The sequence below is a fragment of the Rubrobacter sp. M3-4 genome (assembly GCF_059772285.1).
In genome coordinates this window covers 1-53236 of sequence record NZ_JCBAJP010000016.1, presented here as the reverse complement: position 1 = coordinate 53236, position 53236 = coordinate 1, and the positions used below count along the sequence as shown (strand labels likewise).

General features: G+C 66.7%; 54 protein-coding genes and 2 riboswitches. Of the genes, 15 read left to right on the top strand and 39 right to left on the bottom strand.

The window, feature by feature from the left end; genetic code table 11:
- Positions 1-251: 251 nt before the first annotated feature.
- The 4 genes from AC6EKW_RS14260 to AC6EKW_RS14245 are packed head-to-tail and all read left to right on the top strand — an operon-like array spanning position 252 to position 4419.
- Positions 252-1100: a methylenetetrahydrofolate reductase gene (locus AC6EKW_RS14260; protein WP_498514750.1), complete on the top strand. Its 849-nt coding sequence runs from the start codon at positions 252-254 to the stop codon at positions 1098-1100.
- Between the two features lie 48 nt (positions 1101-1148).
- The gene (locus tag AC6EKW_RS14255) at positions 1149-2852 is read left to right on the top strand and encodes a formate--tetrahydrofolate ligase (RefSeq protein WP_498514749.1); all 1704 of its coding nucleotides are present in this window, start codon (positions 1149-1151) and stop codon (positions 2850-2852) included.
- Positions 2853-2899: 47 nt separating this feature from the next.
- Positions 2900-3511 carry a cyclodeaminase/cyclohydrolase family protein gene (locus tag AC6EKW_RS14250; RefSeq protein ID WP_498514753.1) on the top strand — a complete coding sequence of 204 codons (612 nt, stop codon included), beginning with the start codon at positions 2900-2902 and terminating at the stop codon, positions 3509-3511.
- Entirely contained in the window at positions 3508-4419 is a 912-nt protein-coding gene (locus AC6EKW_RS14245; RefSeq protein WP_498514748.1) for a bifunctional 5,10-methylenetetrahydrofolate dehydrogenase/5,10-methenyltetrahydrofolate cyclohydrolase, read from the top strand. Before AC6EKW_RS14250 ends, AC6EKW_RS14245 begins: the two co-directional genes overlap by 4 nt.
- A 3-nt stretch (positions 4420-4422) precedes the next feature.
- Here AC6EKW_RS14245 and AC6EKW_RS14240 read toward each other — a convergent pair whose 3' ends face one another.
- Genes AC6EKW_RS14240 through AC6EKW_RS14215 form a run of 6 tightly spaced genes read right to left on the bottom strand, consistent with a single transcriptional unit; the run spans position 4423 to position 11013 of the window.
- The gene (locus AC6EKW_RS14240; protein WP_498514747.1) at positions 4423-5277 is read right to left on the bottom strand and encodes an amidohydrolase family protein; all 855 of its coding nucleotides are present in this window, start codon (positions 5275-5277) and stop codon (positions 4423-4425) included.
- A gap of 13 nt (positions 5278-5290) precedes the next feature.
- A complete protein-coding gene (locus AC6EKW_RS14235; protein WP_498514746.1) occupies positions 5291-6448 on the bottom strand; it encodes an acyl-CoA dehydrogenase family protein in 1158 nt (385 codons plus the stop codon).
- A gap of 9 nt (positions 6449-6457) precedes the next feature.
- A complete protein-coding gene (locus tag AC6EKW_RS14230; protein WP_498514745.1) occupies positions 6458-7795 on the bottom strand; it encodes an MFS transporter in 1338 nt (445 codons plus the stop codon).
- A gap of 32 nt (positions 7796-7827) precedes the next feature.
- Entirely contained in the window at positions 7828-8598 is a 771-nt protein-coding gene (locus AC6EKW_RS14225; RefSeq protein ID WP_498514744.1) for a 3-hydroxyacyl-CoA dehydrogenase, read from the bottom strand.
- Positions 8599-8609: 11 nt separating this feature from the next.
- A complete protein-coding gene (locus AC6EKW_RS14220; protein ID WP_498514752.1) occupies positions 8610-9374 on the bottom strand; it encodes an enoyl-CoA hydratase/isomerase family protein in 765 nt (254 codons plus the stop codon).
- Positions 9375-9408: 34 nt separating this feature from the next.
- The gene (locus AC6EKW_RS14215; protein WP_498514751.1) at positions 9409-11013 is read right to left on the bottom strand and encodes a long-chain-fatty-acid--CoA ligase; all 1605 of its coding nucleotides are present in this window, start codon (positions 11011-11013) and stop codon (positions 9409-9411) included.
- Between the two features lie 139 nt (positions 11014-11152).
- Between AC6EKW_RS14215 and AC6EKW_RS14210 the strand changes: the two genes are divergently transcribed.
- The gene (locus AC6EKW_RS14210; protein ID WP_498514743.1) at positions 11153-11797 is read left to right on the top strand and encodes a TetR/AcrR family transcriptional regulator; all 645 of its coding nucleotides are present in this window, start codon (positions 11153-11155) and stop codon (positions 11795-11797) included.
- Positions 11798-11867: 70 nt separating this feature from the next.
- Here AC6EKW_RS14210 and AC6EKW_RS14205 read toward each other — a convergent pair whose 3' ends face one another.
- The 6 genes from AC6EKW_RS14205 to AC6EKW_RS14180 form a co-directional block, all read right to left on the bottom strand.
- Positions 11868-13229: an aminomethyl transferase family protein gene (locus AC6EKW_RS14205; RefSeq protein WP_498514742.1), complete on the bottom strand. Its 1362-nt coding sequence runs from the start codon at positions 13227-13229 to the stop codon at positions 11868-11870.
- 99 nt (positions 13230-13328) lie between these two features.
- On the bottom strand, positions 13329-13961 hold the full coding sequence (locus AC6EKW_RS14200) for a GntR family transcriptional regulator (RefSeq protein WP_498514741.1): 633 nt from the start codon (positions 13959-13961) through the stop codon (positions 13329-13331).
- 111 nt (positions 13962-14072) lie between these two features.
- A complete protein-coding gene (locus AC6EKW_RS14195) occupies positions 14073-15050 on the bottom strand; it encodes a quinone oxidoreductase family protein (protein WP_498514740.1) in 978 nt (325 codons plus the stop codon).
- Complete coding sequence (locus AC6EKW_RS14190) at positions 15050-16429, bottom strand: amidohydrolase family protein (protein WP_498514739.1); 1380 nt, start codon at positions 16427-16429, stop codon at positions 15050-15052. The genes AC6EKW_RS14195 and AC6EKW_RS14190 overlap by 1 nt, the downstream gene beginning before the upstream one ends.
- Before the next feature lie 9 nt (positions 16430-16438).
- On the bottom strand, positions 16439-17266 hold the full coding sequence (locus AC6EKW_RS14185) for a dioxygenase family protein (RefSeq protein ID WP_498514738.1): 828 nt from the start codon (positions 17264-17266) through the stop codon (positions 16439-16441).
- A gap of 109 nt (positions 17267-17375) precedes the next feature.
- On the bottom strand, positions 17376-18257 hold the full coding sequence (locus AC6EKW_RS14180; protein ID WP_498514737.1) for a fumarylacetoacetate hydrolase family protein: 882 nt from the start codon (positions 18255-18257) through the stop codon (positions 17376-17378).
- A 180-nt stretch (positions 18258-18437) separates the two neighbouring features.
- On the opposite strand from AC6EKW_RS14180, the gene AC6EKW_RS14175 reads away from it, so the two are divergent.
- The 6 genes from AC6EKW_RS14175 to AC6EKW_RS14150 all read left to right on the top strand — a co-directional run bounded on the left by AC6EKW_RS14175 (position 18438) and on the right by AC6EKW_RS14150 (position 23405).
- Positions 18438-19241: a polysaccharide deacetylase family protein gene (locus tag AC6EKW_RS14175; RefSeq protein WP_498514736.1), complete on the top strand. Its 804-nt coding sequence runs from the start codon at positions 18438-18440 to the stop codon at positions 19239-19241.
- Between the two features lie 130 nt (positions 19242-19371).
- Positions 19372-20310 carry a DUF6282 family protein gene (locus AC6EKW_RS14170; RefSeq protein WP_498514735.1) on the top strand — a complete coding sequence of 313 codons (939 nt, stop codon included), beginning with the start codon at positions 19372-19374 and terminating at the stop codon, positions 20308-20310.
- On the top strand, positions 20307-21029 hold the full coding sequence (locus AC6EKW_RS14165; protein WP_498514734.1) for a PIG-L deacetylase family protein: 723 nt from the start codon (positions 20307-20309) through the stop codon (positions 21027-21029). Before AC6EKW_RS14170 ends, AC6EKW_RS14165 begins: the two co-directional genes overlap by 4 nt.
- Positions 21026-21655: a 4-carboxy-4-hydroxy-2-oxoadipate aldolase/oxaloacetate decarboxylase gene (locus AC6EKW_RS14160; protein WP_498514733.1), complete on the top strand. Its 630-nt coding sequence runs from the start codon at positions 21026-21028 to the stop codon at positions 21653-21655. Before AC6EKW_RS14165 ends, AC6EKW_RS14160 begins: the two co-directional genes overlap by 4 nt.
- Positions 21652-22617 carry a catechol 2,3-dioxygenase gene (locus AC6EKW_RS14155; protein WP_498514732.1) on the top strand — a complete coding sequence of 322 codons (966 nt, stop codon included), beginning with the start codon at positions 21652-21654 and terminating at the stop codon, positions 22615-22617. Before AC6EKW_RS14160 ends, AC6EKW_RS14155 begins: the two co-directional genes overlap by 4 nt.
- Positions 22614-23405, top strand: a complete 792-nt coding sequence (locus tag AC6EKW_RS14150) for a DUF1932 domain-containing protein (protein ID WP_498514731.1) — start codon at positions 22614-22616, stop codon at positions 23403-23405. Before AC6EKW_RS14155 ends, AC6EKW_RS14150 begins: the two co-directional genes overlap by 4 nt.
- Before the next feature lie 10 nt (positions 23406-23415).
- On the opposite strand, the gene AC6EKW_RS14145 is transcribed toward AC6EKW_RS14150, so the two are convergent.
- From AC6EKW_RS14145 to AC6EKW_RS14070, 16 genes are all read right to left on the bottom strand, one after another.
- On the bottom strand, positions 23416-24000 hold the full coding sequence (locus tag AC6EKW_RS14145) for a hypothetical protein (protein WP_273889150.1): 585 nt from the start codon (positions 23998-24000) through the stop codon (positions 23416-23418).
- A gap of 13 nt (positions 24001-24013) precedes the next feature.
- Positions 24014-25399: a vanillate/3-O-methylgallate O-demethylase gene (ligM, locus tag AC6EKW_RS14140; protein WP_498514730.1), complete on the bottom strand. Its 1386-nt coding sequence runs from the start codon at positions 25397-25399 to the stop codon at positions 24014-24016.
- A gap of 165 nt (positions 25400-25564) precedes the next feature.
- Entirely contained in the window at positions 25565-26812 is a 1248-nt protein-coding gene (fabF, locus tag AC6EKW_RS14135) for a beta-ketoacyl-ACP synthase II (protein WP_498514729.1), read from the bottom strand.
- Complete coding sequence (acpP, locus tag AC6EKW_RS14130) at positions 26809-27054, bottom strand: acyl carrier protein (RefSeq protein ID WP_273846704.1); 246 nt, start codon at positions 27052-27054, stop codon at positions 26809-26811. The genes fabF and acpP overlap by 4 nt, the downstream gene beginning before the upstream one ends.
- A gap of 67 nt (positions 27055-27121) precedes the next feature.
- A complete protein-coding gene (gene fabG / locus AC6EKW_RS14125; RefSeq protein ID WP_498514728.1) occupies positions 27122-27868 on the bottom strand; it encodes a 3-oxoacyl-[acyl-carrier-protein] reductase in 747 nt (248 codons plus the stop codon).
- On the bottom strand, positions 27865-28314 hold the full coding sequence (gene fabZ / locus AC6EKW_RS14120) for a 3-hydroxyacyl-ACP dehydratase FabZ (RefSeq protein ID WP_273889146.1): 450 nt from the start codon (positions 28312-28314) through the stop codon (positions 27865-27867). The genes fabG and fabZ overlap by 4 nt, the downstream gene beginning before the upstream one ends.
- Positions 28311-29120, bottom strand: coding sequence for an ACP S-malonyltransferase (locus tag AC6EKW_RS14115; RefSeq protein WP_498514727.1), 810 nt, complete (start codon positions 29118-29120; stop codon positions 28311-28313). Before AC6EKW_RS14115 ends, fabZ begins: the two co-directional genes overlap by 4 nt.
- Positions 29121-29130: 10 nt before the next feature.
- Complete coding sequence (locus AC6EKW_RS14110) at positions 29131-30078, bottom strand: beta-ketoacyl-ACP synthase III (RefSeq protein ID WP_498514726.1); 948 nt, start codon at positions 30076-30078, stop codon at positions 29131-29133.
- The gene (gene plsX, locus AC6EKW_RS14105) at positions 30075-31076 is read right to left on the bottom strand and encodes a phosphate acyltransferase PlsX (RefSeq protein ID WP_498514725.1); all 1002 of its coding nucleotides are present in this window, start codon (positions 31074-31076) and stop codon (positions 30075-30077) included. Before plsX ends, AC6EKW_RS14110 begins: the two co-directional genes overlap by 4 nt.
- 18 nt (positions 31077-31094) lie before the next feature.
- Positions 31095-31280, bottom strand: a complete 186-nt coding sequence (rpmF, locus tag AC6EKW_RS14100) for a 50S ribosomal protein L32 (RefSeq protein ID WP_273889142.1) — start codon at positions 31278-31280, stop codon at positions 31095-31097.
- Positions 31281-31324: 44 nt separating this feature from the next.
- Positions 31325-31783, bottom strand: a complete 459-nt coding sequence (locus AC6EKW_RS14095; protein WP_498514724.1) for a YceD family protein — start codon at positions 31781-31783, stop codon at positions 31325-31327.
- A 10-nt stretch (positions 31784-31793) separates the two neighbouring features.
- Positions 31794-32249: an ATP synthase subunit B family protein gene (locus AC6EKW_RS14090; RefSeq protein ID WP_498514723.1), complete on the bottom strand. Its 456-nt coding sequence runs from the start codon at positions 32247-32249 to the stop codon at positions 31794-31796.
- A 2-nt stretch (positions 32250-32251) separates the two neighbouring features.
- Positions 32252-33307, bottom strand: coding sequence for a pantetheine-phosphate adenylyltransferase (coaD, locus tag AC6EKW_RS14085; RefSeq protein WP_498514722.1), 1056 nt, complete (start codon positions 33305-33307; stop codon positions 32252-32254).
- A 2-nt stretch (positions 33308-33309) separates the two neighbouring features.
- Positions 33310-35454, bottom strand: coding sequence for an ATP-dependent DNA helicase RecG (gene recG, locus AC6EKW_RS14080; protein ID WP_498514721.1), 2145 nt, complete (start codon positions 35452-35454; stop codon positions 33310-33312).
- Entirely contained in the window at positions 35435-36247 is an 813-nt protein-coding gene (locus AC6EKW_RS14075) for a DegV family protein (RefSeq protein ID WP_498514720.1), read from the bottom strand. Before AC6EKW_RS14075 ends, recG begins: the two co-directional genes overlap by 20 nt.
- Positions 36244-37818, bottom strand: a complete 1575-nt coding sequence (locus AC6EKW_RS14070) for a DAK2 domain-containing protein (protein WP_498514719.1) — start codon at positions 37816-37818, stop codon at positions 36244-36246. The genes AC6EKW_RS14075 and AC6EKW_RS14070 overlap by 4 nt, the downstream gene beginning before the upstream one ends.
- 158 nt (positions 37819-37976) lie before the next feature.
- On the opposite strand from AC6EKW_RS14070, the gene rpmB reads away from it, so the two are divergent.
- The gene (gene rpmB / locus AC6EKW_RS14065) at positions 37977-38195 is read left to right on the top strand and encodes a 50S ribosomal protein L28 (protein ID WP_273846679.1); all 219 of its coding nucleotides are present in this window, start codon (positions 37977-37979) and stop codon (positions 38193-38195) included.
- A 27-nt stretch (positions 38196-38222) separates the two neighbouring features.
- On the opposite strand, the gene ribH is transcribed toward rpmB, so the two are convergent.
- The 8 genes from ribH to cytX form a co-directional block, all read right to left on the bottom strand.
- Positions 38223-38726 carry a 6,7-dimethyl-8-ribityllumazine synthase gene (gene ribH, locus AC6EKW_RS14060; RefSeq protein ID WP_498514718.1) on the bottom strand — a complete coding sequence of 168 codons (504 nt, stop codon included), beginning with the start codon at positions 38724-38726 and terminating at the stop codon, positions 38223-38225.
- A 13-nt stretch (positions 38727-38739) separates the two neighbouring features.
- Positions 38740-39942: a bifunctional 3,4-dihydroxy-2-butanone-4-phosphate synthase/GTP cyclohydrolase II gene (locus tag AC6EKW_RS14055; RefSeq protein ID WP_273889133.1), complete on the bottom strand. Its 1203-nt coding sequence runs from the start codon at positions 39940-39942 to the stop codon at positions 38740-38742.
- A gap of 2 nt (positions 39943-39944) precedes the next feature.
- Positions 39945-40559 (bottom strand): riboflavin synthase, encoded by a 615-nt coding sequence (locus tag AC6EKW_RS14050; protein WP_498514717.1) that lies wholly within the window; start codon positions 40557-40559, stop codon positions 39945-39947.
- 13 nt (positions 40560-40572) lie between these two features.
- Entirely contained in the window at positions 40573-41658 is a 1086-nt protein-coding gene (gene ribD, locus AC6EKW_RS14045; RefSeq protein WP_498514716.1) for a bifunctional diaminohydroxyphosphoribosylaminopyrimidine deaminase/5-amino-6-(5-phosphoribosylamino)uracil reductase RibD, read from the bottom strand.
- A 19-nt stretch (positions 41659-41677) separates the two neighbouring features.
- Positions 41678-41826, bottom strand: a riboswitch (FMN riboswitch).
- 49 nt (positions 41827-41875) lie between these two features.
- The gene (gene rpe / locus AC6EKW_RS14040) at positions 41876-42556 is read right to left on the bottom strand and encodes a ribulose-phosphate 3-epimerase (RefSeq protein ID WP_498514715.1); all 681 of its coding nucleotides are present in this window, start codon (positions 42554-42556) and stop codon (positions 41876-41878) included.
- Between the two features lie 76 nt (positions 42557-42632).
- Complete coding sequence (locus AC6EKW_RS14035) at positions 42633-43514, bottom strand: serine protease (protein ID WP_498514714.1); 882 nt, start codon at positions 43512-43514, stop codon at positions 42633-42635.
- A 127-nt stretch (positions 43515-43641) separates the two neighbouring features.
- Complete coding sequence (locus AC6EKW_RS14030) at positions 43642-44037, bottom strand: type IV pilin protein (RefSeq protein WP_498514713.1); 396 nt, start codon at positions 44035-44037, stop codon at positions 43642-43644.
- A 141-nt stretch (positions 44038-44178) separates the two neighbouring features.
- Complete coding sequence (cytX, locus tag AC6EKW_RS14025) at positions 44179-45480, bottom strand: putative hydroxymethylpyrimidine transporter CytX (protein ID WP_498514712.1); 1302 nt, start codon at positions 45478-45480, stop codon at positions 44179-44181.
- Between the two features lie 49 nt (positions 45481-45529).
- Positions 45530-45650, bottom strand: a riboswitch (TPP riboswitch).
- A 107-nt stretch (positions 45651-45757) separates the two neighbouring features.
- Between cytX and AC6EKW_RS14020 the strand changes: the two genes are divergently transcribed.
- Both AC6EKW_RS14020 and AC6EKW_RS14015 read left to right on the top strand, forming a co-directional pair.
- The gene (locus tag AC6EKW_RS14020; protein ID WP_498514711.1) at positions 45758-47095 is read left to right on the top strand and encodes an NAD(P)/FAD-dependent oxidoreductase; all 1338 of its coding nucleotides are present in this window, start codon (positions 45758-45760) and stop codon (positions 47093-47095) included.
- Positions 47096-47194: 99 nt separating this feature from the next.
- Entirely contained in the window at positions 47195-48319 is a 1125-nt protein-coding gene (locus AC6EKW_RS14015) for an AI-2E family transporter (RefSeq protein WP_273889125.1), read from the top strand.
- A 10-nt stretch (positions 48320-48329) separates the two neighbouring features.
- Here AC6EKW_RS14015 and speB read toward each other — a convergent pair whose 3' ends face one another.
- From speB to AC6EKW_RS14000, 3 genes are read right to left on the bottom strand one after another with little or no spacing between them, the layout of a single operon-like run.
- Positions 48330-49283 carry an agmatinase gene (speB, locus tag AC6EKW_RS14010; RefSeq protein ID WP_498514710.1) on the bottom strand — a complete coding sequence of 318 codons (954 nt, stop codon included), beginning with the start codon at positions 49281-49283 and terminating at the stop codon, positions 48330-48332.
- Positions 49280-50128 (bottom strand): nitrilase family protein, encoded by an 849-nt coding sequence (locus AC6EKW_RS14005; protein ID WP_498514709.1) that lies wholly within the window; start codon positions 50126-50128, stop codon positions 49280-49282. Before AC6EKW_RS14005 ends, speB begins: the two co-directional genes overlap by 4 nt.
- A complete protein-coding gene (locus AC6EKW_RS14000; RefSeq protein ID WP_498514708.1) occupies positions 50125-51543 on the bottom strand; it encodes a purine-cytosine permease family protein in 1419 nt (472 codons plus the stop codon). The genes AC6EKW_RS14005 and AC6EKW_RS14000 overlap by 4 nt, the downstream gene beginning before the upstream one ends.
- Before the next feature lie 136 nt (positions 51544-51679).
- Here AC6EKW_RS14000 and AC6EKW_RS13995 point away from each other — a divergent pair, with 136 nt between their 5' ends.
- The gene (locus AC6EKW_RS13995; protein WP_498514707.1) at positions 51680-53164 is read left to right on the top strand and encodes a PucR family transcriptional regulator; all 1485 of its coding nucleotides are present in this window, start codon (positions 51680-51682) and stop codon (positions 53162-53164) included.
- Positions 53165-53236 lie beyond the last annotated feature (72 nt).

The following is a 53236-nucleotide window of genomic DNA, read 5'->3' as shown; positions in this document are numbered from 1 at the left end:
GTCACGCCAGTTGGTGAACTCAGCCGATACCCCAGGGAAGGCATAGGGGCCTATCTGAGAGTTGCGCAGCATCCGCGCGATCCCATCCCGCCCCGCCTCCCGCACAAGGTCTTCGAGGCTCTTCGATCCCTCCATCCCTCTCCTCCTTCATCCTCTCCGGGGAAACGTTTCCCCGCTCTTCATTCCTTCCGATGAAGTATGATATATTGCACTCAACAAGATTGTCAACATTTTTGTAAAAGGCGGATGGGATGGGAAAAGCGGGCAGAGAAGATTTAAAAAGGTTTCTGCTTCATCCCCGCTATGAGATCATACCGCTCGGGGAGATCGAGGAGAGGGTAGGCAGGCAGCTTCGCAGAGTCGAGGGGTTGAAGCTCACGGTGACGGCCTCGCCGACCAAGGGGATCGGTGCGACGGTGGATCTCGCGGTCTCGCTCTCCGGGCGCGGGTACGAGGTGGTGCCGCACCTGTCGGCGCGTTTGATCCGTGACGAGGAGCACCTCTCGGGGATACTGGAGAGGCTCGGGGAAGCCGGGGTGAGAGAAGCCTTCGTCATAGGCGGGGATGCGAAGAGCCCTCTGGGCGTTTTCGAAGATGCGCTGAGCCTGCTCCGGGCGATGGATGCGCTGGGGCATCCCTTCCAGGAGATCGGGATAGCAGGATACCCCGAGGGGCACCCGCTCGTCGAAGAGGAAGATTTGGGGCGCATTCTCAAGGAGAAAGCACCCTACGCCAGCTACATCGCCACCCAGATATGCTTCGACGCCGAAGTCATCGGCGGTTGGATCGGCCGGGTGAGGCGCACGCTCGGGGTGGAGCTGCCCGTATACATCGGGTTACCCGGTCCGGTCGACGCCAGGAAGCTCGCCAGGATCGCGGGCGGCATCGGGCTCGGGCAGTCCGCACGCTTCCTGCAGAAGCAGAGAAGCTGGGTGTTGAGGCTGCTTCTCCCCTTCGGCTACAGGCCAAACCGCCTGCTCGAAGAGCTGGAGGGTGTATTCGAAGATCCCGAGGCCAACGTGGCCGGACTGCACATAAACACCTTCAACGAGCTCGCAAGAGCAGAGGCGTGGCGTGCCGAGATGCTGAGAAAGCTCTAGAGTAGAAACCAAACGTCGAGCAACCTTTTAAGGAGGTCCCGGAGGAAGATGAGCGGCAGGTTCCCGTCCAACCTCGAGGTCGCGAGATCAGCGAAGCTACTCCCCATAGAAGAGATAGCCCGCTCGATGGGGATAGAAGAGCGCCACCTCTACCCCTACGGCAAACACGTGGCGAAGATAGACCTCTCCGCCATCGAAGATCTCTCCGAGAGACCAAAGGCCAGGTACATCCTCGTCTCCGCCATAACCCCCACCCCCCTCGGAGAAGGCAAGACCACCACCACCGTCGGCCTGGCGCAGGGGATGAAGCAGATCGGCAAGAGGGCGACCATAGCCATAAGACAGGCCTCGATGGGGCCGGCTTTCGGGATAAAAGGCGGGGCCGCGGGAGGCGGCTACAGCCAGGTGGTGCCGATGGAGACGCTCAACCTCGGCCTCACCGGTGACGGGCACGCCGTAACAGAGGCACACAACATGCTCGCCGCCATGATCGACAACCACCTCTACCAGGGCAACGCTCTGGGGATAGACGCCCACTCCATAGCCTGGAAGCGCGTCATGGACGTAAACGACCGGGCGCTCAGGAACATCGTCATAGGCCTCGGGGAGAGAACGGACGGCATCCCGCGCCAGTCGGGCTTCGAGATAACCGCCGCCTCCGAGCTCATGGCCCTCCTCGCCCTCGCCACCTCGCTCGAAGACATGCGCAAGAGGATGGGCCGGATAGTCATAGGCTACACCGGGGAAGGCGAGCCGGTCACAGCGGAGGACATAAAAGGGGCTGGGGTGATGGCCGCGATCATGAAAGAAGCCATAAAGCCCAACCTCATGCAGACGACCGAGAACACCCCCGCCCTGGTACACGCGGGCCCCTTCGGCAACATCGCCACCGGCAACTCCTCGGTGGTCGCGGACCTCATCGGCATCCACACCGGGGACTACCTCATAACCGAAGCGGGCTTCGGCACCGACATGGGAGCGGAGCGCTTCTTCAACATAAAGTGCCGCACCTCCGGGCTCACCCCCGACGCCGCGGTCATAGTCACGACCGTAAGGGCGCTCAAGGCCCACTCGGGGCGTTACCAGATCGTAGCCGGCAAACCCCTCCCCGAAGAGATGCTCGAGGAGAACCCCGAAGACGTCCTCGCAGGGGCCGAAAACCTCAAGAAACACATCGAGAACATAAAGCTGCACGGCATCCCTGCCGTGGTCGTCGCGAACTCCTTCCCTACCGACCACCCCTCAGAGCACGAGGCCATAAGAGAGGTCGCGGAGCAGGAGGGCTGCCGCATGGCCGTGAGCAACCACTTCGCAAAAGGAGGGAAAGGAGCGGTGGAGTTCGCCGAGGCCGTCGCCGAAGCCGCAGAGGAGAAGAGCGACTTCAGGATGCTCTACCCCGAGAAAGCTCCCCTCAAGGAGAAGGTAAAGACCATAGCCCGGAAAGTCTACGGTGCAAAAGACGTCGAGTACTCTCAGGAGGCGAACAGGCAGATAGAGAGCTTCCAGAAGAGAGGTTACGGCAACCTCCCCGTGTGCATCGCCAAGACCCAGCTCTCCATCTCCTCCGACCCCGCGCTCAAAGGGGCACCGAGAGGCTGGACGCTCCCGGTGAGGGAGGCGCGCCTCTCCGCAGGAGCAGGCTTCGTCTACCTCATCTGCGGCCAGATGCGCACCATGCCCGGACTCTCGGCCCACCCGGCGGCGGAGAGCATAGACATAGACGAGAACGGCGAGATCGTGGGGCTCTTCTAGAGCCCCGGTCTTGCCTTAGAAGACCAACCTGGGGTACGGTGTTGCGCGTGAAAGAGACCGAAGCATCCTCCAAAGGGTACGCAGCTCTACCTCTGCAGGATTTCCTGGAGATGGTCGGCTCCTCCGAACCGGCCCCGGGAGGTGGGGCGGTCTGCGCGGTGGCATCCTCGCTCGCGGCGGCCCTGGCCGAAATGGCCTCCCGCTTCTCCGAGAAGCACCTGGACGGCTCACACCGCCTCGTCCAACGTGCGAAGGAGTTGCGGGAAGAAGCCCTGCCGCTCGCCGGGAGAGACGCCGAGTCCTACGAAGAGGTCCTGGCAGCCTACCGACTGCCGAAAGAAGACCCGCAAAGGAAACAGAAGATCAGAGAAGCCCTCTCAAGAGCGGCTGATGTGCCCCTGCAGATAGCGGACATCTCCTGCCGCACCGCCGCCCTGGCCTCGACCCTCTCCTGCTCGGGCAACCCCAACCTGAAAGGGGACGCCGTCGCGGCGGTACTCCTCGCCGAAGCCACGGTAAAAGCCGCGGCGAACCTCGCAGAGATCAACCTCAAACAAGCCGGCCTCAGCGACGATCCCAGGCTGAAGGAACTCGGGAACCTGCAAGAAGAAGCAAAGAAAGCGAGAGAAGAAGCCCTCTCCCCGGAGGTCTCCGCTTGAAAGAGCTGTGCGGAGCCCGGCTCATAGACGGCATCTCCGTGGCCTCTTCTCTGAAAGAGCGCCTGCGCGGGGAGCTCCTCTCCCACCTCTCTGCAGGGGACGTGGCACACAGGCCGACCCTCGCGACGCTGCTCGTCGGGACCCCTCACGAAGCGGTGGCCTACGAGAGACGCCTCAGGGACCTCACGGGCGAGCTCGGCTTCGGGCACCTCTGCGCCTCCTTCGAGGAAGAGGCGACGGAAGCAGAAGTCCTGGAAACCCTGCACCGGCTCGACGCCGACGAGAGCGTCTGCGGCATCCTCATCCTGAAACCCCTTCCAGACCACATCCCGGTGGAAAGACTCTCCGAAGAGCTCTCCCCCGCAAAAGACGTCGAGGGAATCCACCCCTACAACGCGGGGCTTCTGGCGCTCGGAAGGCCGCGTTATGTCCCCTCGACCCCCAAGGCCTGCTTTCTCATCCTCGACGACTATCTGAAGAGGAGCGGGAGAGACCCGCGGGAGTTCTACGAGAAGAGCCACATCGTCGTCATCGGACGCTCTGCCAACGTAGGAAGGGCCGCGCTGCAGCTCGCGATGAGGCGGGGGGCGACGGTCACATCCTGCGACGTGAACACCTACCGCGCGGGGAGGTTGCGCGAGTTCACCGGCCAGGCCGACGTCCTCATCTCTGCAGCGGGGGTGGCCGGTCTAATAGACGAAAGCCACGTAAAAGAAGGCGTGATCGCCATAGACGTGGGGATAAACCCGGTCGAAGGGCCGGGAGACAAGGTCAGGCTCGTCGGGGACATGGACACCAGGAGCGTGGCGAAGAAGGCCGAGGCCATAACACCCGTTCCCGGGGGCGTGGGCCCCGTGACCGACGTGTGCCTGCTCGAGAACGTGCTGCTCGCGGCGAGAGCGACATGACTCTCACCGCAGGCCGAGCAGCTTAGCAGCGTTCTCCTTCAGGATGAGGGGTTTCACCTCCTCGCGGAAGCCCGCCTCCTCGAAGTCCTCGATCCACCGCTCGGGCTTTATGGCCGGGTAGTCCGAGCCGAAGAGCATCTTCCTCTTCAGCAGCGTGTTGGCGTAGTGGACGAGGTTCTCCGGGAAGTACTTCGGCGACCAGCCGGAGAGGTCTATGTAGACGTTGGGCTTGTGCAGGCACACCGAGAGCGCCTCGTCCTGCCAGGGGAAGGAGGGATGGGCCAGGATGATCTTCATCTCCGGGAAGTCCACCGCGACGTCGTCCACGTACATCGGGTTGGAGTACTTGAGGCGCACCCCCCCGCCGCCGGGCATCCCGGTGCCCATCCCGGAGTGGCCGGTGTGGAAGAGCGCTATGAGCCCGGCCTCGGCGATAACCTCGTAGAGCGGGTAGGCCATCCGGTCGTTGGGGTAGAAGTCCTGCAGGTTGGGGTGGAACTTGAAGCCCCTGACGCCCATCTCTATGAGGCGCTCCGCCTCTTTTACGCCCATCTTCCCCCGCGCCGGGTGGATGCTGGCGAAGGGGATGAGGACGTCCGGGTTCTCCCTTGCGGCCTCGAGCACCTCCTCGTTGGGGACGCGCCGCTGGCCGGTCTTCATCTCCATGTCCACGGTGAAGATGACCGCCGCCATCCGGAGGTTGCGGTAGTACTCGGCGACCTCCCAGGCGGTGGGGTGTTCGCTCTCCCCGAAGTACTTCTCGGCGGCCTCGGCGAAGGCGTGTTTGGCGCCGGGCTCCTCGCGCGAGCTCTCGGCGTGGGTGTGCACGTCTATCGCCCTGATCTTCTCCACGTCCATAGGCTCCTCCTTCTCAGGCGAACGCGCTCACGCCGGTGACGTCGCGGCCGACTATGAGCGCGTTGATGTCGTCGGTACCCTCGTAGGTGTAGACGGCCTCCATGTCCGCCACGTGCCGCGCCACGTGGTACTCGAGCAGGATGCCGTTGCCCCCGAGGATCTCACGGGCCTCCAGGCAGACTTTGCGGGCCTTCGCCGCGTTGTTCATCTTCGCCAGCGACGCCATCGGCCCGGTCATCTTACCCCGGTCTGCGAGCTGGCTGAGCCTGAGGCAGAGGAGCTGCATGGAGGTGATCTCCGCGAGCATCCCGGCGAGCTTCTTCTGCACGAGCTGAAAGGCGGCTATGGGCCGGCCGAACTGCCTCCTCTCCCCGGCGTAGGCGAGGGCCGCCTCGTAGCAGGCGACGGCGTGCCCCAGGGCGGCCCAGGCCGCCCCGTAGCGCATGGCGGCGAGCACCCTGTTCGTGTCCGCGAAGGTGCGGGAGTGCTCCAGGCGGTTCTCCGCCGGCACCCGGACGCCCGCAAGCTCCACCTCGGCCTGCCAGGAGGAGCGCATCGCGGTCTTGCCGGTCATGAGCCGGGTGCTCATGCCGGGGGCGCCCTTCTCCACGACGAAGGCCCCCACCCCTCCCTCCTCGTCGCGGGCCCAGACGAGGATCACGTCGGCGAAGGAGGCGTTGCCGATCCAGCGTTTCCTGCCGTCCAGGACGTACCCGCCGCCCACGCGGCGCGCCCGGGTCTCGAGGGAGACCACGTCGGAGCCGTGCTCGGGCTCGGTGAGGGCGAAGGCCCCGACCTTCTCCATCCGCGCCATCGCCGGCAGCCAGCGCTCCTTCTGCTCCTCGGAGCCGAGCATGGCTATGGCGGGCATGACCAGCGAGGAGGTCCCCCCGAAGAGGATGTGCAGCCCGCCGTCTCCCCGGGAGAGCTCCATGTTCACCAGCCCGTCGGCCACCGCGCTCAGGCCCGGACAGCCGTAGCCCTCTATGGCACCCCCGCAGAGGTTCAGCTCCGCGAGGGCCGGGAGCAGGGAGAGAGGCGGCTCCCCTCTCTCCCAGTATTCCCCTATGACCGGGAGCACCTCGCGATCCACGAAGGCCCTCACCTTCTCGCGCACGGCACGCTCGCCGGCGGTGAGGAGCTCGTCCAGGAGGTAGTAGTCCGGGGTCACGTCTTCGGGCTACTCGTAGCCGACCGCGGGAACGTCCTCGAGCATGTCCGCCCGCACCGTCTCGGTGAGCAGGTAGGTGCACGCCGCCGCCACCAGGCCCACCACCACCAGGTACAGCGAGACCGGCCAGGGCCCGCCGCCGGACCAGGCCAGGATCGAGGCCGCTATCAGGGGGGAGAAGCCGCCGCCGACGGTCGCCCCGAGCTGGTAGCCGATGGAGGCCCCGCTGTAGCGCAGGCGAGTGCCGAAGAGCTCGGCCAGCAGGACCGCCAGGGGACCGTAGATGGCCCCGCTGGAGACCATCATCACCGTTATCGCCAGCCACACCAGCGCCGGGACGCCGGTCTGCAGCAGCCAGAAGAAGGGGAAGGCGAAAGCCGCGGAGACCAGCGCGCCGCCGATGATCACCGGCCGGCGCCCCACGCGGTCGGAGAGCGCGTTGAACCCCAGGATGGTGGCTATCTGGAAGACCGCCCCGATTATGGTCCCCACCAGGAGCATGCTGCCGGAGATCCCAAGCTGGGAGGTGCCGTAGCTCAGCAGGAAGATGATGGTGATGTAGAAGATCGCGGCGAAGCCGAAGCTGATACCCCCGGCCAGAAGCACCCTCCCCGGGCTCCTGCGCAGCACGTCGACGATGGGCATCCGGGCCTCGGTGCCGGTCTCCCTCACCCGCCTGAACGCCGGGGTCTCGTAGATCTTCAGCCGGATGTAGAGCCCGATGGCCACGAGCACGATGGAGAAGAGGAACGGCAGCCGCCAGCCCCAGGCGAGGAACTCCTCCCGCGGCATCAGGGCGACCAGAAGGACGGTGCCGTTGGCGAGCATCAGCCCCACCGGCGAACCCGCCGGCACGAACCCGGAGAAGAAGCCCCGCCTCTCGACGGGAGCGTACTCGGCGACCATCAGCACCGCGCCGGCGTACTCCCCGCCGAAGGAGAAGCCCTGCACGAAGCGCACCGTCACCAGCAGGACGGGCGCCCAGATCCCGATGGCCGCGTAGGTCGGCAACACCCCCATCAGGAAGGTGGCGGAACCCGCGATCAGGAGGCACAAAACGAGCATACTCTTGCGCCCGATCCTGTCCCCGTAGTGGCCGAAGAAGATGCTCCCGAGCGGCCGGGCGACGAAGCCCACCGCGAAGGTCGCCAGGGCAGCCAGCGTCCCGGCCAGCGGGCTGAACTCCGGGAAGAACAGCGGCCCGAAGACCAGCGCCGCCATGGAACCGTAGATGGCGAAGTCGAACTGTTCGATGACGTTACCGACGACGCTGGAAGCAATCACCCGCCCCAGCGGCGTGCGCTCGCTTCGCTCCTCTCCCTCGACACGATCCACGTTTTGCTCCACCTCGACTCCTCCTTTCCCCGCACAAAGAAGAACTACCTGGGCGCCATCCTGATGGCGCCGTCGAGCCGGATGACCTCCCCGTTGATCATCCGGTTCTCCACGATGTGCCTCACGAGCGAGGCGTACTCCCCGGGTCGCCCCAGCCGCCGGGGGAAGGGTATCTGCTCCCCGAGAGACCTCCTGACCTCCTCGGAGAGCTCCCCGAGCATGGGCGTCTCGAAGATCCCCGGGGCGATGGTGGCGACCCTGATCCCGCTGGAGGCCAGCTCGCGGGCTACCGGCAGCGTCATGGCGACGACCCCTCCCTTGGAGGCCGAGTAGGCGGCCTGCCCGATCTGGCCGTCGAACGCCGCGACCGAGGCGGTGTTGACGATGACCCCGCGTTCGCCGTCTCCGTCGGAGGGCTCGTTCTCCATCATCAGCGCCGCCGCGAGCCTTGTGGCGTTGAAGGTGCCCACGAGGTTGACCCGGATCGTCCGCTCGAAGAGCTCCAGAGGATGAACCCCCTTCTTCCCCACCACCTTCGCGGCGGTCCCTATCCCGGCGCAGTTGACGAGCCCGTGCGGCCCGCCGAAGGCCGACCTCGCCTCCTCCAGCGCCGCCCGCATGCCCTCCTCGTCCGCGACGTCGGCCCGCGCGAAGCGCACGCTACTTCCGAGCTCCCCGGCAAGGGTTTCGGCGCGCTCCCGGTCTACGTCGGCGATGAGTACGTTCGCCCCCTCACCCGCGAGCATCCGGACGGTCGCGGCACCGAGCCCCGAGCCTCCCCCGGTGACGACGAAGGTCTTCCCGCTTATCTCCACAGAGTCCTCCCTTAACGTCCCTTGAACTCCGGCTTGCGCCGCTCGGCGAAGGCCGCCATGCCCTCCCTCGCGTCCTCGGTGGTGAAGAGCAGGGCGAAGAGATCCCCCTCGCGCTCTATCCCGCTCGCCAGCCCCAGCTCCTCGGCGGTGTTCAGCGCGATCTTGGCGCTCTTCAGGGCCAGCGAGGCGTTCTCCGCCATCCGGCGCGCCATCTCCCTGGCGGCCTCCAGCGCCTCGCCCTCCCCCACCACCCGGTTGACGAGCCCGATCTCTTTTGCCTCCTGCGCGGAGACCATGCGGCCGGTGAAGATGAGCTCCCGGGCCACGCCGCTGCCGACGACCCGGGGCAGGCGCTGGGTGCCGCCGGCGCCGGGCATGATCCCCAGCGTGACCTCCGGGAAGCCGAGCCGGGCGTTCGCTGCGGCGATGCGCACGTCGCAGGCGAGCGCGAGCTCCAGCCCCCCGCCGAGGGCGTAGCCGTTTATGGCGGCGATAACGGGGAAGGGTGCACCCTGCACGGCCTCCATCATCCGGGTGCCGAGGCGGCCGAACTCCCGGATCCCGAGGGCGTCCAGCTCCTGCATCCCCTCGACGTCGGCCCCGGCGACGAACGCCCGCTCGCCGGCCCCGGTGATCACGGCGGCCCGTACCTCGCCGGGGAGCACCTCCGCGAATACCTCGGCGATCTCCTCCTGCACCCGGGCGTTCAGCGCGTTGAGCTTCTCCGGCCGGTCCACGGTGACCACCGCGACGGCCCCCTCGCGCTCTACCCTCACGTGATCCAAAGGCTCCTCCCTCCTCTGACACCCTCTACCTCGCCCCGCGGGCGCGCTCCTCCCGGGCGAGCACCCTCCTCAAGAGCTTGCCCACCGCGCTCTTGGGCAGCTCCTCCCGAAACTCCACCGCCCTGGGTACCTTGTAGGGGGCGAGCTCGCCCCTGCAGTACTCCACGAGATCCTCCTCCGTGAGGGCGCTCCCTTCCTTCCTGACCACGAAGGCCTTTACCACCTCCCCCCTGTAGGGGTCGGGGCTCCCCACCGCGACCGCCTCCACCACCTCCGGGTGGGCGTAGAGCACCTCTTCGACCTCCCGCGGGTAGACCTTGTAGCCGCTGACGTTGATCATGTCCTTCTTGCGGTCGACGATGTAGAGGTAGCCCTCCTCGTCCATCCGGGCGATGTCCCCGGTATGGAACCAGCCGTCCCGCAGCGCGAGAGAGGTCTCCTCGGGCATGTTCCAGTAGCCCTTCATGACCTGGGGTCCTTTGATGAGGAGCTCGCCGGGCTCGCCCGGGGGCATCTCCCGCTCCCCCGTCTCGGGGTCGACAACCTTCACGTCGAGGGTCGGCATGGGAACACCGACGCTGCCGGGAACCGGACCCCTGAGGTAGGTGTTGATGGTGACCGTTCCGGCCTCGGAGAGGCCGTAGCCCTCCCAGATGGGCCTGCCGGTCCTGCGCTGGAAGGAGCGGAGCAGTTCGGCTGGGACGCTGGCCCCACCGGAGATGTACAGGAGCACTTCGCCGAGCCCGTACTTCTCCATCTCCGGGTAGTTGTGCAGGGCGGTGAAGATGGTGGCGACCCCGCCGAGCATGGCGGGCCTCTCGCGCTTTATGAGCCGCATCATCTCGTCGACCTGGAAGCGCGGCACGAGGAGGAGGTTCATCCCGTAGTGGATGGAGGTGAGCAGGATGACCACGTTCCCGAAGACGTGGAAGAAGGGCGCGACGGCGACGGTCTTGCCGCCGTCGAGAGCCCGCGGCTCCTCCATCGCGAGGCTTATGTTGGCCTCGATGTTGACGAGCAGGCTGCGGTGGGTGAGCATCGCACCCTTGGAGATCCCGGTGGTCCCCCCGGTGTACTGGAGCACCGCGACGTCCTCGTCGGGATCGACGGGCGCCTCGGGGACGGACCCGGCCCCGGAACGGAGGAGATCGCCGAAGGACAGATCCGACCCCTCGAGCTCCCCGCTCTCCCCCGCGACGATCGTGCGCTCGAGCGGCAGCCCCTCCCGCACCTCGCAGAGCCGGGGATAGCCCCCCTCGTGCACGACGATCGCCTTCGCCCCGGAGTCGGAGAGGATGTGCTCGAGCTCGCGCCCGGCGTAGAGCGGGTTGAGCTGCACGACGACCGCCCCGAGCCGCGCCGCGGCGAAGAAGGAGATCACGTACTCGAAAGAGTTGGGCAGCATGAGCGCCACCCGATCACCCTTCCCCACCCCAATCCCGGCGAGCGCCGCCGCGAACCGCTCGCTCTGCTCGAGCAGCTCCCCGTAGGTCACCCGCCGCCCCCCGAAGGTCATCACGGGCCTGTCCCGGTGCCTCGCCACGGCCTCCTCCAGAAACCGCGTCAGCGAGGTCTCGATGGGCCCGTAGGAGATCCTGCCCCCGTAAACCCCAAGCCAGGGCCTCCTCATACCCAAAGCCCTCTCCTTTCCCGCCATCCGCATTAATTCACCAACCGGTGAATTAACGTCTGGTATTCTACAGTGGGTTTCAAAACCCTGTCAACGCCATTGTCAACAATATTGAGATTGAGGAGATAGACGGAGAGGGATGAGCGGGCTTCGGCGGCGTGGGATAGGGCGTCCGCCGCTCTCCGGTCCGGAGGCGGAGGCCAACCCTTTGAGCGAGCTGAGCTTCGAGGAGCGGCGGGAGCTGTTTCTCGAGGCGGCGGTGAAGCTGTTCGAGGAGAAGGGGTACAAGAACACGTCGGTGGAGGACATCGCCGGGGAGCTGGGGTTCACCAAGAAGGTCTTCTACTACTACTGGAAGAACAAGCGGGAGATCGTGCAGGAGATCCACGACCGGGGCATGGCGCTGATGAACGCGCAGCTGGACGCCGTCATGGAGGAGGAGAGGGAGCCCGGCGCCCGGCTGGACGCGGCGATCCGCAACCACCTCAGGACGGTGCTGCGGGATCGTTCCATAGCCGGCACGCTGCTCGGCGACTTCGAGTTCTCCGAGGAGACGCTTCGGGCCCGCAGGGAGTACACCCGGCGCTTCCAGCGGCTCGTGGAGGAGGGGATGGCCGCCGGGGTGGTACGGAAGACCGACCCCAGGATGCTCACCTTCGCCATCCTGGGGCTCTGCAACTCCGTGGGTGCGTGGTACAGGAGCGACGGTCGCCTCACAGACGAGGAGATAATCGACATCTTCGCCGCCTTCGCAGCCTGCGGATGGCGCGCCGCAGCCAGCTGACGATTCCGCGCCGACCCGGCGGGTGAAGGCTCACGCACCATAGAGGCAGGATACTCTCCAAAGCCCTGCCTCATCCTCTTCTGTAGGCGGTGCGGGCGTACTCGACCAGGGGAGCGGGCTGCACGGTGGCCCTTATCTCCACCTGCCTGTGCTCCTCTACCGTGGGCTTGGTGCTGTTGGGCTCCTCTCCCCACAGAAGGGTGAGCTGCGTGCCAGGCTCTGCCTGCTCTTCTTCTACTACCGCCAAAGAGAGCATCGACCTCTCGTTGTAGCTGTAGCCGCAGTCGGTGGAGACCCCGACCGTCCGGCCATCCTTCAAGACCGTGTCGTAGTGGAAGAGAGCGTACCTGGCCTTGGGAAAATCGATGTACTTCGCAGGAAGATTTTCTTTCTCGAAGAGGCTGCCGAAGGCTTCTTTTACGCCTTCTTCGTTCCACACGAGCGTGACTTTCCTGCGTGAGGGGCGCTCAGCCATCCGCTGGAGGGCTTCTCTTCCTACGAAGTCGTGGTCGAATTTCACAAAGCGTCCATACCCCAGCTCGTAGGGGGTGAAGTAGTAGTCCTCTATCTTCTCTGAGCAGAAGCTCCCGCCGAGCGAACCGGCTCTCTTCGCCGGAAGCCACTCCCTGTAGGACTTCAGCTTCTCCCCGGTGTAGATGGCGGGACAGGGCGAGGGGATCCAACCGGATTCCAGGTTCGCCGCGGAGTATGCTTTCGAGCCGGCACGTAGCATCCCGAACTCCTCCCCGGACCGCAGGAGCTCCTCGAGCACCCTCTCCCCCTCCTCCCAGGGACCGGAGAGTTCGAAGCCGGGCTGCCCGGCCATCCCGTGTCTTAGCGCCCGCACCCTGCATCCGGAGATCACGACCTCCGCCACACCGAAGAAGCGCACCTCGGGCAGTTCTCCTCCGGCCGCCCTCCGCAGGACCTCCGGCGCAAGCGGCCCCTGAACCTCGTACCTGTAGACCTTCGGGGGCCCCTGCCGCAGGAGAGAGTTCTCGTCCCTTTCTACCTCCACGTCGTATTCGTTGCTTTCGGCGTGGTACTCGACCCAGTCGAGCGCCATGTGATGCCCGACCAGATCGAAGCTTCCCCCTCCGAGGCAGTAGAGGATGGCATCACCGATGACGTACCCCTCCGGGTTGCACGCAACAAACTGCTTGGCCCTCCCCGGCCTGAACCCCTCGAAGCCGTTCACGCCGAGGTGGGAGAGGAGTGCGAGAGCATCCGGTCCCTCCACGAACAGGTCGGTCATGTGGTGCGACTGGTCGAGAAGAGCGCAGCTCTCCCTCCATGAGCGCTGCTCGTCACGCCAGTTGGTGAACTCCGGGGCCACCGGAAAGGTGTACGGCAGAGCCTGCGCGTCGCGCAGCAGGTCCACCGGATTTCCCGCCCCCCGCAGCAAATCTTCCAGGCTTCTTCCTCGCTCCACGGCTCCTCCAGCATCCAGCGGGGACGAAAACCCCCGCTCACCACCAGATCACTCGAAGCTCAGGATAAACTGCGCTCTACAAAATTGTCAACAAAATCGTCAGGAGGAGACGCGGGCTGCCTGTCTGAGGGCCTCGGTGACGCCGGAGAGGTGGTTGCGCATGGCCTGCTCGGCCCGGTCGGGGTCTTTCGCCGCGACCGCTTCCAGTATGGCCTGGTGCTCGGCGAACGAGCGCGGTGGGCGTCCGGGGGCCAGGATGGTACGGTACTGGAACCTTATGAGCTGGGAGTTGAGCATCCTGAGCAGCCGGGCGATGGTTGCGTGGTCTGCCGCCTCGATCAGGCGTCGGTGGAAGCGCCCGTTCACGTCGGAGGCGGCCAGGAGGTCTCCCTCCTCGAGACGCCGTTCCATCTCGGAGAGTAGCGCGCGCAGCTCCTCGACATCCTCCGGCGTACGTTTGAGGGCCGCGTGCCGCACGGCCATGCACTCGAGCGCCATCCTGGCTTCGAGGATCTCCACCGCCTCCTCCTCGGAAACGAGCCGCACCCGGGCCCCCCGGTTCGGCTCCCGGGTCACGAGCCCCTCCTGCTCGAGGCGGATGAGCGCGTTGCGGATCGCGGCCCGGCTCACCCCGAGCTCCCGAGCGAGGTCAAGCTCGATGAGGCGTTCGTTCGGCTGCAGCCTCCCGCTGGTTATGTCTTCGTAGAGCCTTTCATATGCTATGTCGGACAAGAAACTCCCTCTGACATATTCTCGCACAACCTTCCCGCTGGCAAATTCGGAACACCGGCCCGCATCAGGTTACCACGATTGGCTACATTTTTGCAGTTCTTCCGGAGTATTTCAGTGCATTACGAGGACTACCCTTCCAGGTGCTCCCCTCTCCACCCGGGCATAGGCCTCTCCGGCCTCTTCGAGGGGGTAACGTTCGGCGACGGGCGGAGGTCGCAGGGCGCTCTCCTTGAAGCCGGGGAGGAGACTGCGAAGGACCGAGCCGCTTCCGGCCGCGTCCAGCCGGGAGGTCATCAGGCCGAGGAGGCGCAGCTCCCTGCGGTAGAAGTCGAAGAGATCGAAGGAGACACGAGGCTCTCCCGTCGAGGCGAGGACGACCATGCGCCCTCCCCGAGCAAGGCTCATCAGGCAAGGCTCGAACAGGGGGCCGCCGACGGCGTCGAGGGTGAGGTTCACCCCCTCCCCATCCGTAACGTCCGCAACGACGTCGGGCACGTCTTCGCGGGAGGTGTCTACCACGACGTGGGCGCCCGCCTCCTTCGCCCTCCCTACTTCCGAGCCGTCTTTGACCGCCCCGACGACGAGGGAGGCCCCCTTCCAGCGTGAGATCATGACCGCCGAACTCCCGACGCCGCCCGCCGCACCGGTTATGAGCACCCGTTCACCAGGAGAGAGGCCGCCGAGATCGAGGACTCCCATCCCGGCGGCGAGGTAGGCCAGACCGCAGGAGGCGGCCTCCTCAAACGAGAGGGCGGCCGGTTTTTCGACCACGGCCCCCCGCGGGAGCGCCACGTACCCGGCGTGGGTGCCGTCGCGGGTGAAGCCCAGTTCCCCGCCGCCCGTACCCCAGACCTCGGTGCCGAGGAGCTCCTCCGGCCCCTCCACGACGACCCCGGCGAAATCCCGGCCCGGGATACGGGGCAGGGTGGTCGTAGAAAACGAGCCGCGGACGTTCAGGACGTCGCTGCGGTTTATGGCGGCGGCGCGAACCTCGACGAGGAGCTCATCCCCTTTGGGATCGGGCTTCGGGACCTCCTTCGGCCGAAGGGTGGCAGGATCGCCGAAGCACTCTATCAGGAGGGCCCGCATCAGAGTCCGGTCGTTCTCGGGGTGGCCCAGTGCGGGAGGCGCTCGACGTGCGAGACGAGGTAGTCGCGAGAATCCTCGGCGAGCCGGCGGGCACGTTCCAGGTCGAAACCGAGAAGGCTACCGCCGCGCTTTAAGGCGCGCCCGTTCACCCAGACGGAGTCCACGTTGGAGGTATCCATGCTGCACACCACCGTTCCCACCGGGTCGGTGACGGGCGCGGCGTTCACGCGTTCGATGCTCAGCATAACGACATCGGCTTTCTTGCCGGGGGTGAGCGAACCGGTCCTGTCGGTGAGGCCGCACACGCGGGCGCCCTCGATGGTGGCGAACTCGAGCACGTCGCGCGAGGAGAGCAGCGGCGGCACCTCCTCCAGCTCCTCGTCGAAGATGCGCTGGTGGACCCTCATCCGTTCGGCGGCGAAGAGGAAGCGCATCTGGGTGAAGGGGTCGCCGGGGACGCTGGTCACGACGTCGCAGCTCAGGCTGGGCCTCAAGCCGTGCGCGAGCACCTCCCCGGTCGGCGGGATACCGTGGCCCATCGTCATCTCGACCATCGGGGCGATCGAGACCGTACCACCGGTCTCCGCGATGAGCCGGAACTCGCGGTCGGTGAGGTGGTTGCAGTGGATGTAGGTCGTGTCCGGTCCGAGCAGGCCCAGGTCGTGGAGTTGTTCGACCATCCGGAAGCGCCCGGCCACGGGCCCCATCCCGACGTGCACGCTGATCGGTACGTCGATCTCCCGGGCGAGCTCCCAGTCGTGCCGGACCACCTCGGGGGTGCAGAAGCCGGGGCCGCGGGTCCCCATGGCGAGGGTCATCAGGCCCTTATCGGAGGAGAAGTAGCGCTCTCTCACCCGCCGGATGTCCTCTGGGGCCTTCAGGGTACTCTCGAACCACCAGTCTGCGAGCGAGGTGTTGGGGTTGCCGTAGCAGTAGACCGCCCGGATGCCGGTCTCAGCCAGCGCCCGGATCGCCTCGTCGGCGTGGTCGGGGGTGTTGTTGATGTGCGACCAGTCGAGCAACGTGGTCACCCCGGCGTCTATGGCCTCGAGCGTGCCGAGGAGGTTCCCGGCGTAGACGTCCTCCGGGCGGTAGGCGGGTGCGATCCTGTCGAGGACGAGGTCGAAGTATCCGTCGAGGGTGACGTCCGGGGCGATGCCGCGGGCGGAAGTCTCCCAGGTGTGCCGGTGAGAATCGACAAAGCCCGGTATGACGATGGCGCTGGAGGCGTCCACGACCTCGCAGCCCGAAGCCTCGACCGAGGGTGCGACCGCCGCGATCTCCTCGCCCTCGATGAGGAGATCCCCGCCGGGGATGTCCCCGATCTCCGGGTCCATCGAGATGATGTGGCCGCCACGGATGAGGGTTCTTTGGGCCATCTTTCCTCCTCAGCCCCGCGCCGCGGGCTTGAGCTTTATGTCGAAGTCGCAGGTGTAGAAGGGGGCGTCGAGGCTGCGGCGCGAGATCTCCTCCTCGTCCTCGCACCTCTCCAGGTGCATCACCAGCTCGGGCTTGACCGCGCCTATGGTGTCATTCTCCAGATATGGGTCATCCGGGAAGAAGATCTGGGTGGTGAGCCTCTCGTACCCTTCGGCCTCGACCTTGAAGTGTATGTGCGCCGGACGCCAGGGATGCTGCCCTATGGCCTCGAGCAGCCGCCCCACCGGCCCGTCGGTCGGCACGGTGTAGGGCTTCGGGACCATCGTCTGAAACTCGTAGCTCCCGTCCTCCTCGACCCCAAACCGCCCCCGGAAATTGTAATCCGGCTGCCTCTCGTCCCAGACATCGTAGCCACCGGTGGGGCCCGTCTGCCAGACGTCGAAGACCGCGCCGCTTATGGGTGTGCCGTCCGTGGAGGTGACCCGGCCGCGCACGAAGAGCACATCCCCCTCCTCTATCCCCTCGTACTCCTCGTAGATCTTGACCGGCTTCTCCCGCCACGGCGGGTTCTCGCGGTAGAGCGGGCCCTCCACGTCGCTCGGGGTGGCCGTGCCGTCCTCGTGGGTTATGGAGTCCACCAACACCGAGGTCTTCGTCACGTCGGAGAGCAGCACGAACTCGTCGTGCTTGCCAACCTCGGTGAGAAAACCCAACACCGCGAGCCATTCCTCTTCGGTGACGCGATGTTTTTCGATCACCCCGTGCACCGCCTCGATAGCATCCGGGAGTATCCGCGCCAGCCTCTCGTTGCGTACCCGGCCAGCCACGTCAGCCATCTCTTACTCCTCCTTCCAGCGACTCTCCGCTCCCCTCATCCCCCCGGAGCCTTTTGTTTGTCTACATTATCGTACTCAATCGCAGGATTATCCACCTCGGGGGTCCTTTTCAGCGGGTCAGGGACATCTCGGCCATCCTGTTGATGATCTCACCGACCCCTTCGACGGAGACGGTAATTTCGTCCCCGGGCCGGAGGAATTCGGGCGGGGTTCGGGCGTATCCGACGCCTTCGGGGGTACCGGTGAGGAGGATGTCTCCGGGCAGGAGGGTCATGGCCAGGGAGAGCTCCTGTATGAGCCTCGCGACGGGGAAGATCATGTACCCGGTGCTCGAGCTCTGTTTTTCCACACCGTTTACGTGGCACCGGATCCGCAGGTTCTGCACGTCCGGGATCTCGTCGGCGGTCACGATCCAGGGTCCCATCGGGCAGCTTCCGTCCATGCCCTTGCCCTTGAGCCACTGGCCGCCGTGTCGCCGCTGGACGTCTCTGGCGGTGATGTCGTTGGCCACGGTGTAGCCGAAGACGTACTCCAGGGCCTCATCTGCGGGGATACTCCTCCCACGGCGGCCGATGACGACGGCGAGCTCGGCCTCGTAGTCGATCTTCTCGGAGAAGTTCGGGTCGAAGGGGATCTCGTCGTGGGGGCCGATCACGGCGGTCGTGGGCTTGTCGAAGAAGGTGGGGTACTCGGGGAGCTCCTCCCCCTGTCCCTCGCGCCTCCCGCGCCCCTCCTCGAAGTGTCTCAGGTAGTTCCACCCGACGCAGAAGACGTTCCTGACCGGGTCCGGGATGGGGGCCAGAAGCTCGACCTCGGAGAGACCGGCGACCGGATCGGAGCTCTCGACGAGCGCGCGGGCCTCCCGCAGAGCCTCCTCGCCTCCCTCGACGATCTCGAGCGTGGTCCGAAACCTATCACCGAGATCGACGACGCCCTCTCTCACGACAGCCCCCGCCCTGTTCTCCCCATCGTGGTACGTGATCAACCTCATCGCATCACCTCCGGCGCACGAGCAACTCCAGCAGAGCATAGAGTACCCCCAGGCGGGGAGCACGCGGGTTGATGGTCCCGCACCCCGCAAGGTATAAAACCTCCGGAAGGAGGAGCCACGGAAGGTCGGAAAGGCACGAACCCCTCGTGGGGACCGGAAGCGCGGCGGGCCGCCGTCAGCGTGACCTTCGACAACCTGGGGGAGGCCGCGGATCTGGAGCGTGGGCTGTGGCCTGAAGACAAACCGCTCGGGAACCACTTCTCGGTGCGGCGCGCACTCCCCCGCATCCTGGACCTGCTCGACGAGCTAAACCTCCAGGCCACGTTCTTCGTCGAGGGTCTGAACGCCACGCTCTACCCGGAGGAGCTGCGCGGGATCGCCGGGCGCGGGCACGAGCTCGGCTACCACGGCTGGCGCCACGAGTACTGGGCGGGCCTGTCCCCCGATGAGGAGTCCCGGCTGCTGGAACAAGGCGTGCACGAGATGGGTGAGCTGGGGATCAACATGCACGGCTTCCGCCCGCCAGGAGGGAGGCTCAACCCCGCGACCCCGTCGCTGCTCGAACGCCTCGGCTTCACCTACTGCTCCCCGGCAGGGAAGGGGGCGGGCACACTCGGCGGTATCGTGTCGCTCCCCTTCGAGTGGTACCTGATCGACGCCTACCACTACCTCCCGCGTTTCGCCGGCCTGCGCCGGTCCCGCACCGGTACGGATTCCCCCCTCCCCCCTCCGGCGCTCCTCAGAACCCTCGAAGAAGCCCTGCAGCACCTCACCCGCAACGGGGGGTATCTCGCGCTCATCTTCCACCCGTTCCTAACGGCCGAAGAAGACCGCTTCGGCGTGCTGGCACGCATCCTCTCAAAGATCAAAGAACTCTCCGATGACGGTGCACTCTGGTGCGCACCAGGTCGGGAGGTGGCCGGATGGATCCTCTCCCACCCCGAAACTCGCCAGCCTCCCCACCTCGATTCCACCGATACCTGAGCTGCCTTGACACGGGGATACACCCCGCTTAGGATAATTGTTGACAATTATGTATGCGACATGGGAGCGCTGGGTGCGATGGATCGTGGGTTATCGTTTCGAGGGAGGCCGGGCATGGTGAGGCGACGCGTTGGGTAGAGGACGAAACGGAGGGGCAGAGCCTTCCGGTCGGGCGCGAGAGCTCGTACGGGGAGCGTACGACAACCACGTCCACGTAAACCCGGACGTGATCGGACGACGCGTGGACGATCTGGAGCTGGCGCGGCGTTTCGGGGAGATGGGGCTCGGTGGGTTCACGCTCAAGTCCCACTACGTGCCGACGGCCGAGCGGGCGAGCGTCGTTCGTTCGGCGGTGGGCGGAGTAAACGTCATCGGCGCCATCGCGCTCAACGCCGCGGTGGGCGGGATGAACGCCCTGGCGGTCGAGATAGCGGCTCGGGAGGGGGCGCGCTTCGTATGGATGCCCACGGTCGACGCGGTGAACGAGGTCCGGCGCATCGAGGAGGGTTCGGGGGGGCAGAAGCTCCCGCTGTGGGCGAAACTGCAGCGCGAGCTGAAGGAGAAGGGGCTCAGGGTCGATCCCGTACCCGTGGTGGACGAGACCGGAGCGGTGCTCCCGGAGACCCGGGAAGTGCTGCGGGTCGTCGCCGAGCACGGCATGGTGCTCGCCACAGGGCATCTCTCGCGGGATGAGATCTTCGCCATGGTGGAGGCCGCGAGGGAGGAGGGGGTGCGGAGCATCGTGGTGACCCACCCCGAGTTCCCCTCGCAGAACCTCTCGGCAGAGGATCAGATCCGCCTCGTCGAGCAGGGGGCTCTCATGGAGCGCTGCTTCGCCCCGGCGTACGGCGGCAAGGTCTCGTGGGAGGTGATGTTCGAGAACATCCGGGCGGTCGGCGCGGAGAATTCCTTCCTCTCCACCGACCTCGGACAGCCGGCGAACCCGCCGGTGGAGGATGGGATCGCGCTCATGGCCGACCGGCTGCTCGAGGCGGGCTTCAGCGAGGAGGAGGTCAGGATCATGGCGGTCGAGAACACCCGGAGGCTCGCGAAAGGGGTCCTCGTATGACGCAGGGAGGCAGGACGCTCCTCGTCGTCGGCGCCCACTCGGCGGACTTCGTGTGGCGGGCGGGCGGGGCCGCGGCCGTCAACGCCGCCGCGGGCGGGCGCTCGGTGGTGCTCGCGCTCTCCTATGGGGAGCGCGGGGAATCCGGCGAGCTCTGGAAGGAGGAGGGGCAGACCGTCGAGAACGTGAAGAAGGTGCGCCACGCCGAGGCCGAGGAGGCCGCCGGGGCGCTCGGGGCCGAGTTCCGGTGCCTGGATCTCGGGGACTACCCCCTGCGGGTGGACGACGAGGCGCTGATGAGGCTCGTCGAGATCATCCGGGAGCTCGCCCCGGATGCGATCGTCACCCACACCCCCGAAGACCCCTTCAACCCCGACCACCCGACGGCCTATCAGGCGGTCCGGCAGGCGCGGCTCCTCGCCGCCGGGGCCGGGGTGCCGAGCGCCTTCCCCGGCATACGGCCGCCCGCGCTCTACCTCTTCGAGCCGCACCAGCCGGAGCTCTGCGGCTTCGTGCCGGACACCTTCCTGGACATAACGGAGGTCTTCGAACGCAAGAAGGAGGCGATGGAGGCCATGCGGGCGCAGAAGTACCTGCAGCAGTACTACCTGCAGCGGGCCGAGCAGCGGGCCAACCACGCGAGGAGGGTCTCGGGGGAGAAGGACATCCGCTACGCCGAGGCCTTCCAGCGGGTCTTGCCGCAGGTGGTGAGGTCGCTGTGAGCGGGGTCTGCGGGGAGCTCGCCCGGCTCGGGGTCGCGACCGTCTACGAGGCCTCCGGCAGGCAAGGGCTCGTGGACGCCTCCTTCGTGCAGGTCGTTCCCGGCTCGAAGGTCGCCGGCCCGGCCCGGACGGTCCTCTGCGGGCAGAACGACAACCTGATGGTGCACGCGGTGATGGAGCGGGTGCAGCCTGGGGAGGTCCTGGTCATAACCATGCCCGAGCCCGCCCCGGTCGCGCTCGTCGGGGAGCTCCTCGCGGTGCAGGCGAAGGTCCGCGGCGCGGCGGGCGTACTCGCAGACGCCTCGGTACGCGACCTCGAGGAGCTGAGAGAGCTCGGGCTGCCGGTGTGGGCGCGCTGGGTGCGGGTGCGCGGGGCGACCAAGACGGAGGTCGGCAGGCTCGACGCGCCCGTCGAGGTCGGCGGCGCCAGGATCTCACCCGGGGACATCGTCGTGCTCGACGCCGACGGGGTGGTCGTCGTCGAGGCCGGGCGGGCCGGGGAGGTTCTCGAGGCGTCCCGGGCGCGGGAGGAGCGGGAGAAAAACCTCCGCAGGAAGCTCGAGGCCGGCGAGCTCTCCTACGACCTGCACGGCCTCAGGGAGGTCGTGGAAGGAGGGACAGCATGAGCGCGGAGTCCGTCAGAGACATCGCCCATCTCGGGCACGTCGAGCTACTCACCCCCGCCTTCGAGGAGAGCCTGTGGTTCTTTACCGACGTCCTGGGCATGGAGGAGGTGGAAAGGCGGGAGGAGTCCGCGTATCTCAGGGCCTTCGGCGACTACGAGCTCTCCACCCTCAAGCTCACCGCCGCGGACCGGGCGGGCCCCGGACACATCGCCTGGAGAGCCACGAGCCAGCAGGCCCTGGAGAGGCGGGTGAGGGCGCTCGAGGAGAGCGGGCTCGGCGAGGGCTGGGTCGAGGGTGACTTCGGGCACGGCCCCGCCTACCGCTTCTCCGACCCCGACGGGCACCCGATGGAGGTCTACTTCGAGACCGAGAAGTACCGGCCGCCGGAGAAGCTGCGCCCGGCGCTCAAGAACCAGCCGCAGAAGTTCACCGCCAGAGGCGTCGGCGTGCGCAGGATAGACCACGTCAACCTGCAAGCCGTCGACATCGACGCCAACAGCGCCTTCATGCACGAGAGGCTCGGCTTCCGGCTCACCGAGGAGGTCAGGCTCGACAACGGGCGGCAGGGGGCGGCTTGGATGAACGTCACGCAGAAATCCTACGACATCGCCTACGGGGGAAGGGACGTGAGCGGAATGGGAGGCAGGCTGCATCACGTCGCCTACGCCCTCGACAGCCGCGAGTACGTGCTGCGGGCGGCGGACATCTTCCTGGAGGAGGAGATCTTCATCGAGGCCGGGCCGGCCAAGCACGCCGTGCAGCAGACCTTCTTCCTCTACGTCTACGAGCCCGGGGGCAACCGCGTCGAGATGATCTCGGACATAAAGCTCCTGCTGGACCCCGACCCCGAGACCATAACCTGGAACCAGGCCGAGCGGGAGAAAGGGCAGGCCTGGCGCACGATCATGCCCGAGAGCTTCTTCACCTACGCCACGCCGCTGCCGGCCGGAGGACACAGATGAGCGGGGAAGGGCACCTCGCGGTCCTCGGGCTCGGGGAGGCGGGCGGTGAGATCTCCCGCGACCTCGCCGCCCGCGGCCGGCGGGTGCTCGGCTACGACATAAGGCCCGTCGAGCCGCCCGAGGGGGTGGAGGTCGTGGGCTCCCCGGAGGATGCGGTGCGCGGCGCCGAAGCGGTGCTCGCGCTCGTCCCCCCCGCCGACGCCCCGGAGGCCGCCCGCTCGGCGGTGCCCGTGCTCGAGGAGGGGACGCTCTACGCCGACTGCAGCAGCGCGAGCCCGCAGCAGAAGCGCGAGCTCGCCCGGATGCTCGAGAAGACCGGCGCAGAGTTCGTCGACCTCACCCTCATGGGCACCGTGCCCGGGAGGGGACTCTCCACGCCGGCCTTCGTCTCCGGTCCGGGGGCCGGCCGGCTGGCGGAGATGCTGAGCTCTTCAGGGATGCCCGTGGAGAAGGTCTCCGACGAGCCCGGGGACGCCGCCGGGCGCAAACTGCTCAGGAGCGTCTTCGTCAAGGGGATGACCGGCGCGATCATGGAGGCGCTCGAGGCCGGACGGGCGGCGGGCTGTGAGGAGTGGCTGTGGGGCAACATCGTCTCCGAGCTCACGGGAGCGGACGAGGCGCTCGTCCGGAGGCTCGTCGAGGGGAGCTACAGGCACGCCCGGCGTCGGGCGGACGAGATGGCCGCGGCCGAGGAGCTCCTGCGGGAGCTCGGCGTCACGCCGCGCATCACCGAAGCGACCAAGGAGAGGTTGCGGAAGCTCGCGGCAGAGGGAGCCGGCGGAGGATGAGCCAGCTCACCTAACCCGGCACGGACTCGAGCCGCGCGAGAAGCTCCAGGTGTATCTCCCGGGAGCGATCCGGGCTCACGACCTCGGAGGGGTCGACCTCCTCGACCGAGATGCTGGTCTCGTCGACGTACAGATGTTCTCCGATCAGCCGGGCTTGCTCGTCGTAGGGCCACACGAACGCCTGACGGCTGGTGAAGTGGTAGTGAGCCTCCCTGTTCTCCACCTCGATTCCGAACTCTTCGAGGATGTCGCCGGTGGTGAGGAAGTGGAAGGTGAGCTCGTCGCAGAGCCCCCAGTCGGCCACCGCTATCCTGTCCTCCGAGTTCCACATGACGTAGCGCTCCGCGCTGCGGTAGAAGTCGATCACGCCCTGCTTGCCCCGGATGACGGTCGGCCTGCCCCAGTTTATGCGGTAGACGGGTTCATCGACCATCATGTCGGGGGCGACTATCTTCTCGAACTGCCCGGAGCCCTCGAGGTGTACGTGCCGCCGGTAGTTCTCGAGGATCGCCCGGTGGTGCGGGTTCTCGGTGACCTCGAGAAGCCTGGCGACCGGGTCCATGCAGCGGTAGATCTCTTCCTCGAACCTGTTCATGATCGCCACCTCCTCAGCTCGCCTCTCTGTAGGAGGTGCGGGCGTACTCGACGAGTGGAGCGGGGGCGACGGTGGCCTTTATCTCGACCTGCTCGTGCGGCTCGACCTGAGGCTTTCTGGAGTTCGGCTTCTCGCCCCAAAGAAGGGTGAGCTGTGTGCCGGGTTCGGCCAGATCCACGTCCACGCTCGCCAGAGAGAGCATCGACCTCTCGTTGTGGCTGTAGCCGACGTAGGTGGAGATCCCGACCGTCCGGCCGCCTTTTACGACCCGGTCGTACTGGAGCGCCGAGTACCAGGAGGACGGTAGCTCCAGGTGTTTTGCGGGAAGACCGTCCCTCTCGAAGAGGCTCGAGAAGATCTTCTCCGTGACGTCATCCCCGTCCCACACGAGCGTCACCTTCTTCCTCGGCGGCCTCCCGGAGATCCTCTCTAGAGCCTCCCTGCCCACGAAGTCGTGGTCGAAGCCGACCATGTGCCCGTACCCGAGGTCGTAGGGGGTGAAGTAGTAGTCTTCTATGTCCTCGGAGTAGTAGCTTCCCCCGAGAGAGGCCGTAGCCTCGTAGGTGTTCGCCGGGAGCCACTCCCTGTAGTCTTCGAGCTCCTCACCGGTGTAGATGGCGGGGACGGGACAGGGGATCCAGCCAGACTCGGTGGTCGCGGACTGGTAGGCGAGGGAGCCGGCCTGCCTCAGACCGAACTCCTCCCCGGCCTCCACGATGGCTCCTCTTATCTCTTCGCCTTCTTCCCACGGGCCGAAGATCTCGAAACCGGGCTGCCCGGCCATCCCGTGCCTCAGAGCCTTCACCTTCCTCCCGGCGACGTTTATCTCCCCGACGTTGAAGAATGGGATCCGGGGCACGGGACCGCCGTTGAGCTTCTCCACCAGCCCGAGGGCGTTGGGGCCCTGGATCTGGTAGCGATAGAGCCTGCGGCGGCCGGCGGGGTTGAGGTCGGTCCGCTCGTCGATCTCCATCTCCACCTCGGCCCCACGCTTCTCGGCGTGGTAACGGACCCAGTTGTGCACGCTGGGACGTCCGACGAGCAGGAACCTCTCCTCGCCCAGCCGGTAGAGGATCACATCGCCTATGACGTACCCGTCCGAGTTGCACGCCACGTACTGCTTGGCCTTATCAGAAGCGAAGTTCCTGAAGCTGTTTATCCCGAGCGACTCGAGCAGCCCGAACGCATCGCGCCCCTCGACGTAGAAGTCTGTCATGTGGTGCGACTGGTCGAAGAGAACGCAGCTCTCCCTCCACGCCCGCTGCTCGTCGCGCCAGTTCGTATACTCCGGCGGCACCACCGGAAAGACCCGCGGCCCGGTCTGCGAGTTGTACAGAAGCTCCACCGGCCCCCCCGCCTCCCGCAGTACGTCCGCGAGACTCCTCTTCACCTCTCCCATATCTCCCCTCAAACCTCCTTGCAGGGACGAACCCAGAAATCACATTCCTCTCCTGAGACCTCAGGATATTACATATCGAACAATATTGTCAACAAGGTTGGTGACTCAAAGAAAGACCCGCCCCATTCGGGGCGGGTTCAAACGATTACGGGTTTTGTACCCTGGCTACCCTATGCTCTCGAAGACCACGACGACGTTGTGGCCACCGAAGCCCATCGAGTTGGAGATCGCGGCCTTAAGACCGGGGACCGCTCTGGCTTCGTCGCGCACGTAATCGAGCGGCTCGCAGTCGGGGGCCACCTCTTCGAGGTTGATGGTCGGGGGAAGGACGCCGTCGCGCAGGGCCAGGGCGCACATTATCGCCTCGGTCGCGCCGATGGCGCCGAAGGAGTGACCGGTCATGGATTTGGTGCCGGAGACGGCGGCGTGGGGCAAAAGGCGGGCGATGGCCTTCGTCTCCGGACCGTCGCCGGTCGGGGTGGCGGTGGCGTGGGCGTTCACGTGGCCGACCTCCCCGGGTTCGACCCCGGCGTCCTCGAGCGCGAGGCGCATCGCACGCTCGACGCCGCGCCCCTCGGTGTCCGGGGCGGTGACGTGGTAGGCGTCGGTGGTACGCCCGTAACCGGAGACCGCGGCTATGGGCTCGGCGCCGCGCCGCTCGGCGTGCTCGGGGCTCTCGAGGACGAGGGCGCCGGCTCCCTCGCTCATCACGAAGCCGTCGCGCCCGGCATCGAACGGGCGGCTGGCGCCGCGCGGGTCGTCGTTGCGGCGGCTCACGGCCCGTATGGCGCAGAACCCGGCCATCGAGAGAGGGGTGATCGGTGCCTCGGAGGAGCCGGCGATGACCACGTCGGCGTCGCCGCGTCGGATCATCTCGAGCCCTTCGGCGACCGCCTCGGCCCCGGTCGCGCAGGCGAGGACCGGGCACTGGGTCGGGCCTCTGGCGCCGAGCAGGATGGCCAGGTATCCGGCGCACATGTTCGGTGCCATCATGGTTATGAGGAAGGGGCTGACCCGTCCGGGACCGCGCTCCTGCAGCACCCGGTACTCGCGCTCCCAGGTCGATAGCCCGCCTATACCGGTGCCCATGATTATCGCGACGCGCTCGGGCTCGTTCTGGACGGCTCCGGAGACCCCGGCGTCCTCCACCGCCTGCAACCCGGCGCTCACGCCCATCTGGGTGTAGCGGTCCATGCGCCGGACTTCCTTCTTCCCGATGAAGTCGGAGGGGTCGAAGTCGCGGCACTCACCCGCTATGCGGGAGGGGTAGGGGGAGGGATCGAAGAGGGTTATCTCGCCGATCCCGCTCTTCCCGTGCAGGGCGGCGTCCCAGAAGTTCTCGACGCCGACGCCCAGCGGGGTAACCGCCCCCACCCCGGTTATGTAGGCGTGTCCCCTGCCGGAGTCCGTCACGCCGTCTGGTGCTCCGCGACGTAGTCTACGGCCTCCTCGACGGTGGTGATCTTCTCGGCCTCCTCGTCGGGGATCTCCATGCCGAACTGTTCCTCGAGCTCCATGATGAGCTCGACCAGATCCAGCGAGTCCGCCTCGAGGTCCTCCCTGAAGGACGCTTCGGGCGTGATCTCGCTCTCGTCCACGCCGAGACGCTCGGCGGTTATCTCGCGGATCTTCTCGAGTATCTCCTCACGGTCCATCAGATCTCTCCTTGGTTTCGAGCCTGCTTTCCTCTATCCGGTAGCGGGTAGTGTAGCGTAAATCAGCCTAGTACATAACCATACCGCCGTCGACGGCGATCGTCTGCCCGGTTATGTAACCGGCTCCCTCTCCAGCGAGGAAGACCACCGCATCGGCGACCTCGTCGGCCGAGGCGAATCGACCGGCGGGTACCTGATCCCGGATCTGCTCTTTTATCTTGTCCGGCAGATCGGCGGTGAGCTCGGTCTCGACGTAGCCGGGGGCGACGACGTTGGCGGTGATGCCGCGGGAGGCGACCTCCCGCGCCACGCTCTTGGTGAAGCCGATGATGCCGGCCTTGGATGCTGCGTAGTTGGCCTGCCCCGCGTTGCCCATGAGACCGACGACGGAGCTTATGTTGACGATCCTGCCCCACCGCGCCCGGATCATGGGCCTGAGCGCGGCCTGGGTGCAGAGGTAGGTCCCCCTCAGGTTGGTGGCGACAACCTCGTCGAACTCCTCCTCCTTCATCCTCAGGAGGATGTTGTCCCTCGTGGTTCCGGCGTTGTTGACGAGGATGTCGAGCCGCCCGAAAGCCTCGCCTAAGGCATCGAAGATCGCCCTCACGTCCTCGCCGTCGGCCACGTTCCCCCGGAAGACCTCGCAGCGCACCCCCGCTCCCCGGACCTCCTCGGCGGTCTTCCGGGCGGCCTCCTCGTTCGACCTGTAGGAGATCGCCACGTCAGCACCCTCGGCGGCGAGATGGAGCGCGAGCGCCCTCCCGATGCCGCGACCGCCGCCCGTGACGAGCGCGACCCTCCCTCTTCGTATCATCTCCCCTGCTCCTTCTCCGCGAACGCGAACATGAGCCGCCCCTCGCAGGCCAGCTCCCCGCCGACCTCGGCCCTCGCCGACCCGCGTCCGATCCTCCCACGCGCCCGCTCTATCTCGACCTCCATGCGCAGCACGTCCCCCGGCACGACCTGCCGCCGGAAACGCACGCCGTCGATCCCGGCGAAGAGCGCGAGCCTGCCCTGGTGATCCCCCGAGGACATCACCCCTACCGCCCCGACCTGCGCCATGGCCTCGACGATGAGCACCCCGGGCATCACCGGATATCCGGGGAAATGCCCCTGGAAGAACGGCTCGTTCTGGGTGACGTTCTTCACCCCCACCGCCCTCACACCGGGCTCGAGCTCCTCGATCCTGTCGACCAGCAGAAACGGATAGCGGTGGGGTATGATCCGCTGTATCTCGGCCGGGCCCATCGGAAGCCTCATGCGAGAAGCTCCCCGGCTCCGCGCCCCACCGGCTTCTCCCCGAAGTCCCTGAGCATCCTCAAGAGCGTTCCCCCCTCTCCTGCCTCTACCACTTCTTCGATCCCCATCCCGACCATCCTCTCGACGACCGAGACCCACCTGACCGGCGAGAGCATCTGTCTTCTGAGCGCCGAGCGGATCTGTTCGGCGCTCTTCAGGAGGCTCCCGTCGACGGCGCTTATCATCGGGATGGACGGCTCACCGAACTTTGCCTCCCCGAGCAGCCGGTCCATCTCCTCCGCCGCAGGGGCCATGAGAGGAGAATGGAAGGCCCCCGAGACTTTGAGCGGGATCTTCCTTCCCCCCAAACGAGAGACCGCCTCCTCGAGCGCTTCCTCGCGCCCGGAGACGACGGTCTGACGCGGGCTGTTGAAGTTCGCCGCGACGACCCCGTCGATCCCCTCGACGACCCGCACGACCTCCTCGGGATCGACCCCGATCACGGCGACCATCCCCCCGGGGTTGCGACGCGAGGCCTCCCCCATGAGCCTGTCCCTCTCCGCGACCAGACGCGCCGCCTCCTCGAGCGCGAGGCTGCCGGCCGCGTGCGCCGCGGCATATTCTCCCAGAGAATGCCCGGCCGCCACCTCGAACTCCACGCCTCGCTTACGCAGGGCATAAAAGACCTCGACGGACCTGGCGAAGACCGAGAGCTGGTAGGGGACATCCCTCTCCCCGACCACCTCCCGGACGACCTCCTCCACCCGACCGGAGATCTCCCCCCCGGGAGTTCCCTGGCCGGGGAAAACGACGGCTCTTCTCGTCAAAACCCTCCCTTCATATCCGGTACAGGTTCGCCGCCCAGGTGAGCCCCCCGCCGAACCCCACCGTGATGATGTAGCGCCCCGGCTCCATCTCGTCGTAGATGTCAGGATAGGAGATAGGGATCGAAGCCGCAGAGGTGTTCCCATAACGATCCACGTTTATCACCACCCGCTCCTCCGGCATGCCCAGCTTGCGCACCGCTGCCTGTATTATGCGTGCATTTGCCTGATGCGGGATGAGGTACTGCACCTGATCGAGCGAGATGCCGTTCCTCACGAGCAGTTTCTCGACGAGATCCGGGATTATCTTGGTGGCGAAGCGGAAGACTTCGCGTCCGTTCTGGCGCAGCTTCTGCGGGCTCCCGGGGTGCCCGGCGCGCAGGAGCGGGGCGAAACGCCCGTCGGCGCCGAGAACGTGGTCGACGAAGCCAGAGCTCCCGTCCCCCCGTTCCAGGACCACGGCTCCGGCCCCGTCGCCGAACAGGATGCTCGTCGCGCGATCCTCGAGGTCCACTATCGAGGTCAGCTCGTCCACACCCACCAGCAGGACGGTCGTGGCCAGCCCGCTCCGCAGCATCGAGGCGGCGACGGCGGCGCCGTAGGCGAACCCGGCGCAGGCCGCCCCGAGGTCCATAGCACCCACGCCGCAGGCTCCGATCGCCTCACCCACCTGAGAAGCGACCGAGGGCACCGCCTCCGGGGCGGTCGAGGTGGCGCACAAGACGAGGTCCACATCACCGCCCTCCACCCCGGCGTGGGACAGCGCCCGGCGGGAGGCGTCGACGGCGAGCGAGACGCAATCCTCCCCTTCGCCGACGAAACGCCGCTCCCTGATGCCGGTCCGCGACGAGATCCACTCGTCCGAGGTATCCAGCACCCGCTCGAGGTCCCGGTTGGTCACCACACGGCTGCCGAGCGCCCGCCCGACGCCCGCTATCCTTCCGGCCGCGAGGGGGTTCACGACGCTTCCTCTCGAGCCCGGCGGAGAGCTGAGCCGAGCTCCTCCACGAGTCCCTCACCGGTGCGCGTGATCCCCAGCAGCGCGTTCTTTACACCTCGTCGACGCGAGTTGCCGTGCCCGATGACGACGAGGCCGCGCACCCCCAGAAGGAAAGACCCTCCGTAGGTCTCCGGGTCCACCCGGTCACGGAGCCCCAGAAGCCGCCGCCTGAGGACGGCCGCGGCGAGCCGGCTCACAACCCCCGCGGAAAGTGCCGAGCGCAGCATCGTCATCAGCTCGCTCGCCACCCCCTCGGCCGTCTTCAGCATCACGTTGCCGGTGAACCCGTCGGTCACGATCACGTCCGCCACGCCGCGCCCGATGTCCCGGCCCTCGACGTTGCCGATGAAACGAACCAATCTGGAAGTTTTCAACAGCTCGTAAGTCTCCTTCGTGAGGTCACTACCCTTCCCCGCCTCTTCTCCGACGTTCACAAGCCCCACGCTCACCCTCTCTTCGGAACCGAAGTAGCGGCGGGCGAGCCCGCTCCCGAGGATGGCGAAGTTCAGCAGGTCCTCGGGCCGGCATTGTATCGTGGCCCCCACGTCGAGCAGCAGGACCGGAGAAGAGAAAGGCAGAAAGGCGGCTATCGCCGGGCGCCGGCAACCCGGGAGGCGGCCTATCTCGATGAGAGCGGCGGCGACCGTCGCCCCCGTGCTCCCGGCGGAGAACATGGCCTGCGCCCGGCCCGAACGCACCAGCCTCGCGCAAACCGCCACGCTCGAATCCGGACGGCTCCGGACCGCCGCCGCCGGCTCCTCGTCCATCCTCACCGCCCCCCCGGCCTCCTCGAACGAGACGTTTCCGGGCAGCCCGGAAGCAGAGAACCTCCCGGCCGTCTTCGCGTCGGCGACCAGGAGGATCTCGTCGTCCGGCATCCGGGATGCCGCCGAGATGGCCCCGGCGACTATCTCATCCGGCGCGTTGTCGCCCCCGAGGGCGTCCACGGCGATGCGCACGCGTAGCGGACGCCCTCCCTACCTCGTCGGCTCCACCGCTACCGCGGTCCTGCCCTTGTAATATCCGCAGTTGGGACACACCCTGTGGGGAAGGTGCATCTCCCCGCAGTTAGGGCACTCCACGATCCCCGGGACCTTCAGCGCGTGGTGAGAGCGGCGCCGGTCCCGGCGGGCGCGGGACGTCTTTCTCTTGGGTACGGCCATACGTAAAACCTCCTCTTGTCTACGATGCCTGCAACGGGAACTCTTCAGAACCCGGACGCGAACAGGTCGTCCAGCCCACGCCAGCGCGGGTCCACGCGCTCCTCTTCCAGGCCGGGACGCACGGGCTCGGTGCCCGGAGCGAAGACCTGCATCGGGATCTCGGTCGGGATCGCAGAGCGGGTGTAGCGCGGAAGATCGAGCGTCCAGTCCTCGATGGAGAGCTCCGGATAGTTCGGACCTGAGAGAACCTCCGACTCCCCGAAACACACTTCGATCTCCACCGGCTCGAGCGTCCTGTCGCAGGTCGTGCGTACCGTGGCCCTGACCTGCAGGTCGATGTGGATTCCTTCGGACACGCGCGTTATGCCGATCTTCGCCCGCGCGCCCGAGACCTCGTGGTGCCGGCCGTAGAGATCGAAGGATTCGACATCATACTCCGCTGTCTCCTCCCGGTAGTCCCCCGGCCTCGCGTCCGGGCGCTTCAAGGGTATCAGAGCATCCATACACCCTATTCTACTCCTCCTGAACGCCCTGCAATCTGGAGCGGCCCCTCTGGATGGCCTCGAGCAGCTTGGTGAGGTTGTCTTCGAGGTTGGCGAGCACCTCATCCGCGTAGTCCTCGGCCCCGAGGCGTATCTCCCGCTCGCGCCGACGGGCATCCTCCATTATCTCCTGGCTGCGCCGCTCGGCTATCTTCAGGACCTCCTGCTCGGAGACGATCTTCTCGGCCTCCTCACGAGCCTGGGCGATGATGCGGTCGCTCTCGTTGCGGGCCTCGTCGAGCATCGCCTGACGCTCCTTGACGATCCAGCGGGCCTGCTTGAGCTCCTCGGGGATGCTCTGGCGCATCTGGTCTATGATCTCGAAGGCCGCCTCCCGGTCGACCATCGCGGTGTTGCCGAAGCCCGGGAAACTGCGGGCCTCCTCGATCAACTCCTCGAGCCTGTCTATGAGCACCAGTACGTCCATCGCTACGAACCTGCCTCTTCTCCGCTTGACGCCGTCCGATCCCTCGAGTAGACCTCCCGGACGACATCCAGTATCTCATCCGGAACGAGCCCGCGCAGATCCCCTCCGAAAGCGGCTATCTCGCGCACCGCGCTCGAGGAGAGGAAGCTGTGCTCCGCCGCCGACATGATGAAGACCGTCTCCAGCTCCGGGTAAAGCGTGCGGTTGAGCTGGGCCTGCTCGAACTCGGACTCGAAGTCCGAGACGGCCCTGAGGCCCTTGACGATGACCCTGGCGCCGCGCTCCCGGGCAAACTCGACCAGAAGACCGTCCATGACCTCCACCGAGACGTTCTCGAGGTGCGAGGTGACCTTCTGCACCAGCCGGGCCCGCTCGGATGCCGGAAGCCGCGGCTGCTTGCGCAAATTCGCCCCCACGGCTATGACCACGTGATCGAAGATGCCCGCGGCCCGCCGGATCACGTCCAGGTGACCGGCCGTGACCGGATCGAAGCTGCCGGGGCAGATCGCCAGGTTCATCATCATCTCCCGCTCGTCCAAGATGGTCACCACCGTGCCGCCGTAGCGGCGCGTGTCTCCTCTCTTGAGCCTGCCCTCCCCCTGGGGCGCACCGCCCCGCTCGACGACGACTCTCCCGCCGGGTGCGAGCAGGGTGTGCAGACGGTTCAACAGGTTTTCTACTTCTGAAGTTGCGATTCTATATGGCGGATCGACGAAGATCAAATCGTAGGTGCGACCTTCGCGCGCGAGCCGCTCGACGGCCCGACCGACGTCCTCCCGCATGATCTCGGCTCGACTTTCGAGCCGGGTGCGCCGGAGGTTCTCCCGGATGGCAAAGACCGCCCGACGGTCGCGCTCGACGAAGGTGGCCCGGCCGCAACCGCGGCTCAGGGCTTCGATGCCGAGGGCACCCGTCCCGGCGTAGAGGTCGAGCACGTTCTCCCCCGAAAAGAACTGCCCCAGCACGCCGAAGAGGCTCTCGCGCACCCTGTCCGAGGTGGGGCGGACGCCGCGCGGGACGGGCCCGAGCACGATGCCCCCCGCTTCCCCGGCGATCACCCTCATGCCCTGAAGAGCCACTCGACGTTCTCGCCGAGGAGATCCTGGACCTCGCGCCGCAGGGGCCGGTGCTCGGGTCGGCGCAACGACGGATCGCGTGAGACGAGCTCGAACGCCGCCTTTCGGGCCTCGACGAGCACGTCCACGTCGCGCAGGAGCTTGGCGATCTTCAAATCCGGCATCCCGCTCTGGCGGCTGCCGAAGAGGGTACCCTCGCCCCGGATCGCCAGGTCGGCCTCCGAGAGCCTGAAGCCGTCCTGATGCTCGCAGAGGGCCTCGAGCCGCTCCCGCGCGGACTCGGTCTTCGGGTCGGCGATCAGGAAACACCTCGGCGGGTGCACCCCCCGGCAGACCCTCCCTCTGAGCTGGTGCAGCTGGGAGAGCCCGAAGCGCTCGGCCCCTTCGATGACGATCACGCTGGCGTTCGGCACGTCGACCCCGACCTCGACGACGCTGGTCGCCGCGAGCACCTCTATCTCCCCGGCACGGAACGCCGTCATGACCTCTCGCTTCTCCTCGGGGCGCATCCGGCCGTGGAGCATCCCGACCCTCCGCTCGGGGAAGATCTCCTGCGAGAGCTCCGCGTGGAGCTCCTCCACGGCGCGCACCTCCTCGAGAGCCTCGGACTCCTCGACGAGCGGGCAGATCACGAAGGCCTGCCTGCCGGCTTCGAGCTCGCCGCGCACCTCCTCGTAGACCGCGGGGCGCTCCGACCCCGAGGCCAGGACCGTCTCCACGGGCCTGCGCCCGGGCGGCAGCTCGTCTATCACCGAGACGTCGAGGTCCCCGTAGAGCGTGAGGGAGAGGGTGCGCGGGATGGGGGTCGCGGTCATCACCAGCGTGTCCGGTGAGACGCCCTTCTCCTGGAAGACGGTCCGCTGCGAGACGCCGAAGCGGTGCTGCTCGTCCACCACCACCAGCGAGAGGTCCCGGAACTCGACCTCCCTCTGGATCAGGGCGTGGGTCCCGATCACGATGTGGGCCCGACCGCTCCGCAGGTCCTCGAGCACCTCCCTGCGCTCCCGCGCGCCGAGCGAACCGGTCAGCAGCACCACCCTCACCGGGAGCCCGGTGAGCGCCGAGCCGATCGAGAGGAAGTGCTGCTCGGCCAGCACCTCGGTCGGGGCCATGAGCGCCCCCTGTCCGCCGGCTTCGACCGCGGAGAGCAGGGCCGCGACCGCGACCACCGTCTTGCCGCTCCCGACGTCCCCCTGCACGAGCCTCCGCATCGGCCGCTCCGCCCTCATGTCCGCGAGAACCTCCTCCACGACCCGCTCCTGCGCCCCGGTGAGCGGGAAGGGCAACCCGGAGAGAAATGGGTTCAGGAGGCTGCCGTCACCGGCGTGGGACCGCCCGATCTCGTCCCGCGCGAGACGCGCCTTGCGGACCGCGAGCCCCACCTGGATCAGGAAGAGCTCGTGGAAGACGAGCCGCCGCCGGGCCAGCTCGAGCCTCCGCCGGTCCTCCGGGAAGTGCACCTCCCAGATCGCATCGTGCAGGAGCGGAAGCCCGTGACGCGCCAGCACCTCCGCGGGCAAAGGATCCAGGATGTATCCCGCCTCACACAGCGCCCGGTGGACGAGCGTCCTGATCCTGCGCGTCTGCAATCCCCGACCGGCCGGATAGACCGGGACGAAACGCCCGGCGTGAGGGCTCTCGTCCTCAAGATCCTCCGCGATCTCCAGGCTTCTGGCCACGATCTGAAGCCCGTAGCGCCGCTGCACCTCCCCGGAGACGACAACCTGCGTCCCTTCGGCGAGCTGCCCCGCCAGCCAGTTCCGCCCCCACACCACGGCCGGTATGTACCCCGTCCCGTCGTAGAGCTGGGCGGAGAACCCCGGCGCCCTCCCACGCACCGGGCGTCCGAGCGGCCTCGTGCCCACGACCCTGGCGACCACCGTCGCCCGCTCCCCGACCTTCAGATCCCCGATGCGCTTGACGTTGGAGAGGTCTTCGTAACGCGAAGGGTAGTGGGAGACGAGATCCGCGAACGAACGGATGCCGAGCTCCCCGAGCGCGGCCTCTATCCGCTTCCCGACGCCGGGCAGTTCCCCGACCGGGCGGGATCTCAGCTCGGGCAGCGCCGTGCTGCGCAGGGAGACTTCCCTGACGCTCCGTCTCCCTGCTTCAGAGGTGGGCGACGCCATAGGTGCCGGGACCGACGTGGCACCCGACCACCCCTCCGATCTCGGCGACCGGCGCGTCGGGCACCCCGAGCTCCTCCATCAGCCGCCGGAGAGGTTCCGCGGCGTCAACGTGCCCGAAGAAGATGGGCCGGCCCTCCTCGACTACCGGGCGCATCCGTTCGACGATCGCCGCGAGCTGGCGCTTACGGCCCCGCGTACGTTTGTAAGGCGAGATCACACCGTCCTCGAGCACCAGCACGGGGCGGATGTCCAGCGTCGAGCCGAGCAGCCGCTGCGCCCGCCCGATCCTGCCGCTGCGCTCGAGGTACTCGAGCGTGCCGACGGCGAAGAGCGCCCGGCAGCGCCTTATCGCCTGCCGGACCGCACGCAGCACCTCCCCGAAGTCTCCACCCGAGTCTATGACCCTGAGCGCTTCCATCAGGATAAGCCCCGATCCGACCTCCGCGCTGCGGCTGTCCACGACCTCGATCTTCCTGTCCACCATCTCCGCCGCCGCGCGGGCGGACTCGTAGGTCCCGCTCAGCTCGCTGGAGATGGTGAGGACGAGCAGGTCGTCGTAGGCCGAGAGCTCCTCGTAGGCCTCGACGAAGGCCCCGGCCGAGGGCTGGGAGGTGGTCGGGAAGTCCTTCGAGGAGGCGAGCCGGGCGAAGAACTCCTCGTTGGTCATGTCCACCTTGTCGGTGAAGACCTCCTCGCCGAAGCGGAAGGTGAGCGGGACCACCCGCACGTCAGGCCGCCCCGCCACCTCCGGCAGCAGCGTGGTCGTCGAGTCCGTGACTATCCCCGTGGTCACTCGGCCACCATCTCCAGCGGGTACAACGGCTGTCCCCCCTCCCTCACCTCGACCTCGACCTCGCCGTCGAGCGCTTCGATCTTCGCGGCGATCTCCTCCACCTCCCCGGCACCGAGCCCTTCTCCGGCGAGCAGCGTGAGGAGCCCGGCTCCCTCCTCCACGAGGGTGCGGGCCACAGCGAGCGCCACCTCCTCCACGCTCCCCCCGACGCTGGCGAGCTCGCCGTCGAGGAAGGCCATGTACTGACCCTCGGAGATCCTGTTCCCTGCGACTTCTGCATCGCGCACGGCGCGCGTTATCTGCACCTGACGCATCGCCGAGAGAAGCTCGCGCATCTCCTCGACGACCTCCTCCGGCTCCTCCTCGGGGTCGAAGGCGACCATCGCGGCGAGCCCCGATGCCACCGTCGTGGTCGGGATGACGTGCAGTCGGGCCTCGACGAGCTCGCGCGCCTGCTCGGCGGCGGGGATCACGTTCTTGTTGTTGGGCAGCACGACGACCTCCCGCGCCCCGCTGCGCCGGACGGCGCGGGCGATCTCTTCGGCGCTCGGGTTCGCACCCTGCCCGCCCTCGACGACGATCGCCCCCATCGACTCGAAGAGCCGGCGGTTGCCCTCGCCCCGGCTCACGGCGACCACGCCGAGCCCGGCGGCGTTTTCCTCCGAACGCTCGCGGACCTGGGCCTCCATGTCGTCCACCTTCACCCCGGAGAGCCGCCCGAAGCGCCCCGCGTACGAGAGGGCCTCGCCGGGATCCTTGGTGTGCAGGTGAACCTTGACCACGTCCGCATCCGGCACGACGAGAACGCTGCGCCCGATCCGGTGGATGTGCTCCCGGAAGTCTTCCGCGTCACCCGTAAAGCCGGTGACGACGAACTCCGTACAGTACCCCCAGGCCTCCTCCTCGTGTCCGACGGACTCCAGGTCCGGGAACCCTTCCCCGGAGGTCTCCTCATCGAACTCCGGGCTCTCCCCCGCGAGCGCCGCCCGGATTCCCTCCAGGATGGTCGCCACCCCGAGCCCGCCGGCATCCACCACCCCGGCCCGACGCAGCGTCTCGAGCATCCCTTTGGTCCTGCCCACAGAAGCCAGCGCCTCCCGCACCGCCACCCCGGCGACGCGGGCCGGGTCCTGCTCCCCCGACTCCAGCGCCTCCCGGGCGGCCTGTGCGGCGTCCCTGATCACGGTGAGCATCGTCCCCTCCACCGGCTGCCGCACGGCGGAGTAGGCCCTCTCCGACGCCCCTTCCAGGGCGGCCACCAGAGAGGCCGCATCGAACCCTTCGGCCTTCTCGAGCGCCTCGCAGGCACCCCGCACCATCTGAGAGAGGATCACACCGGAGTTTCCCCGGGCTCCCATCAGAGCCGCCCGCGAGACGGCCCGGCTCGCCTCCTGAACCGTGGGATAGGTCTTTCCGGCGGTCTGCTGCACCACCGCGTCCAGGGTGAGCAGCATGTTCGTCCCGGTGTCCCCGTCCGGGACCGGGTACACGTTGAGCTCGTTTATCCGCCCGGCCCGAGACTTCAGAGCCTCGCGCGCCGCCGAGGCGACCGGATGAACTTCTACCGCCACGCGCCCCCCTCCGGCGAACGACCAATCATCTGTTTCGAACTCTCTGTCATGGCTGACGATTCTACTATTCTCCCCGACGGTCTGGTACAATCACTCTTCGCTGTCCGGAGGTTCCCGGCATCCCAGATCAGACGGCTAGTATATAAGAGGAGGACATCGTGGCGAAAGTCTGCTATTCGTGCGGCAAGGCTCCCGGCTACGGAAACGCGCGCAGCCACTCGCTGAAGGCGACCCGGAGGCGCTGGAATCCGAACCTGCAGAAGGTCCGCATCCGGGATGGCGCGGGGACGAAGAGGGTCTGGGTGTGCACCTCCTGCCTCAAGGCGTTCAAGGTGGACAAAGTGATCCCGGCCCCCCGCACGACGCAGAGCGCCTGACTCTCGGGGCGGCCGCACGAGAATACCTCACTCGGCGGCCTTCTCGAGCCCCCCGATACGCTCCAACAGGTTGGCCATCTCTATCGCCGTCTGGGCCGCTTCGAAACCTTTGTTCCCCATCTTGGTGCCGGCCCGCTCGATGGCCTGCTCGATCGTCTCGGTCGTGAGAACACCGAAGACGACGGGCAGATCGACCTCCAGCGCCACGCCCGAGATGCCCGAGGAAGCACCACCGGCCACGTACTCGAAGTGCGGCGTCGAGCCGCGGATGACGGCACCGAGGCAGATCACGGCGTCGTAGCGGCCGGAGCGGGCCATGCGCCGGGCGGCGAGTGGTATCTCGTAGGAGCCCGGCACCCACGCGACGTCCACCGCCGAAAGGTCGCCGCCGTGCCGCCGTATGGCGTCCAGCGCTCCTTCCAGAAGCTGCTTGACGACGAACTCGTTGAACCGGGATACCACGACGCCGAACGACAGCCCGGCGGCTTCGAGGCTGCCCTCCATGTAGTTCGGTGAACCTTCCACGTTCATCTCTTACGACCCCCTAGAACTGCTCCAGGATGTGGTGCATCTTCTCCCGTTTGGTCTTGAGGTAGCGCTCATTCTCTCCGTTGGCCCTCACCTCCAGCGGCACCCGCTCCAGGATCTCGAGCCCGAACCCCTCCAGATCGGCCATCTTGGCCGGGTTGTTGGTCATCAGACGCACGCTCGTTATCCCGAGGTCCTTCAGTATCTGAGCCCCAGCACCGTAGTCGCGCATGTCCGGCGCGAAACCCAGCTTCTCGTTGGCCTCGACGGTGTCGAGTCCCTTGTCCTGCAGCCTGTAGGCCTTCAGCTTGTTTATCAGTCCTATCCCCCTTCCCTCCTGGCTGAGGTAGAGGATCACACCCTCCCCCTCCTCCTGCACCCGGCGCATGGCGGCCTCGAGCTGCTCCCCGCAGTCACAGCGCAGAGAGTGCAGGGCGTCGCCGGTGAGGCACGAAGAGTGCATCCGGACCAGCACCCCGTCCTTCCCCTCCGGATGACCGGCGATGAGCGCCAGGTACGGCAGCCCGTCGAGCTCGCTCTCGTAGGCTCGCAGCCGAAACTCGCCGTAGGTGGTGGGCAGTCGGGTCTCGACTACGAAGCTCACCTGCATCTCGTGCGTCCGGCGGTACTCGGCTATCTGCTGGACGCTCACTATCTTCAACCCGTGTTCGGCCGCGAACCGCTCGAGATCGGGCATCCGGGCCATCGTCCCATCGTCTTTCATGATCTCGCAGATCACACCCGCGGGCTTCAGACCCGCCAGCCGGGCCAGGTCGACGGCGGCCTCGGTCTGTCCCCTGCGCACCAGCACTCCACCGGGGCGGGCCCTCAGGGGGAAGACGTGTCCCGGCGAGACTATGTCCGAAGGCCCGGCCTCGTCGGAGACGGCGACCCGGATGGTGTGCGCCCGGTCGGCGGCCGAGATGCCGGTCGTCACCCCCTCGCGTGCCTCTATCGAGACGGTGAAGCCCGTCTTCATGCGCGAGCGGTTGTCCTCGGTCATCATCGGCAGCTCGAGCCGGTCGACCATCTCCGGGCTCATCGGCAGGCAGATGAGCCCGCGGCCGTGGGTGGCCATGAAGGTGATCGCTTCAGGGGTCACCTTCTCGGCGGCCATCGTCAGGTCGCCTTCGTTCTCCCGGTCCTCGTCGTCGACGACGATGACCATCCTCCCCTCCCTTATGTCCTCGATCGCATCCTCGACCCTGCTCAAAGGCATCTCTAAATGCTCCTCTCGAAACCCTTCTCGAGATACGGTGCGAGCAGCCGCTCGACGTACTTCCCCATGACATCGGCCTCCAGGTTGACCTTCGTGCCGACCCCGATCTCGGAGAGGTCGGTCGCGGCCTTCGTCTGCGGCAGTATGGAGACCGAAAAAGACTCCTCGCCGACGGAGACGACGGTCAGGCTTATGCCGTCCACGCAGATGCTCCCCTTCTCGACCACGTAGCGCAGCACGCTCCCGGGAGCGGAGAATTCCCAGATCTCGGCCTCTCCTTCCGGCCGTATCGAGACGACCTCCCCGACGCCGTCCACGTGCCCCTGGACGATGTGGCCGCCGAGCCTCCCTCCGGCTTCGAGCGCGCGCTCCAGGTTTACCGCCCGCCCCTCGGAAAGATCCCCGAGCGCGGTGCGCCGGAGCGTCTCCGGCATCACGCCGAAGGCGAGCTCTTTTCCGCTCCTCTCTGCGACCGTCAGGCATACGCCGTTGACGGCGACGGAGTCACCGACCTCGACACCACCGGCGAGCCTCCCTGCCTCCACGACGAGCCGGGCGAGCCCTCCTCTCGAAAGCGCTACGACCCTGCCCTTCTCTTCCACCAACCCGGTAAACATACGAAAGTCCTCCTCACCTCTCACGCGGATAGAACGTCACCGCGACATCATCCCCGAGCCGCTCGACCTCCGAGACGGTGAAGGGCAGCGCGTGGGCCATCCCCGCGACCCCCAGCTCCCCCACCATCGGACGTCCGTCCGATCCTACGAGCTTCGGCGCGTAGAAAACGGTCATCTTGTTCACGAGCGAGCGCCGGACGAAGTGAGCGGCGGTCTCCCCACCCCCCTCGACCAGAACCCCCCGCACCCCGAGCCGCCCGAGCTCGTCGAGCACGAAGCCGGGATCGAAGATCCCGTCGACCAGCGGGGTTTCGATCACGCGTACGCCCCGCTCCTGCAGGGCGAGTGCCTTCCCGGAGGGTGCACCTTCAGCGGCGAAGACGATCAGGGGCGCCTCCCCGGCGCTCCGTACGAGAGCACTCTCCAGCGGTATCCTGAGCCGGGCGTCGAGCACGACGCGCCTCACGGCGGGCACCTCTCCGGGGACATCCCGCACCGTGAGCAGGGGATCGTCGGCGAGCACGGTTCCGATCCCGACGAGGACCGCTCCGGCTTCCGCGCGCAACAGGTGGGCGCGCCGGCGTGCCTCCGGGCCGGTCACCCACTTGCTGTCGCCGCCGGCGCAGGCGATCCTTCCGTCCAGGCTCGCCGCGAGCTTGAGGTGCACGAACGGACGCCCGGTGCGCTTGTACCAGAACCACTGCTCGTTCTGCCGCTCGAACTCCGGAGCAGCGTCCAGCACCTCTACGTCGACGCCCGCCTCGCGCAACAGACGCACGCTGCGGCCGTTCATCCGGGGGTTGGGGTCGATGTGGCCGATTACGACTTTTTTCACCCCGGCCTCGAGGATGAGCTCGGTGCAGGAGACCTCCGAGGAGCGGCTGCGGCAGTTGCAGGGCTCGAGCGTGACGTACAGCGTCGCGCCGCGGGCATCTTCCCCGGCCGCATCGAGGGCCACGGCCTCCGCGTGATGGCTGCCCGCGCGCTCGTGCCAGCCCTCTCCCACGATTCGGCCGTCGCGCACGACGACGCAGCCGACCAGGGGATTGGGTGCTACGGTGTAACGTCCGCGCTCCGCAAGGTCGCGGGCGCGCTGCATGTGGAGATCCAGCGTCGCAACATCCTTTCTCCCATCCGGACTCTCACCGTCGGCGCCGGACTCTCACCGGCTCCACCCCCGGGATTTCTCCGAGGGGTCGCGGGCTTTCCGGGAGAGGCTCCCGGATCACCGCCGGTGCGGGAATTCCACCCGCCCCCGAAAGTTTTGCTCGGCAAAGCTATACCACAGAGGCCCGCCCCCGGCAAGGAGAGCGCATCTAGCCGAAATAGGAAGCCGGGCGGGCCGCGGAGAGTATCTTCTTTATCTCCTCGGCCGGGTCTCCTCCGAAGACGGCCGACCCCGCCACCAGCACCTGCGCCCCGGCCTCGACCACCGCCGGGGCCGTCTCGGGAGATATCCCCCCGTCGACCTCGACGGGTAACCCGGTGATCTCGCGCACCCGCCTGACCTTGTCCACCATCTGAGGGATGAAACGCTGCCCCCCGAAGCCGGGGTTCACGGTCATCACCAGCACGTAGTCCATGTAAGGCATGGCCCACTCGAGGACCTCGGGAGGCGTGGTCGGGTTGATCGCGACCCCGGCCTCGCACCCGCCCTCCCGGATCTCTTCGAGCACGTGGTGCAGGTGGGTCACCGCTTCGTAGTGGACGGTGAGGCTGTTCACCCCGGCGTCGATGAAGGCAGGGATCAGGTTCTCCGGGTTCTCGACCATCAGGTGGACGTCCACCGGGAGCTCGATGGCCCGCACGAGCGAAGCGGCGACCACGGGACCGAAGGTGAGGTTGGGGACGAAGTGGTTGTCCATCGTGTCGAAGTGGACGAGCTCCGCTCCGCCCGCCTGAGCCTTCCTCACCTCGGCGGCGAGCTCCGCGAAGTCCGCGGAGAGTATGGAAGGGGCGCACACGACCTTCTTGCCGAGCTCCCTGTAGAACGCCAAGGGCAAACCTCCCGAGTTTTCGCGCACGACGCCCGAGAGATCATTCTACAGAACGCAGGATGGAGGCGTCCCGCCCCTACCTCGCCGCAGCCCGCACGATGAAAGATCTTATACCGGGGCTGTTGACCTCGGTGTAGACGCCGGGATAGTGGGCCCTGGCACACCCTATGCCGTAGCTGACGATCCCGACCTCGACCGGATCTCTGCCGGCTTTGAAGAGCGGCCCCCCGCTGTCCCCCTGACAGGCGTCTCTGCCCCTGCGCCCGGCGGCGACCATGAGCGTCGGGAAGAAGCGCGCCTGCGGACCCTCGTGAGCGTAGTCCCTCTTCGCGGCGGCGTCGGAGACCACGGGGACGGCGGCCGCGCGCATCCGGTCGGAGGGGGAACCGTTCTCTGAAGTCGTTCCCCAGCCCGCGACCGTGAGCAGCCGCCCCGGACGCTCCAGGTAGTTCTGCGCGGCGGTGGAGAGCCCAACCGGCTTTATCCCCCTCACCGGGCGGTCGAGCTTGAGGACGGCGACATCGTAGCGGTTGTCCCGTGCACCGTCGTAGTGCGGGTGCACGTAGGCGGCCACCGCACGCCGGATGACCCCCTGATGGCTCGTGATGACCGTCCTCCCGACGGCGAGCGTCACGCTGCGGGCGTCCACCACGCAGTGGGCGGCGGTGAGCACGCTATCCGGATCTATGAGGGTGCCGCCGCAGAGGGCCTCCCCTCCTCCCCTGACCCCGACCTGCAAGACCGCCATGAAAGGATATTTCCCGTTCGGCACGGGCTTGCCGCCCACGATCTGAGAACCGCTGCCACCGGCGTGGACGAGCGCCGGGTCGAAGGCAGGACCACGCTGGAGCGCGATGCGGTGGATCTGCGGGGCACCGCCCTCAACCTCCCGGGCGTGCGCGGGGTCCGCCGGCTGCAGCAGCGTCAGCACGGCTGCCAGTACAACCAGCAGAGACACCCACAGCGCACCCCTGAATGGTTCTGCCTGGTTCAATTAGATTCCTTTCTCTCTCCGGCCGGTGGCAGTGTACAAAAAGGCGCCCCGGAAGGGGCGCGAAACTTTCAGTTTATGCTACCGAATGAGTTCACGGACAGGTACCTTGCACCGGAGCCCCATCATCCTGGGTCATCTTCCAATCGACCCCACCGCCGCTAGAGTGAACACAGTATGTGTCGCCGGTACCATTACCATCGACTGGAGGATTGGAACCGTTGAAGCCATAGGGTCCCAACTGGGCAACCGGCACGTAAGATCCACCCTGGGTGTTTGCAACCTGCTCGGCTGATGCAGCTTCACGCACATTAGCCTCCGCTCGAGCAGATTCTGCCTTTGCTCTCTGCCCCAAAAACGTCGGGATCGCTATCGCGGCGAGTATCCCGATTATGATCACGACGACGAGGAGCTCGATGAGGGTGAAGCCGCGTTCGTCACGCCGGGCCTCCTTCATTTGCTCGAGCTTTTTCCCTATCCAGAGCAGCATCAACCATCTCCTTCCATACATCTTCCCGCCTGGTCTTCCCGCTCGATCGGTCCAGGTCTCGCTGCAACCGGTTTATCGGCCGGATAGAGAGAGGGCTTTAGGATTTTGCGAAAATTTTCGAAAAAATTTTCCCGCCAATCTTCATCCTCCCCGCACGCGCCGTCGGGAGCCACCCCGGGCGGACGAGAGCTGCGCGCCGGCGCGCAAGGCGAGGTAGAGCACCCCGGCGAGGGCGAACGAGGGGATCGAAGCTCCCAGCCCGGGGAGCTGGCGGGTGATGAACTGATAGGCGGCGACGCCCACAGCCCACGAGAACACGGCCATCCAGTCGAAGGCCGGTCCGCTCTTCTCGTAGACGGCATCCGCGTCGATCCTGCGGCGGCGCAGCAGGAAGTAGTCGGCGGTGACGACGCCGAAGAGCGGGGCGAAGACCGAGCCGAGCAGGAACAGGAAAGACTCGTAGCGCCCCATGGGAAGCACGGCCGCGGCGACGAAGGCCACCACGCCGAAGAGGACGACGAAAGCCCGCTGCGGTACGCGGGAGAAGATGTTCCCCGCCGAGACCGCGCAGGAGTAGAGGTCGGCGAAGGCGTTGTCCGTCTCGTCCACGAGCACCAGGATCAGGGCTGCGACCCCGATCGGGAGGGCGAGTATCGCCTGCGCGATGCCGCTCGTACCGAGCGCGAGCACGGCGAGCGCCCCGAGGGCGTAGAACCAGATGTTGGTGACGAAGAACCCGACGTAGGTGCCGAGCGCGGCACGACGGGCGCTGCGGGCGAAGCGGCTGTAGTCGGCGGCGAGCGGGAGCCACGAGAGCGGCATGGCCACGACGAGGTCTACCGCCTGCGGAAAGGTGAGGCCTCCCTTCCCCGGCTGAGAGAGCGCGCGTGAGAGGCCGTAGTGCGAGAGCAGGTAGTAGGTCAGGTATACGGTGGTCAGCAGAAGCAGCCATATACCCACCTTCTCCAGCCACACCCTCACCACCACCAGCGGCCCGCCGAGAGCGAAAGCCACGCAGACGAGCGTGAAGAACACCAGCCAGAACCAGTGCAGCGAGGTTCCGAGCAGACTGTGGGTGATGGCACCGGCCGCCCGGGTCATTATGATCAGCTCGAAGGCCGTCCAGCCGACGAGCTGCACGACGTTGACCACGGATGGCAGGTAGGATCCGGCGGAGCCGAGCGTCGGGCGCAGGGAGGCCATCGTCGGGAGACCGTGGTCCGCCCCCATCACGGTGGGGACCAGCAGGATCAGGTTCCCGATGACCGTCCCGGCCACGATGGCCGCGAGCGCGGCCCCGAACCCTAAAGCCGGCACGAGCAGGGTGCCGGCGACCATGACGAGGAGCCCGGCCCCGTAGCTGCCCCACAGAACGGTGTAGTCCCAGGCCCCGAGCGTACGCTCATCGGGGGGTACCGGACGCGGGTTGAAGGGCGCGCTCACGGCAGGAGCTCCAAGTCAGGATCGGGGAGAAGGCAAGAGCGTGGTGAGAAGCCGTTCATCTTTTCGTCCCTCCGTCGGCATTACCCGAATCAGGTTCAAAGGGTCGGCGCCACCGTAAGAGAACGGCGCCCTCTCAGCTTCCTCCGGCGGAAGCTCCCCTCGGGGGGTAGTGTACAGCAGGGCGCGGGCATCTTCTAGATAAAGCAGCGGCAACCTCATACAGGTAGACTCTTCTCTGGAAAACGGGTGGTTGCAAGCGAAGACGGAGGTAAGAGCGGTGAGGAAGAGGCTTCTGACGGCGGCCGCGCTCGGAGTCGCCGGTCTGTATGCGCGACGGCGCAGACCGGAGAGGCTCGGCGTCTCCTACCAGGAGGCGCGGCGCAAGGTGGTCATAGTCGGCGGCGGCTTCGGAGGTATCGCGGCCTTCGATCAGCTGGCGCAGAGCTTCGCCGGGAGCGACGAGCTCGGGGTACTGCTGCTCGACCGGGTGAACTACACGACCTTCTGGCCGATGGTTCCCTCGGCGATCTCCGGCAACGTCGAGGTCCGGCACATGGCCTACCCGCTCAGACGGCTGGTGATACCCCGCGGGGGCGAGTTCTTCCAGGGCGAGGTCGTGGGGGTGGATTTCGAGCGCAGGAAGGTCAGGACGGAGTTCGGGGAGTGCGACTACGACCACCTCATCCTGGCACCGGGGAGCCAGACGGCGTTCTTCGGGGCGAAGGGTGCGAAGGAGCACGCGATAGACCTCAAGGGCCTGCGGGAGGCGCTCGAGGTGCGCGGCAGGATCATAGACCGCTTCGAGGAAGCCGAGCGTTTGCGAGACAAGGCACCGCAGGGTCTCCTCACCTTCGTCTTCGTCGGCGGCGGACCGACCGGGGTCGAAGGGGTCGCCGACGCCCACGACCTCATCTTCGACGTACTCAAAGACGACTACCCAAACGTGGACTTCGATCGGGTGCGCCTCGTGCTCGTCAACGCCGGGGAGAGGATCCTAAAGGGAATAGACCCCTCGCTCGCCAACGCGGCCTCCCGCCGCCTCGCCGCCCAGAGAGTGGAGGTCATAAACAACACCAAGGTCGATGAGGTCTCCCCAAAGCACGTAAAGCTCTCCGACGGCAGGACGCTCCCGGCACACACCACCGTCTGGGCCGCCGGGATACAGCCGCCGCCGCTGGTCGAGGGCCTGGAGGTCGAAAAAGACAAGCGGGGAAGGATAATCGTCGACGAGTACATGCGGGTAAAAGACAGGCCCGGCGTCTACGCGGTCGGGGACTGCATAACGATCGACTACGACGGTCCCCCCGTCCCCGCGCTCGCCCAGTCGGCCGAGCAGGAGGGGAGGAGCGCCGCGTTGAACCTGGCCGCGGAGATCAGAGGCGAAGAACCCATCCCCTTCCGTTACCAGCATCTCGGGCAGCTCGTGGATCTCGGTGAGACCGGCGCACTCACCGACATACTCGGCGTCAGGGTGAGCGGGTTGCTCGGCGCTCTAATCTGGAAGGGAGTCTACCTCTACGAGCTAGGCTACAACCTCAACCGGGCGCAGGTGCTCTTCGACTGGACGGTGGACCTCTTCACCAGGCCGAATATCTCCAAGCTCTTCGTCGACTGAGCGGGATTCCAGCTTAGGAAAGGCACCGGACAGGAATACAATAGCCTCGCGGACACAGAACCGCCGGGCAAACCCCGGCACCGGGAGAAACGGAGGCAGATGAGCGAGGCCCCACCGGAGAGCGAGAGCCGGATGCAGCGGGACGGACGCGAGCCGGGCTGGTTTCGGCGCGGTGCTCCGCTGGCGGTGCCGGTGCTGGTCGCCGCGGCGCTGGTGGTGCTCTACGAGCTCATCCCGGTGATCGAGCTAATCGCGATCTCCGCGATCCTCGCGCTCATCCTGCGCTCTTTGGTGCTGCTTCTGGGCCGGTTCGGCATCCGCTCCTGGGCGGCCGTCCCGATCCTGCTCGGCCTGCTCACCGCGGTGGTGGCGTTCATCTGGCTCGTGATGCTCCCACACATCGCGCACGAGGTGGTGACGCTGGCCCGGCTGACGCCGGCCTACATAAGCTCGCTGGAGAATCTCTCGCACCAGCTCCATGCGCGGCTGGGCTTCTTCCCCAACCTCTCCAGCGACCTGAGCCACCTACAGAGATACCTGACGGGCCTCCTCGGCTCGGTGCCGACCTTGCTGGGGAAGGCGACGAACATGCTCATCGACACCATAGCGGTAGTGGTACTCTCCCTGTACATGGCGAACGATCCAGGATCACTCATCCGGGGGATAGCGCGCTTCGTCCCCGAGGGCAGACGGCACGAGTTCCACGACATAGTCACCAACCTGGAGGGAAGGCTGCGGGGATGGCTGATCGGCCTGCTACTCGCGATCGCGATCATCGGGACGGGAGCCGGCGTGGGGCTCTGGCTGCTCGGCATACCGCTGCCGCTCACCCTCGGCGTGCTCGCTGGGCTGCTCGAGATCATCCCGTACTTCGGACCGATACTCGGAGGGCTTCTTCCGGCGCTGCTCGCGCTGACCATCTCCCCCCTGAAGATGGTCCTGGTGATCCTTCTCTTCTTCGCGCTCAACCAGTTCGACAGCCACGTCGTCCAGCCGATCATCGTCGGACGAGAGGTCCGGCTGCACCCGGTCGCGGTGATCGTCTCGTTTCTGGCCTTCGGCAAGCTCCTCGGGCTCGTGGGGGTACTCCTCGCGATACCCGCCGCGGCGTTCATCGTAACGCTCGCGGACGAACTGATGCCGGGCGACGAAGCACGCGGGGAGGAGAGTCCGGAAGAGCTCGGACCCGAGCCTCCCTGCGTGCAGAAGGGGACGACAGGCTGAGAGCTTCGATCTACCTGGAGGAGTTCTTCTTAGCCAGGGCGATGAGCGCGAGGAACTCGTGGGCGACGTTGGCGGCGAGCAACGCCGTGATCTGGGCCGGGTCGTAGGCGGGGTAGACCTCGACGACGTCGAAGCCCGCGGGATCCACCCCGGCGAGCCCCCGCACGAGCTCCTGCGCCTCGCGGCTGGTGAATCCCCCGACCTCGGGCGTCCCGGTCCCGGGGGCGTAGGCGGGGTCGGCGAAGTCCACATCAAAAGAGACGTAGACCTTCGCATCCCCGACCCGCTCCCGGATGCGCTCTATGGTCCTGGGGATGCCGATCTCGCGCACCTCGTCGGTCGGGATGAGCTCGAAGCCGAGTTCCCTGGATGCCTCCCAGTCGGAGGCGTCGTACAGCGAGCCGCGCATCCCGACCTGAACAGACTTCTCCGGACGCAGCAGCCCTTCCTCGACGGCGCGTTTGAAGGGAGTGCCGTGGGTGTGTTTCATCCCGAAGTATGAGTCCCAGGTGTCCGGGTGGGAGTCGAACTGCACGAGGGCGAGCGGTCCGTGCACCGCGGCCGCGGCCCGCAGCTCGGGAAGGGCTATCGAGTGATCGCCCCCGAGCACGACGGGGATCACGCCCGCCCGGTGGATCGGTGCGAGCCCCTCCTCGATGAGGCGGTAGCTCTCCTCTATGTAGCCCGGGACCACCGCGACGTCGCCGTAGTCTATGACCGAGAGGTGATCGAAGAGGTCTATCCCGTGCGAGGGGTTGTACCTCCGCAGCAGGTGCGAGACCGAACGTATGCCTTCCGGGCCGAAGCGGGCCCCGGCCCGGAAGGTCGCCCCGGTGTCGAACGGTGCTCCGACCACTGCAGCGTCGGCGTTCTCGAGGTCCCTCGTGTTGGGCAGGCGCATGAAGGTCCTCACGTCCGAGAAACGCGGCGTCTCGAAGGAATTCGCCGGCTCGTAACGGGTCATCTAGCCTCCTGTCTCCTCTCTTCGTTCGTCTTCACCACGTCTCCGTAGAGCTCCGGGCGGCGGTCGGCGAACACGTCGTTGCGCTCCCCGATGCGCTTGTCGCGCGCCGCTTCGAGGTCGCAGCTGGCGCTGATGATACCCTCTCCCTCCCGCGGTCCGGCGAGCGGCCAGCCGTCCGGGTCGGCTATCACCGAGCCCTCGACCCACCGCACGCCCCGCTCGGGTCCCGCCCGGTCGCAGGCGGCGATGAAGATGCGGTTGGCCGCGGCGTTCGCCTGCACCCGCACGACTTCCATCGGACGCTCCCCTGCAGGCCGCGGGTAGAGCGGCCAGTTCGTGGGGGCGCACAGGATGTCGCAGCCGGCGAGGGCCACGATTCGGACCCACTCGGGGAACTCCAGGTCGTAGCAGATCACGACCCCGATCCTGCCGAAGTCCGTCTCGACCACCGGCGGCTCCTCGTCGCCGGGCTCGAAGAAGAGCGTCTCCTCGCCCCACAGGTGCGCCTTGCGGTAGACGGTCACCTCTCCCGAAGGATCGACCAGGACGGCGGTGTTGGAGATACGCCCGCCACGATCCTCGCACAGCCCGCCCACAACGACGGCCCCGCTCCTGCGGCTGAGGTCCATCCACCCCCGCACCGTGGGTCCGTCGAGCGGCTCGGCGAGGCGGTGCGCCTCGCCGAGATCGTGGAAGACGTAGCCGGAGTTGGAGAGCTCCGGGAGGACGACGATACCTGCTCCCTCGCGGGCGGCGCGCTCCGCCGCCTCCAGGACCCTCCCGCGGTTGCGCCCGACCTCCCCGACCGCGAGCGCCACCTGGCAGCATGCCACCCGGACGCTCAAGTCCTGCTCTCTTCGAGCATCTTGCGGCTCTCGGCTGCTGCAGAGGTCTCGCGGGTGAGGTCGAGACCGCGGCTGAGAGCGTAGTAGAGGATACCCGAGACCCCGAGCCCGACGACGAACGAGATGTCCGCCCCGCCGAGGGCCTTCGTGACGGGGCCGACGTAGAACGTCGTGTTGAAGAACGGGACCATCGCGATAAGCCCGGCGAAGTATGCAATGAGCCCACGCCAGGACCAGTCGTGGTAGATGCTGTTTCGGTGGTTGAAGAGCTCGGTTATCGCGTAGTGACCATGGCGCACGAAGTAGAAGTCGACCAGGTTGACCGCGGTCCAGGGCACCAGGAAGTAGAGCATGAGAAGGACGAAGTTGTTGAAGCTGTTCAGGTAGTTCTCCGGGATGGCCAGCGCCACCGCGAGCACCACCACCGAGAAAACGACTATCCCGATCACGCGCACCCGCAGCGTCGGCCTGACGGGCCTGAATCCATCGACCCCGCTCGCGCCGGTCAGCATCGCCCCGTAGGCGTTTACGGCCATGATCGTAACGAGCGCGACCGACCCCACGACCACCGCGAGCGTCCCGAAGCCGGGGAAGAGCCGGTTTCCGACCTCCTGCACGCTCGCGATCGCGTCCGGGTGCGGCAGCGAGGAGGCGAAGACCGCCCCGAGCGACATCAGCCACACCGCAGAACCCGCAGCCCCGGCATAGGTCCAGGAGATCACACCCGGCGCGGAGACGTCCTCGTAGAGGTAGCGTGAGTAGTCCGAGACGTAGATGGCGTAGGAGATCTGGTACCCCGCCGCCGCGGCGAACTGCACCAGGAAAGCGGTCCCGCTCCATCCGCCGCCGTGTCCGATCGAGCCCAGCGGCAGCGAGACCAACGCGTAGACGGTGAGTATCCCGAAGACCACGATGAGCACGTAGGTGAGCCACCGCTGCACCAACAGCAGAAGGTCATACCTGACTATCGCGATGGTCACGGCCACCGCGATCAAAAGCGGATACCACACGTAGCGGCTGAGCGAAAGCACCGTGTCCAGCCCCTGCGAGGCCAGGATGACATCGAAGACGTTGAAACCTATGTATACGAAGACGGCCGCAGCAAACGGGAACACGGCACCCCGGAGCCCGAACTGGGCGCGACTCTGGATCATCTGCGGCAAACCCATCCTGGGCCCCTGGTTGGCGTGGAACGCCATGAAGAACGTACCGAAGCACGAACCGAGCAGGACCGCGAGCACGGACCATCCGAGGCTCAAGCCCATCCCCGGCCCGATGAACCCGGTCACCATCGTCACCAGGACGAAATTGCCCGTGAACCAGAACGGCCCCTGGTACCAGACCTTCCCGTGCCGCTCGCTCTGCGGCACGTAGTCTATGGAACGCACCTCTATCTTCCCTGCTCTTTCCTCCATCTTTTCCCCTGACTCCCGATATCTCAGCTCACCGAAATCGTTCTCCGCCCGCAGTCTACTCCGAGAGAACTAGAAACAAAATGTACTTACCTACACATCCTTCCATAACCCGTTGTAGGAACCTACAATCACGGCCATGAAACGGGAGATAACGCTGCGGGACTTCGTCGAGGATCGCTCGCTCTCGCTCGAGGTGATAGTAGACGGCGGTCTCGAGAGGCCGGTGAGGTGGGTGCACGTGACCGAGCTCCTCGACCCGTCGCCGTACCTTCAGGGAGGAGAACTCATCCTGAGTGCCGGAGTGTGGAGGGAGCGGGGCGGGAGGGTGAAGGAATTCGTCGGGGCGCTGCAGCGAAGCGGGGTGGTGGCGCTCGGTTGGGGGCTGCTGGCTGAAGATGCCCGGGTGCCGGACGAGGTTGTGATGGCCTGTAGAAAGGCGCGCCTGCCGCTCATCTCGGTCCCGACGAAGACGCCGTTCATCGCTATCGAGCGGCGGTTCTTCGAGTACCTGCAGCGGCGCCGGGAGGCGGAACTCAGGCGCAGCCTGGCGTACAACGAAAGGCTCATACGTTCGATCTCCTCGCTTCCCGGGGGAGTACGCGGTGTGTTGAAGGTGCTTGGGGAAGAGCTCGGCTCCCGGGTGTGGCTGGAAAGACATGGGGAAGAGACCAGGAGCGAAAGAAACACCCCCGACAATGGGGTACCACGAGAGGAGACCACCAGGTTTCCAGTGATCTCCGGAGAGCGACCCGTAGCGAGGCTCGTCGTAGCTTCCTCGCCACGGAAGCTCGGGCCCCGGCAGCGGGCTGCGATCGGTCAGGCCATACCCCTCCTGGAATTCGTCCTGGCCCACGAGCAGGAGCTCCGGCAGGCCGAGCGGAGGCTCGCCGCCGAATTGGTCGAGGGGGTGCTCACAGGCCGCACCCGGTTCGCCGCCGGGCGGCTCAGGGCCTACGGGCTCGAACCGGAGGGACAGCTCGTGGGGCTCGTGGTCAGGAGCGGCACCCCGGAGGATGACGCCGGCCGGATACAACGGGCGCTCACCGCCCTGGGAGGAGAGGCGGTCGTCGCCGTCTGGAAGGGAGACGTAACGGCCATCTTCCAGCCCACGAGGGAGAAGCCGGACCTCGTCGAGGTCGGGAGAGAGGTGGCCCTGGCGCTCGGTTCCGGACGCGCCGTCGGGGTGGGAAGTCCTGCCGGAGGGGTGGACGGGCTCAGGCGCAGTCTGATCCAGGCGCGCCAGGCCGCGGAGCTCGCCCGCAGGGAACCGGGGAAGGGATACGTCGTGCACGATCGGGTCGAGTCACAGGCCCTGCTGCTCGCCCTGCAGGACCAGGACGTACTCGCCGCATTCCGCAACACCCTCCTCGGACCCATCATGGAGTACGACGCCAGGAGGGACACCCGGCTGCTCGAGACGCTCGAAGCCTTCATCTTCTCCGGAGGCCGGTGGGAGGAGACGGCCCGCAGACTCCACATCCACGTCAACACCCTGCGCCATCGCCTCTCCCGCTGCGAGGAGCTGACCGGAAGAGACCTCTCCACGATGGAGAGCCGCGTGGACTTCTATCTGGCCCTGCGCTCCCGCGCTCAGGCCAAGACCTCCTCAGGCGGGGTGTAGGCAAGGGAGTGCGCCTGCGCTACAGGCTCTGAGGTGAGATGACCTGCTGTGGTGGCAAGCCCTCTCCTCAAA

Coding starts and splice junctions, on each gene's coding strand:
- AC6EKW_RS14260 (WP_498514750.1), top strand. CDS start 252: ATGGGAAAAGCGGGCAGAGAAGATTTAAAAAGGTTTCTGCTTCATCCC.
- AC6EKW_RS14255 (WP_498514749.1), top strand. CDS start 1,149: ATGAGCGGCAGGTTCCCGTCCAACCTCGAGGTCGCGAGATCAGCGAAG.
- AC6EKW_RS14240 (WP_498514747.1), bottom strand. CDS start 5,277: ATGGACGTGGAGAAGATCAGGGCGATAGACGTGCACACCCACGCCGAG.
- AC6EKW_RS14215 (WP_498514751.1), bottom strand. CDS start 11,013: ATGAGGAGGCCCTGGCTTGGGGTTTACGGGGGCAGGATCTCCTACGGG.
- AC6EKW_RS14210 (WP_498514743.1), top strand. CDS start 11,153: ATGAGCGGGCTTCGGCGGCGTGGGATAGGGCGTCCGCCGCTCTCCGGT.
- AC6EKW_RS14195 (WP_498514740.1), bottom strand. CDS start 15,050: ATGCGGGCCCTCCTGATAGAGTGCTTCGGCGATCCTGCCACCCTTCGG.
- AC6EKW_RS14190 (WP_498514739.1), bottom strand. CDS start 16,429: ATGGCCCAAAGAACCCTCATCCGTGGCGGCCACATCATCTCGATGGAC.
- AC6EKW_RS14185 (WP_498514738.1), bottom strand. CDS start 17,266: ATGGCTGACGTGGCTGGCCGGGTACGCAACGAGAGGCTGGCGCGGATA.
- AC6EKW_RS14180 (WP_498514737.1), bottom strand. CDS start 18,257: ATGAGGTTGATCACGTACCACGATGGGGAGAACAGGGCGGGGGCTGTC.
- AC6EKW_RS14165 (WP_498514734.1), top strand. CDS start 20,307: ATGACGCAGGGAGGCAGGACGCTCCTCGTCGTCGGCGCCCACTCGGCG.
- AC6EKW_RS14155 (WP_498514732.1), top strand. CDS start 21,652: ATGAGCGCGGAGTCCGTCAGAGACATCGCCCATCTCGGGCACGTCGAG.
- AC6EKW_RS14150 (WP_498514731.1), top strand. CDS start 22,614: ATGAGCGGGGAAGGGCACCTCGCGGTCCTCGGGCTCGGGGAGGCGGGC.
- AC6EKW_RS14145 (WP_273889150.1), bottom strand. CDS start 24,000: ATGAACAGGTTCGAGGAAGAGATCTACCGCTGCATGGACCCGGTCGCC.
- ligM (WP_498514730.1), bottom strand. CDS start 25,399: ATGGGAGAGGTGAAGAGGAGTCTCGCGGACGTACTGCGGGAGGCGGGG.
- acpP (WP_273846704.1), bottom strand. CDS start 27,054: ATGGACCGTGAGGAGATACTCGAGAAGATCCGCGAGATAACCGCCGAG.
- fabG (WP_498514728.1), bottom strand. CDS start 27,868: ATGATACGAAGAGGGAGGGTCGCGCTCGTCACGGGCGGCGGTCGCGGC.
- fabZ (WP_273889146.1), bottom strand. CDS start 28,314: ATGAGGCTTCCGATGGGCCCGGCCGAGATACAGCGGATCATACCCCAC.
- rpmF (WP_273889142.1), bottom strand. CDS start 31,280: ATGGCCGTACCCAAGAGAAAGACGTCCCGCGCCCGCCGGGACCGGCGC.
- AC6EKW_RS14095 (WP_498514724.1), bottom strand. CDS start 31,783: ATGGATGCTCTGATACCCTTGAAGCGCCCGGACGCGAGGCCGGGGGAC.
- AC6EKW_RS14090 (WP_498514723.1), bottom strand. CDS start 32,249: ATGGACGTACTGGTGCTCATAGACAGGCTCGAGGAGTTGATCGAGGAG.
- recG (WP_498514721.1), bottom strand. CDS start 35,454: ATGGCGTCGCCCACCTCTGAAGCAGGGAGACGGAGCGTCAGGGAAGTC.
- ribH (WP_498514718.1), bottom strand. CDS start 38,726: ATGAACGTGGAAGGTTCACCGAACTACATGGAGGGCAGCCTCGAAGCC.
- AC6EKW_RS14055 (WP_273889133.1), bottom strand. CDS start 39,942: ATGCCTTTGAGCAGGGTCGAGGATGCGATCGAGGACATAAGGGAGGGG.
- AC6EKW_RS14050 (WP_498514717.1), bottom strand. CDS start 40,559: ATGTTTACCGGGTTGGTGGAAGAGAAGGGCAGGGTCGTAGCGCTTTCG.
- ribD (WP_498514716.1), bottom strand. CDS start 41,658: ATGCAGCGCGCCCGCGACCTTGCGGAGCGCGGACGTTACACCGTAGCA.
- AC6EKW_RS14030 (WP_498514713.1), bottom strand. CDS start 44,037: ATGCTGCTCTGGATAGGGAAAAAGCTCGAGCAAATGAAGGAGGCCCGG.
- AC6EKW_RS14015 (WP_273889125.1), top strand. CDS start 47,195: ATGAGCGAGGCCCCACCGGAGAGCGAGAGCCGGATGCAGCGGGACGGA.
- speB (WP_498514710.1), bottom strand. CDS start 49,283: ATGACCCGTTACGAGCCGGCGAATTCCTTCGAGACGCCGCGTTTCTCG.
- AC6EKW_RS14000 (WP_498514708.1), bottom strand. CDS start 51,543: ATGGAGGAAAGAGCAGGGAAGATAGAGGTGCGTTCCATAGACTACGTG.
- AC6EKW_RS13995 (WP_498514707.1), top strand. CDS start 51,680: ATGAAACGGGAGATAACGCTGCGGGACTTCGTCGAGGATCGCTCGCTC.